Genomic DNA, 56913 nt, shown 5'->3' with positions numbered 1-56913 from the left:
ACCGGCAGGCCGGTCTCGGCCATGGTGCGGTACATGTCTGGGTCGGCGGCACCACCGGAGACATCATTGATCATGTCGACGCCGGCCTCCGCAGCGGCTTTGGCAACCGAGGCCCGCATCGTATCCACGGAGGTCTTAATCCCCTCCTCGTGCAGCGCCTTGATGACGGGCACGACGCGGCTCTCTTCCTCCTCGGCAGCCACGCGCACTGCGCCCGGGCGGGTGGACTCGCCGCCGACATCGATCATGTCCGCGCCGGATTCCACGAGGTGGCGGGCGTGGTTGAGCGCATCGTCGATGTTGATCCAGCGCCCGCCGTCGGAGAAGGAATCCTCCGTGACGTTAACAATGCCCATGACCAGCGTGCGGCCGGGAACAGTGAGATCGCTGACTGCCATTGCTGCTAGCTCCTAATCAGGCTCATGACCTCCGCGCGGGAGGCCGCATTCTTCTTGAAACCACCGCGCACCGCGGAGGTTGTCGTGGTCGCTCCCGGCTTGCGGATGCCGCGCATGGCCATGCACAGGTGCTCGCACTCGATGACGACGATGACGGACTGCGCGTGGAGGACCTCCACCAGTGCATCGGCGATCTGGCTCGTGAGGCGCTCCTGCACCTGCGGGCGCTTGGCGTACATGTCCGCCAGGCGAGCCAGCTTGGACAGTCCAGTGACGTGGCCGTCGGGACCGGGGATGTAGCCGATGTGCGCCGTGCCATAGAAGGGCACGAGGTGATGCTCGCACGTGGAGTAGATGGGAATATCACGCACCAGGACAAGCTCTTGGTGCTCCTCGGCAAAGGTCTTGTGCAGGACCTCAGTCGGATCCTGGTGGAGTCCTGCGAAGACCTCGGCATAGGCGCGGGCCACGCGGGCCGGGGTCTCGCGCAGGCCCTCGCGGTCGGGGTCCTCGCCCACTGCGATGAGAAGCTCGCGGATGGCTGCTTCGGCGCGCTCGTGATCGAAGTCGTGTTGCGCCGGGATGTTATCGCTCATTGGTGTCGCCATCCTTGTATGGGTTGTTGCGGTATTCGTTCTCTCCCCAGCCGGGTGCTCCCCAGGAGTGATCCTCCGGCTTGGCATGGCGGCCGCGGCGTTCCGGTTCGCGCGGTTGCGGCTGGGCTTCCGGCTGCGGTGCAGCGGCATTCGGCACACGCGGAATCTCTTGGGTGTCCTCGTGGCTAGGGCCGGCCTGTTCTGGGGCCACGGTCTCCTCTTGCGCCCCATCGCTGGCGGCCTCGTCTGCGCTGAGCTCGCGGCCGGTGGGCTCGGTGATATCGGACTCGCCGAAGAAGGTATTGCCCTTCTCCGGATCCACAAAGTCGCCTGCGTGCTGGCCAAAGCTGAAGCCGATCTCCTCGACCGGCGCCGCCGATGTCGCGGCGGCGCCATCGGCCTCCCCGCCGTTTTCCTTCGCGCGCTCGAGCTCCGCGTGGCGGCGCGCACGGGCGGCACGGGAGGCGTCGAGAAGCGTCATGCGCTTCGGCAGCTCCTCACCGCGCTCCTGGGCAAGCTCCACCGGGGTCTTTACCGGCTCGCGGCCGGCCTGGCGCGGGAAGCGGGCGTCCTCGTTCGGGAAGACGTCGAAAGCCTCGCGCGGCTCAATGCCTTCGAAAATGCCCTCGAGGTCCGGGCGGCGCAGGGTTTCCTTCTCCAAGAGCATCTCGGCGAGCTTATCCAGGTAGTCGCGGTGCTCGGACAGGATGTCATAGGCCTGCTGGTGCGCGCGGTCCAGCAGGTAGGCCATCTGCTCATCAATCTTGGCGGCCACGGCATCCGAATAGTCGATGGAGCCACCGCCGCCGGCGGCATAGGCGAAGGGATCGCCCTGCTCCTTGCCGTACTTGACGGTTCCCAAATCCGGGCTGAAGCCATACTCCGTGATCATGGAGCGCGCAATCTTGGTGGCGTGCTCAATATCCGAAGAAGCGCCGGTGGTGGGTGCTCCGAACACGAGCTCTTCCGCGGCGCGCCCACCCATGGCAAAGACGAGGCGTGAGAACAACTCATCGCGGGTGTACATGCCCTTATCGTCTTCCTGCGCGGTCATGGCATGGCCGCCGGTGCGGCCGCGGGCCAAGATGGTCACCTTGTAGACGCGCTCGATATCCTTCAGCGCCCACGCGGACAGGGTGTGGCCGCCCTCGTGGTAGGCGGTGACCTTCTTCTCATGTTCGGAGATGATCTTGCCCTGGCGGCGCGGGCCGCCGACGACGCGGTCGGTGGCCTCCTCCAGCGCGTCATAGGTAATGACGTTGCCGCCGATGCGGGCGGTGAGCAGGGCAGCCTCGTTGAGCACGTTGGCCAAGTCCGCGCCGGACATACCGGCGGTGCGCTTGGCCAGCTGCGCCACATCCACTTCCTTAGCCAGCGGCTTGTCCTTGGCGTGCACGCGCAGGATTTGCTCGCGGCCGGCCAGGTCCGGGTTGGTCACCGGGATCTGGCGGTCGAAGCGTCCCGGGCGCAGAAGCGCCGGGTCCAGAATGTCGGGGCGGTTGGTCGCGGCGATGAGGATGACGCCTTCGCGGTCGCCGAAGCCATCCATCTCCACGAGCAGCTGGTTCAGCGTCTGCTCGCGCTCATCATGGCCACCGCCGGTGCCGGAACCACGCTGGCGACCCACAGCGTCAATCTCATCGACGAAGATGATGCACGGGCTGTTCTGCTTAGCCTGCTTGAACAGGTCACGCACGCGGGAGGCACCCACGCCGACGAACATCTCCACGAAGTCGGAGCCGGAAATGGAATAGAAAGGCACGCCAGCCTCGCCCGCGACCGCGCGGGCCAGAAGGGTCTTACCGGTACCCGGCGGGCCATAAAGCAGCACGCCGCGCGGGATCTTTGCGCCCAGCTCATGGTAGCGCTCCGGATCATCCAGGAAGTCCTTGATTTCCTGCAGCTCATCCACAGCTTCATCCGCGCCGGCCACATCCGCGAAGGTGTTGGTAGGCATGTCCTTGGTCAGCTCCTTCGCCTTGGAACCACCAATGCCGAACATGCCGCCCGCGCCCTGCTGCATGCGGGTCATCATCCAGAACAGCAGCGCGAAGAGAATCAGCATCGGCAGCAGGAAGCTGATCATGGAGCCAATGAAGGAATCCTGTGTGACCTTGGTCTGGTACTTATCCGCACCAGAATCCTTCACCGCGTTGAAGACCTGCTCGGAGGCGCGTGCCGGGTACTTGGCAATGACCTCCTCGATGCCCTCCTGCTCTTCGACCGTTACTGGTTCCTTGAGCTTGAGGCGCAGCTGCTGCTCGCGGTCATCGATCTGCGCTTCCTCAACGTTCTGATCCGCCAGCTGCTGCATGGCCACCGAGGTGTCAACCTGCTTGAAGCTGCGGGCATCGTTGCTAAAGAACGTAAAGGCGTACAGCAGAATGAGAACCAGGCCCGCGATCGAGCCATAGCGAATGATGTTCTTATTTTTCATTAATTACCTTGCGAATTCGAGGCCTCATGGTGAGAGGACAAGAAAAGACTAGTCGTTGCTGTAGACCGCGGGGTCCAGCGTGCCCACGAAAGGAAGATCGCGATAGCGCTCCGCGAAATCCAGGCCATAACCCACGACGAACTCGTTAGGGATGTCAAAGCCCACGTCAAAAAGATCCAGCTCCGCCTTGACTACTTCGGGCTTGCGCAGCAGCGTGACCACTTCCAGGGAACGCGGCTGGCGGCCCTGCAGGTTGCGGATGAGCCAGGACAAGGTCAGGCCGGAGTCGATGATGTCCTCCACGATGAGCACATCGCGGCCCTCGATATCGCGGTCCAGATCTTTTAGAATCCGCACCACTCCCGAGGAGGAAGCCGAGTTACCGTAGGACGAGACCGCCATGAACTCCAGCTGGGAGGGGATGCTGAGCTTGCGGGCGAAGTCCGTCAGGAAGAAGACCGCGCCTTTGAGCACGCAGACCAAGATGAGGTCCTCGTCGGTGTTGCGGTATTTCTCGGCAACGCGGTCCGCCATCTCCTGGATGCGCGCCTGAAGATCGTCTTCGGCGATGAGAACGTTTTTGATGTCCTCTCCGTAGGGGTGGGCGGGGACGGCTGATTCATGGGTGTCGTGCACGTGAGCGCTCCTTTGCTGACCGAGGCAATAGTGACAGTTTGCCACCAACGCGTGCTACTTCCAACCTTGTACCTTTCTTTTCGCTGCGGACGGCGACGGGGCCTTGTCCATGCCAGCGCGTGCACAGGGCATCGATGCCGCGCACCGCCTCGCGCGTAACCTCCGCTCCTTCCTCGCGCAGCCACGAGGCGATCGCCCGGCGGCGCTTCGGTTCTGGAAGAACGGCCAGCTCGGTGCAGTCGGTGGTGGGGTGGGTGCTGAGGAGGGCGTCGTCAAGCGCGGCGTCGTAGGCCGCCTGGGCTAAGGCCGGGACGGGGTCTCCACCCACGATCTCCTGCAGGCGCGGGAGGATCTCGTGGCGCAGTGCTACGCGGCGGAAGGCCAGGTCCTGGTTCTGGGGGTCCTGCCAGACCTCCAGGCCCAGCTCCGCGCAGGCGGCCTCGGTCTGGGCGCGGCGCACGCTCAGTAGGGGCCGCAGGACGTGTACGCCTTCCACCTCGGAGCGCTCGCGCATGCCCGCCACCCTCCCACGGAGGGCGCTGAGCAGCAGGGTTTCAGCCTGGTCATCGGCGGTATGCGCCACCGCCACCTCAGCCCAAGGCGCGAAGGCACGGTACCGGGCAGCGCGGGCTTCGGCCTCGACGGAGCCTTGCTTGGCGACGTCCACCCGCAACACATCCGCTCCCGCCCCCAAGGCGCGGGCCTGCTCAGCAGCTCGGCGCGCCTGCGCGGCCGAGCCTTCCTGCAAATCGTGGTCCACGCATAGCGCTGTCACCTCGTGCCCCTCCGCGAGGAGTGCTGCGGTCAGCGCCAAGGAATCGGCGCCGCCGGATAGACCCACCGCTATGGCGCGTGGTTGCTCACCCACCACAGCGCGGACGGCGACGCGGCAGGCCAAGAAGTTGGGGCTTTTACGTGGCCAAAAAGGTTTCTTAGAAGTCATGAAGTGCGGCGGCGAGGGCGTCTTGGGCCTGACGGGCGGAGGTGACTTCGCCGTCGTTGACCAGGAAGGCGAAGGCGTAGACGCGGCCCGACTGGCCCTGGGCGGTACCGGTCAGCGCGGAAGTTCCCGTGAGGGTGCCGGTCTTGGCGCGAACAAATCCGCGCGCAGAAGAATCGTGATAGCGCTCGTAGAGGGTTCCTTCGCCACCGGCAAGAGGGAGGTAGCCCAAGAGCGGGCGAAGCTCGTCGGTGGCTACGGCTTGGTCCGCGATGTGGGCGAGGAGCCCAGCGGGAATGCGGTTATCGCGGGAGAGGCCGGAGCCGTCCTTGAGGGTGACGCCGTTGACGTCGATGCCGGCGCCACGCAGCTCGTCGAGGATGGCCATCGTGGCGCCGTCGAAGCTTGCTTCCGTGCCCTGGCCGACGGCCAGCTCGCGGGCGATGGCCTCCGCCATGACGTTGTCTGAATACTTTATTGCTTCCTGGGCGCGCAGGGCCAGTGGCTCGGACTCGCTGGTGCCGAGGACCTCGGAATTCTCGGGGGCTGAGCTTAAGTCGGCTTTGTCGGCGCCCAGGCGGGCGGCCAGCGCGCGGGCTACATCGAGGGCAGGCTCGTGGGAGCGCGGAACGTCGCCGGTCTTTTCCCCAATGCGCCCGCCATAGAGCATGGCAGGCTGGATGGGAGCGACATAGCCGCCATCGATATTGTCATCGTCCCAGCCTGGTGCCTGGTCGGGACCGGCCCAGATGGAGGTGTCGATGGAGACTCGCGTGACGGTATCCATCTTCTGCTGGATCTGTTCCGCCAGCTCATCGAGACGCTCGTCCGTCAGCCAGACATCGCCGGCGGCCTTGATAACAACTTCGCCCTCGTGCGCACCTGCGACCACCTCGGTGGTGAGGCGCTCTTCCTCATCGAGAGCGAGTGTTGCTGCGGCGAGGGTGAGGACCTTAGTAGCGGAGGCCGGGGTCAGCGGCTTCGCGGGCTCGCGCTCCCACAGCACCTCGTGGGTGGTGGTGTCGATGACCTGCCCGCCGAAAGTAGCTAGAGCCTTGTCTTTGCCCAGCTCATCCAACCTGGCTTTGAGCGCAGCGGCGTCGAAATCGCCGGGCTCGACGGGCTGGACCAGTGTTGTGGGTTCTTCCTGCTTATAGGGCTGGCCGTGGTCCAGGTGATCGTAGGTGCGCTGGACTTCTACGCCCACGGCGGCCGTCGCCGCCACGGCACCAGCCGTGACGAGGGCCGCAGTACTCCACCAGACATGCTTAGCTTTCATCGCCCTTTAGACTAGCGCGGTAGACTAAGCGGAGCACATACCAACCTAATAGTTATGGAGGATTCAGCCGTGAGCGTTGAAGTAACCATCGAGATCCCTAAGGGCTCCCGCAACAAGTACGAGATCGACCACGAGACCGGCAAGGTCCACCTCGACCGCTACCTGTTCACCCCGATGGCCTACCCGGCTGACTACGGCTTCATCGACCACACCCTGGGTGAGGATGGCGACCCGCTGGACGCACTGGTCATCCTCCCGGAGCCGGTCTTCCCCGGCGTTGTCGTGGAGGCTCGTGTCCTCGGCGTGTTCAAGATGACCGATGAGGCCGGCGGCGACGACAAGCTGCTCGCCGTCGTCGATGACCCGCGCTGGGAGCGCTACCAGGACATCAACGATGTGGAACAGCACATCAAGGACGAGATCGAGCACTTCTTCACCCGCTACAAGGACCTGGAGCCGAACAAGGAAGTTACTGGCTCCGGCTGGGGCGACAAGGCTGAGGCAGAGAAGATCCTCGAGGAAGCGAAGGCTCGCTTCAAGTAAGCCGCCGCTTTCGCGTGCCAGCGAGAGCACTGTCAGGTACGTTTTGGTAAATAAGGGCTGAAAACCTACCAGTTTTTCGCCACTATTTGCGAAAACGTACCTTTTTTCGTTCCGGGGGAAACATTGATTGAGATTTATCGGGGACGCGATGTCTCCCGCGGGGCTCGGCGCAAGGGAGCCATCAAGATTGCGAATGGCTTTTACCTCTCAAAGGAGCCAACACCGCTTCAGCTAGCACAAATCATGTCGCGTGAATGGCCTGACTTAGCGCTTGACGGCTATTCCGCCGCTCGCCGGTACTTAGAACAGCCCCTTCAATTCCCGCTCGAGTTTATTCGCGACTCCACTCTCCCATCGAGCACGTACTTTCGCAGTCGGCGGGCGCGCCCCAAGGCACTGGGCAGCATGAACGGAGTCAATGTATGTAGTCCCCTGCAATGCATTGAGACGATGGCGCAGGAGGATGCCGTAGCCTTCATCGAAGCCTTCTTCGCCGGGCCGCACGGACGCTCGCGCATTGAGACCGAACAGCTAGACTTTCGCCGCCTGCCCAAGCACACGCGTGAAATCCTAGAGAAAGCCATCGTTGGGGCGGATAGCAAGCCGGAGCGCGACCTCACCCGAGGCCTCGAGCCGCACGTCAAGGTCCGCAACAACGTGCGGATTGGCCCCTACCGCTGGGACTTGGTGCTAGAGGAGTACAAGGTGGCCATCGAGGTGGATGGCTATGCCTACCACAAAGGCGAGAACCGGCAGCGTTTCGAAATCGACCGCCAGAAGCTTAACGACGCCATTCAACGCGGCTACCGGCCCCTCCACTTCACCGCCGCCACGATTGAGCACCACCTCGACGTCGCTGTGCACCAGGTGCTCGCGGTCATACAAGGGCGGGGTGAGTTCGTGCCTCCGCCGTGGAAGTGGCACCACTACTGGCGGTGGGAAGGCGAGCGTTGGGCAGGCTAGCGTTGCAGCTGTTCAGCCGCAACGTGCCGACAACGAACTGGGCTGACTAACGCTGCGGCTTACTAACACTGCAGCTAACTAACTACAGTGGGACGCGAGCCAGCCGTCGAGCTCGGATTCCGGGGCATCGGGAGCGATGGGGTCCTCGGCGAATTCCTCGCCCGTGCGCGCCTTGTCCTTGGCCGTGGTGAGCATGAGCGAGCGGCCGTCCGGATAATCCAGGACCACGTTGGCAGAGGCGTAGCCGGCAGTCGGCTCACCGAAGGTCCGCACGTTGTCCAGCCCGCGGAAGGCTAAGAGGGTGGCTTCGGCGGAGGAGGCGGTCTCACCGTCGGTCAGCACGGCGACGGGAACGTCGAGCTTGCCGCCCGCTGTGGTGGTTGCAGTACCTCCGCCGGTCACGGAGTTTCCGTCGATGACCACGTCAGTTGTGCCCATACGGCTGACGAAGGAGAGCGCGGTGCCATCCGGTAGCAGGGGGCTTAAGCCCGCATACATCGGCCCCATGTCGCCGCCGTCATTGCTCCGCAGATCCACCACGGCAGCGCAGGCCTCCGGGTGCGCGGCCAGACCTTGAGCGAGCGTATCGGCGTAGGCCTGGCCGTCATCGTGGCGGCCGATGGAGGGCACGGTCGCGCGCAGGACGCCGTCCTCGAAGTCGACCGAAGGCTCGGTGCTTTCGGCGGCCTTTTCCTTTTCGGTGCTAAAGACCTTGGAGTGCTTGCCGCCGGCGGCGTTGATGGCAGCATCGAGGAGCTCGGTGTTCGTGGGGTCCTCCTTGAAGGCCTCGCGTGCGCGCTGGAATTCCTCACTTTCGCCATAGATTCCGGAGAGCGCTGCGGTATCCACCATCGCGGTATTGATGCGCTTCTCGCTGGCATTAAAAAGAAACACGGGTTTTCCGAAGAATGCCCCACCGTAAGAGGGGCCGAAGAAATACACGGCCGCAGCCACGGCGATGAGGGCAACGAGAAAAAGTCCGCCGAAGATTTTCAGTACAGTTTTCATTCTTTTCTCCCTCCGGTTCGCAGCACGTAGCCGCGCAGGGGCTCAACAAGGATAATGGCAAGCAGCGTGACCAGCCAGCCCACGGCTAGGAATCCGAAGGCCATGAGCAGACGGCCAAGAACGTCGACATTGCTTTGTTCGACGCTGGAGAAGAACATCAGCGAGGCGATCCCGCCGCCGAAAAGGAAGCCGAAGAAGCTCAATCCCACCACAGGCCCCATGATGGTCAGGACACCGGAGCGGAACTGGAAGCCGCGCGGCACGCCCATGAGATCCAGGGAGCGGATGAGTTCCTTGTCTTCGAAGATGCCGGAGACCTGCCCCAGAATGATGGACATGGTGGTCAGCGTGAAGCCGAAGATGAGGGTTAATAAGACACCGGTGGAGATGTCTTTGAATACCACGTTCATTCCGGGATCTTCCTTGAGCACGAGAGCCAAGGCGTCGGAGCCCAAGGGGGCGGCAACGAGAAAGCCCGCCAAATAGCCGAAGAACGCGATGGCCGCACTCCGCTTCCATGCCGGGCGCGCATTGCCCGCCACTCGCTGGCAGGCCACGAAGTGCGCGGTGCCAGGAAAGAGAGACATGATGTGTGCGCCGAGCTGCAAGATAAAAGGGGAAATGAGGTTGATGCTCATCACCATGCCAAACATGACCACGATGACCATGGCGGTCGGCGGGCCCGCCTTTCCGGAGAGCAACACACCACCGATACCCGCGATGATGAGGAAGACGATGACGCGCCACCAGCGATAGGCCGCGGGCATCTGGCGCTTGGCCACCCCCAGGGGGCTCACGCGCACGCGCTGCATGCCGACGAGTGCCGCACCGATAGCCAACACAAAGAGCACACCGGCCACGGCTAGATAACCCCACCACGGGAGAAGAATCTCGGATACAGCAATAGAACGCATCTGGAAGTCCACCTGCGTAAAGACCGGCGCGATGAGCAGGCTGATCAGCCCACCGAGCACGATGCCGATGATGGCTTGCAGGCCCGTCTCCACGATGGCCATGCGCTCCACCTGGCGGGAGCTCAACCCCAGAAGACGCAGGGTGGCCAGGCGCTGCTCCCGGCCGGAGGCGCCGAGGACGGCGGCTTGGGCTGTGAGGTTAAACAGCGCCGGAAGAATGAAGGCGCAGGCCAGCAGGGCCAGGGCAAACCAAGGATAAAGAAAGGCCTCCATCTCGTTGCCGAAGGCCTCCTTGAGCGCGGGCGCGGCTTCCTCGACGTGCTGGGCGCGTTGCCAAAACATCCACGTACCGCCCGCGACGAGGAAGGCAATGGCGGAACCAATGGTCAGGCTCACAATGGCCAGCAAGGAAACAATTCCTGTTCCGGAGCGCGCACGAATGGATTCGCGCTGCAGGTCAAAGACTAAAGTCGCGGTGTTCATCGGATCACCTCGAGGCGGCGGTCATCGTGGATGATGCCATCGCGAATCTCCACGCGGCGCTGCATCCAGTCGGCCACCTTCGGGTCGTGCGTGACCATGACCAGGCTCGCCCCGGACTGGCGCACGATGGTGGTCAGCATCTGCATGACCTCGTGACCCGTGGATTGGTCCAGCGCACCGGTGGGCTCGTCGGCGAAGACGACGCCCGGATTGGCCACCAGCGCACGCGCGATAGTCACGCGCTGCGCCTGGCCACCGGACACCTGCGCCGGGCGGCGATCCGCCAGGCCGCCCAGGCCCAGCTGGTCCAGCAGCTCCATCGCGCGCTTGCGGGCAGCACTCCGACCCATACCGTTAAGCATGGCTGGCAGCGCCACGTTATCCACGTTGCTCAGCTCCGGCAGCAATTGACCATCCTGGAAGACGAAGCCGAAGTTGCGCAGGCGGAGGCGGGAGCGGGGGCCGTCGCCAAGCGCGGAGAGCTCCTCATCTCCGTAGCGCACGCTGCCGTGCGTGGGGGTGAGCACGCCGGACATGCAGTGCAGCAGCGTGGACTTGCCGGAGCCGGACGGCCCCATGACGGCCACGAGCTCGCCCGGCGCGATGTCGAGGGAGATTCCGGCGAGCACCGGGCCGCCGCCAAAATCCTTGGTGATGTCTGTCAGGGAAAGTGTCTGTGCCATGTCTCTCATTCCACCGTGAAGGGCCCGCAGAAAGAACAGCCCTAGCGTTGCTCTTTACGGTAGTGCCAGCACTACCCCTGCAGTCGGTGGCGCCCGTTATGCTGAAAGCCGTGTTCCGAAGAAAGCCCCAGCCCACCAACCATGAGCAGCAGCAAGCAGAGAAGATTGCGCAGCTCACGGCCTCGCGCCGCGCCATCGCGGATGCCTATGAGGTGGAGCGCGCACGCATCGAGCGCGACCTGCACGACGGCGCGCAGCAATACCTCGTGGCCGCGAGCATGAAGTTGGGTGAGGCACTTCTCGACGCCCCCGCAGACCTCGCTGAGCTTCTCACCGCCGCCAAACAGGACGTGGACCGCGGCCTGCACTCCCTGCGTGCCACGGTGCACGGCATCCACCCGCAGGTCCTGCAGGATCATGGTTTGGTGGCCGCGCTTGCCGACGTCTCCTCTTCCCACGGCCCCCACGTCAGCGTCTTCGCCCCGCATCCTTTGCCAAAACTCTCCGCTTCCGTGCTGGCCTGCGGCTACTTCTTCGGCACGGAAGCTCTGACGAATGCGGCCAAGCACGCGCCCGGCGCGCCGGTTTCCGTTTTAGTGACCGCAGATGCCTCTTTAAAAATCACCGTGGTGGATGAGGGGCCGGGCGGCGCGCAGGTTGTACAAGGTCACGGCCTAGCGGGGATGGCCGAGCGCCTCGCCGCTTTCGGCGGAGAGATGACTTTATCGTCTCCCCCGGGCGGGCCCACGAGGCTGGCGTGCTCGATTCCTCTTCTTCTCGATCGCGGACAGTCAGGAGTGTAAGAAATGAGTTTGAGAATCGTGGTGGCGGATGATTCCGCCATTCTGCGTGAGGGTCTCGCCGGCCTTCTGGAGCGCCGCGGGCATTCGATTGTGGGCCAGGCGGATTCTGCGCCGGCGCTCGAGGCGGTGGTGGACAAGCTGCGCGATGAGCTGCCGGATATCGTCATCACGGACGTGCGCATGCCACCGGCCATGGGCGATGACGGTTTGAAAGCCGCCGTGAACTTGAGAAATGCCTACCCGGGCTTACCCGTCATGGTGCTCTCCCAGTATGTAGCCCCCGCATACGCGGTGGAGCTCTTCGACTCCCCTGATGCTGGCACCGGCTACCTTTTGAAAGACCGCGTCTCCGAGGTGCGGGACTTCCTCTCCAGCCTGGACGTGGTGGCCCAGGGCGGTACCGTCATCGATCCCACCGTGGCGCAGGCTTTAATGAGCTCAGGGCGCAGCGGACTGGGCGAACTCACCCCGCGCGAGCGCGAGGTGCTCGAATTGATGTCGCGCGGCAAGTCCAACAAGGACATCGCCGCCGAGCTCGTCCTGTCTTCCGCCGCGGTGGCCAAGCACGTCTCCAATATCTTCACCAAGCTGCGTTTAGATCCCAGCGAAGACAACCGCCGCGTCAAGGCAATCTTGGAGTACCTCTCCGCGCACCGCTAAACCGGCCGCTGCCGTTTTGACCCCGTACTCCACACGGGTAGCAGCTGTATGCTTTCGCCCCTCGAGCACGTTATCTTGACTACGTTCACGGTAAATAAGGCCCAAATTTTCGCGATTTTTCGGCCTTATTTACCGTGAACGACATCAAACCCCCTCGCACACTCACACAAAGAACCGGTGCCACATCCACGGCGGGTCCAGATACCGTTTCGTCCCTTGTGCCACCCCGCGCACCTGCTCCACCACCTTGTCCAAATGATGCTCAATCGTGGTCGCGGTGAAGTGGAGGGGCGTATAGCCGCGATGCACCACATCATTCAACTTTTGGCGGTCAAGCTCGAACTGCCGGCGGTTTTCCCCGCGGTGATAAGCGTAGCCGTCGACCTCGATGGCAATCTTGTGCTCTTCCAAAAGGAGATCCCACCGGTAGGGGCCAATTTTCGCGTTGTTGAGCACCTTAAAGAAGGGCTCCAGAGCACGAGTAAGGGCCCGCTCGGGCACACTATCCGCACCGATGACTGCTTTCTCTAACACTCGCCGAGTGTGTTGCGGGAACCGCCGAAAGTCCATGGAGAGCAACTTCAGCCGCTTTTCCGCGTCCCTACCAGACAAGAACGTTTCCAGGAACTTCACCGCGTGCTTTTCTTCTATGGCCTCCACCGCCTGCAGTGGATTGCAGACGTTTATCCCGTCATAGGGAAATACCCCCTTTGGGCGGGCGCGGCGACCGACATAAAAGCGCGTATCCTCTAAGCCTTTTTCGCGAATGAGCTGCAGTGGAAAGCCAGGTTTCCGCTCAAGAAGCACCATCGCTGCGGAATATCCGTCCAACGCACTGTCTGGCCAATGCCGGCTGAGCACCTGCGCTAGCTCGTATGCCGTTGGTTCACGCGGTAGGTACAGCCCCCGCGTAATTTTGATCGCCTCACCTTTGGCCGCTGCCGCTGCGCCTGCGCGGCCGACAATCTCCTCCATTTAGCCCCTCCGATTGATTACCCCACCCCGCGCTTCTCACGATAAAGAACCCCCGCCACCCACGCAAGAAAACCCCGTAAGCTGGTGCGCATGCAGAACGTACAACCCACTGAAGTACCTGAAAGCGCCCAGCTCATCGACGTCCGCGAGGACCACGAGTGGAACACCGAGCATGCCCAAGGCGCCACGCACATCCCGATGGGAGACCTCGTCGAGCGCCTCGACGAGATTGACCCCGACCGCGATATCTACGTCATCTGCCATGCAGGCGGGCGCAGCATGCAGGTCTGCCAGTACCTCGAGCACGCGAAAGGCTGGGACGTCATCAATATCGAAGGCGGCACGGACGCATGGAAGGCCCAAGGCCGCCCCATGGTTTACCCAAACTAGTGGGCCATAACCCATGATTTAAGTTTGCTACGGTAGGCGCGTAGTATCGTCGGCATGCCTACCTTTAACTCCGTATCGATTCCCACCTCGCTCCTAGAGTCCCCCTCCTTCCAGCTGGAGCGCCTCCGCCGCCGCACCCGCGAAGGCGTCGAGGCCGCACTACAAACGCAGAAGACCACCCTGCGCGAGTACTGGGTTCTCACCTGCCTGGTTGCGGAAGCCGCGTCCTCCCAGTCCGCACTATCGGAAACCTTGGCCATTGACGCTTCCGACATGGTGCGCCTGCTGGATTCACTGGAGTCTCGCAATTGGGTTAAGCGTGAGCGTGACTCCAAGGACCGCCGCCGCCAAATCATTGCCTCCACCAAGAAAGGCGTGAAGGCGCACAAAGAGCTCACCGTTTTGGTAGCGAAGGCCGAGGACGAAGCCCTCGACGCGTCCACCAACAAGCAGCTCAAGCACCTGCGCAAACTGGCCACCGCCATCATCGCAGCGGACGCACCGGCTGATGCAGAAAGCAGTGATGCTTAAATGACGGAACCCGATAATCTTCCCAGTACAGGGGGCCGCCACGCCCTGCACACAGACGAGCCCGAGATCCCAGTAATGCCCGAGGTCCCCGAGCACTACCTCCTTGGTGATGAGGCCGCACCGGCGCGCACCCTCTGGGACATCGTTAAGACCACAGCCGAGCACTTCCCCGAGGCCGCGGCCCTCGACGACGGTGAAATCCTCACCTACGCCGAACTGCTTGCCGACGTCTCCGCATGGGCCACCGAACTCCACGCCAGCGGTGTGCGCCGTGGCGACCGCATCGGCATCCGCATGACCTCGGGCAAGCGCGAGCTCTACCTGGCCATCCTGGCCACGCTCGCCGCCGGCGCGGCCTACGTGCCCGTCGATGCCGACGACCCCGACGAGCGCGCCGAGATGGTCTTCGGCGAGGCCGACATCGATGGTGTGTTCACCGACGAAGGTTTCCGCATGTTGCGGGAGGGCGGGGCGCGGATGGCGCGCCCCGCGTTCGACGAAAAGGATGGCGGTGGAGATGGCGTCCCCTTCGAGGAACCGCGACCCGAAGACACCGCGTGGATCATCTTCACCTCCGGCTCAACGGGTAAGCCCAAGGGCGTGGCCGTAAGCCACCGCTCCGCGGCCGCCTTCGTTGATGCCGAGGCTGCCCTCTTTTTGGTGGATAGCCCGCACGGTCCGCTCGGTCCGGAGGACCGCGTCCTGGCTGGCCTTTCTGTAGCCTTCGATGCCTCCTGCGAGGAAATGTGGCTGGCCTGGGGCCACGGTGCCTGCTTGGTTCCGGCCCCGCGCTCGCTGGTGCGCTCCGGCATGGACTTAGGTCCCTGGCTGATTCGCCGTGACATCACGGTGGTCTCCACCGTCCCAACCTTGGCCGGCCTCTGGCCCGCCGAGGCCCTGGACAACATCCGCCTCCTCATCGTCGGCGGCGAAGCCTGCTCCCAAGAGCTCACGGACCGCCTGGCCACCGAGGACCGCGAGATGTGGAATACCTACGGCCCCACCGAGGCCACGGTCGTGGCCTGCGCGCAGCGCATGCTGCCGGGCAAGCCCGTGTCGATTGGGTTGCCGCTGAAGGGCTGGGACCTGGTGGTCGTCGACAAGCACGGCGTCCCCGTGAACATCGGTGAGGTGGGCGAGCTCGTCATCGGTGGTGTGGGCCTGGCTGCTTACCTGGACCCGGTGAAGGATGCGGAGAAGTACGCGCCGCTGGAGTCCCTGGGCTGGGAGCGCGCCTACCGCACCGGTGACCACGTGCGCCTGGAAGAGGACGGCCTGTACTTTGTGGGTCGCGTCGATGACCAGGTCAAGATTGGTGGCCGCCGCATCGAACTCGGTGAGGTCGAAGCTAACGTCGCCGCGTTGCCGAACGTGTACAACTCCGCCGTGGCCGTGCAGAAGACACCGGGCGGCGAGTCCGTGCTCGTCGGCTACGTCTCCCTGGATGACCCGGATGCCGGCTTCGACCACGAGGCCGCGCACGCCCGCCTGGCGGAGTCCATGCCGGCAGCGCTCGTCCCGCGCATCTGCGTCATGGAGGAGCTACCGATTCGCACCTCCGGCAAGGTGGATAAGAAAGCCCTGCCGTGGCCGCTGCCGGGAGTGGGCGTGGAGGCAGACGGCCTCAACCCCACCGAGCAGTGGCTGGCGGAGCTGTGGGTGGACACCCTGGGTGTTTCCGTGGAGGACGTCAACGCTGATTTCTTCTCCCTCGGCGGCACCTCGCTGGCCGCGGCGACCTTGGTCGGCCGCATCCGCGAGCGCTTCCCCACCGTGGCCGTGCGCGATCTCTACGACCACCCGCGCCTGGGTTCCCTGGCGGAGCAGCTTGCCGGTGCCGAGTCCGTCGAGGACGCCGGACCCGCACGCGAGGTGAAGCCCGTCGGCGCCGGCACGCGCCTCGCGCAAACACTCATCCAGATCCCCGTGATGACGCTGGCCGCCACGACGTGGCTGGCCTGGCTGCTGCTGGGCTCCAACCTGGCGAACCTGCTGGGCGTGGAGTGGGCCATGACCACGCCATGGTGGCTGGTCATCCTCCTTATCGTCATCTTTGTCACCCCCATCGGCCGCATCCCCATCGGTGGTTTCGGCGCGCGGCTTATCACCGCCGGGATTAAGCCCGGCGACTATCCGCGCGGTGGCTCAACACACCTGCGTATTTGGGCAGCGGAGCGCTGGGCCGATGCTTCTGGCTCGCGCTCGATCGCGGGCGCGACGTGGGTCAACAACTATGCCCGCGCGCTGGGAGTGAAGATGGGCCGCGGAGTGGACCTACACTCGCTGCCGCCTGTAACGGGCCTGCTGACCCTGGGCAAGCACGCCGCGATTGAGCCCGAGGTCGATCTCTCCGGCTACTGGCTCGACGGCGATATCCTGCACGTTGGCGCCATTGAGGTCAAGGAGGGTGCTCGCGTGGGCGCGCGCTCGACGCTGCTTCCGGGCGCCGTCGTGGGCAAGAATGCCCACGTCGAGGCCGGCTCCACCGTCACTGGGCGCAAGAAGATCAAGGACGGTCAGCGCTGGTCCGGATCTCCTGCCAAGAAGGTGGGCCGCTCCAAGCATCGCTTCCCGTCGCATGCCCCGAAGCGCCGCCCGTGGTGGGTAGCCATCTACGGCGCTACTTCTATCTTGCTGGCCCTCCAGCCCATCGTGGCGCTGGCCGTGGGTGCTGCCGTGGTCGTTGCCCTCATCGCGGTGACCGAGGGCTCTGCCTTCGTCGGCTCTATCTTCTTCGCCCCGCTGGGCGCGCTTGCGGCATTCGCCACCTTCATGCTGCAAACCTGGCTGGGCGTGCGCATCCTCTCGCTGGGCATCAAGCCCGGTGTGGCACCGGTGCGCTCCGCCAAGGGCTGGCGCCTGTGGGCCATCGAACGCCTCATGGACGAGGCCCGCACGCAGCTCTTTCCCATCTATGCCTCGCAGCTCACCCCGGCGTGGTTGCGTTCGCTGGGTGCGACGATTGGCAAGGACGTGGAGATTTCCACGGCCGTCATGGTTCCCAAACTCACCGAGGTCAAGGACGGTGCGTTCCTGGCGGATGACACCATGATCGGCGGCTATGAGCTCGGTGGCGGGTGGATGCTCACGGGTGAGACCAAGGTGGGCAAGCGTTCCTTCGTGGGCAACTCCGGCATCACCGGACCCGGACGCAAACTATCGAAGAACTCGCTGGTTGCCGTGCTCTCCTCGACGCCGAAGAAGACCAAGTCCGGTGCCAACTGGTGGGGTTCCCCGCCGGAGCGCATGCGCCGCGTGGAGGCCCACGTGGACGGTGTGGAGGGCGAATCCCTCACCTATAACCCGGGCTTTGGGGTCAAGGCCGCGCGTGGTGCGATTGAAACCATGCGCCTGCTGGCTCCGATGACCTCGGCCATGTTGCTGGCGGGCACGTTGGCATCGCTCTACGCTCTTGCCGACGCCCTCGGCATCGCCACCGCCTGGGCCCTCGGCGGCCTCATCCTCATGGTGGCGGGCGCCATCGCGATGGCGATCACCGTGGCGGTCAAGTGGATCTGCGTGGACACGCAGACCGCTGGCGATCACCCTCTGTGGTCCGCCTTCGTGTGGCTCAACGAGCTACAGGACACCTTCGTGGAGGCGGTGGCCGCCCCGTGGTTCTTTACTCACACCTATGGCATGGGCGAGATCAACCAGGGCCTGCGCGCGCTGGGCGTGACGATTGGCCGCGGCGCCTGGATCGATTCCTACTGGTTCCCAGAGACGGACCTGTGCTTTGTGGGCGAAGGCGCTTCCGTCGGCCCGGGCACCGTGGTGCAAACACACCTCTTCCAGGACCGCGTGATGAGCCTGGACACCGTGACCATCAAGGCTGGTGCCACCTTGGGCTCGCATTCGGTGGCGCTGCCAGCCTCGGTCATCGGCAGCGTGGCAACGGTTGGCCCCGGCTCCTTGGTGATGCGTGGCGACCAAGTCCCGGGCAACTCCGAGTGGCAGGGAAACCCTATCGAGCCCTGGAAGAAATAGATAAAAAAATAAAGGAGGCGGCAGGTTTACCTGCCGCCTCCTTTTTATGCCTGACTCGCTAATGAGCGGTCGGGGTGCCGTGATTAGTCACCGATCTGGTCGCGACCGCGCTTGACAATCTTGTCATCCACCTGGTCAACGAGCTCGTGGTCCTTGTTGGTGTACTCAAACTTGGAGAGCACGTAGCGCATCGCGTTGATGCGGGCACGCTTCTTGTCGTTGGATTTAATGGTGATCCACGGAGACTCTTCCGTATCGGTGTAGCGGAACTGCTCCTCCTTGGCGCGGGTGTAATCATCCCACTTATCCAAGGACGCTAGGTCCATGGGCGAAAGCTTCCACTGACGGACGGGGTCAATCTGGCGAATAGCGAAGCGAGTGCGCTGTTCCTTGCGAGTCACGGAGAACCATAGCTTAGTCAGGGAGATACCCGAGCCTAGGAGCATGTTCTCCAGCATCGGTACCTCGCGCAGGAACTCTGCGTGCTGGGACTCTGTGCAGAAGCCCATGACGCGCTCCACACCGGAGCGGTTGTACCAGGAGCGGTCGAAGAAAACGATTTCACCACCGGACGGGAAGTGCTGAATATAGCGCTGGAAGTACCACGACGTGGACTCGCGCGGGGAAGGCTTCTCCAGCGCCACGGTGCGCGCACCACGCGGGTTGAGGTGCTCGTTGAAACGCTTAATGGTGCCGCCCTTACCCGCGGCATCGCGGCCCTCGAAGAGGATAATGTGGCGCTGGCCGGTTTCCTTCGTCCAGTTCTGCCATTTCAGCAGCTCAATCTGCAGGGCGCGCTTGATGGATTCGTACTCATCGCGCGTCATGCGCTCCTCGTACGGGTAGTTCTCGCGCCAAGTCTCGACAGGCGAGCCATCCGGCATGATCAGCGAGGGATCATCTTCATCAGAGTCATCGACGACGTAGCCGTCGGTCTGCGCAAGGTCGATCTCGGGGAGTTCGTCGTCTTTAATGTCAGCCATACCTTTAATTCTATCTAGGAAGCAGACATCTGGCGCGATAAAAGAAGTTGTAGCCGCGTGATTTACCCCCGTATGCCCGATGGGCGGCAGCATCCGCCCAGAATGTACGTTTCTAACAATTAGTGCCCCCAAAAGTCGGGCGAGATCTGGGGGCTTAAATGGTCGTTCCGTACCCGCCGCGCGTACACGTTGGTACGTTTTCGCACGCAAGCTCATGAAACCGCCTGGTTTCGGGGGCTTATTTGCGAAAACGTACCACGCCACCGCGCTGGCCGAACTCAGTCCGGCGGCCCAGTCCTAGGCATCCGTCCGACGGCGAATTTCGGAAATGGGAAACCCCGCTGCCCAAATGGGTCAGCGGGGTTAGCGCTTAGTACTGCGTGAGCAGCGTGCTTTTTAGAGCAGGCCGATCAGCTTGGAAGCGCCGGAAGCCATGTCGCCCAGGTTGTAGAAAATGTTGAGCAGGAGGCCGATGATGCCGGAGGAAGAAAGGGTACCCATTTGAAATCTCCTTGGGATTGAAAGTGTGTGTTTAGTGCTGCCCTAAAGGGAAGCTAGTTTACTTCTTGGAGGACAGAGCCTCGAGAGCGGAGGTGTTCGGCTTAACAACGAAGGAGTCACCCTGCTGAGCAGCGCCGGAGATAGCGTCGAAGACGCCAGCGAAGCCGGTGAAGAGCTTCTTGATGCCGTCAGCGAAGGTAGCGAAGTTACCGAGCTGGTCACCGATGAAAGAAAGATCCATTGTGGTCTCCTCTTGTGAAGTCCGGGTAAAGAGATTGCCCGGAGGGGGTTTGCGGTTTTGCAGACACCCTCAGCGGGCGTCACAAGGAACTATTTTGGCACACCACTGACACATTGCAAGTGAATTCGTGGGTGATTTTTCGCGCAAAGCGCTTTGACAATCAGAGTCACTTTTCAGGTTATTAATTCATCTTCTATTAACCCAGCCTGCAACAACGCGCCTATCTGCAGAAATAGGTAGCGCTCGAAATGAAGGCTTAAGAAATCTTCCTCAGAACGTAACGTTAGCTCCCTGAACCACGATTCATAGGCTTGCTTTACAGAGTAAACTCGCGAAATATTTTTCGCAGGAGCACCCCGAATTACCCCTATTCGGGGTGCTATAAGGACACAAAAGTGTCTCAAGAGGAAGAAAGCTCCCCACGGTCAACCGTGGGGAGCTCGTAATTTGTTAGGACCTGAAGTCGCAATGCGCTTCAGGCCGGGAGGCTAAGGACTAGAAGCCCATACCGCCCATTGCGTCAGCGTCCGGCATGCCAGCGCCTGCACCGGCCGGCTCCGGCTTATCAGCCACAACCGCCTCGGTAGTCAGGAACAAGGCTGCGATGGACGCAGCGTTCTGCAACGCGGAGCGGGTGACCTTCACCGGGTCGTTGATGCCCGCAGCCATCAGGTCCACGTACTCGCCAGAAGCGGCGTTGAGACCCTGGCCAGCCGGCAGGGAGGAGACCTTGTCAGCGACAACGCCCGGCTCCAGACCAGCATTCTGGGCAATCTGCTTCAGCGGCGCAGAGAGTGCCTCGCGCACAATCTTGACGCCAGTAGCCTCGTCACCCGTTAGGTCAGAGAGGGAATCCAGAACCTCGGCTGCCTGCAGCAGAGCCACGCCACCACCGGCGACGATGCCCTCCTCTACGGCAGCCTTAGCGTTGCGCACGGCATCCTCGATGCGGTGCTTGCGCTCCTTGAGCTCAACCTCGGTAGCGGCACCAACCTTGAGGACTGCCACGCCGCCGGCCAGCTTGGCCAGGCGCTCCTGCAGCTTCTCGCGGTCGTAGTCAGAGTCGGAGTTCTCGATCTCGGCACGGATCTGCTTGATACGGCCGTCGATCTGCTCCTGGGAGCCGGCACCCTGAACGATGGTGGTCTCATCCTTGGTCACGACAACCTTGCGTGCCTGGCCAAGGTACTCGATCTCAGCGGTCTCCAGGGAGAGGCCAACCTCTTCGGAGATGACCTGACCGCCGGTGAGGATAGCCATGTCCTGCAGGGTGGCCTTGCGGCGGTCGCCGAAGCCCGGAGCCTTCACAGCAACGGACTTGAAGGTGCCGCGGATCTTGTTGACCACGAGGGTGGACAGGGCCTCGCCCTCGACATCCTCAGCGATAATCAGCAGCGGCTTGCCGGTCTGCATGACCTTCTCCAACAGCGGGACGAGGTCCTTGATGTTGGAGATCTTGGAGGAGACCAGCAGGATGTACGGATCCTCAAGGACTGCCTCCTGGCGCTCCATATCGGTAGCGAAGTAGCCAGAGATGTAGCCCTTGTCGAAGCGCATACCTTCAGTGACCTCAAGGTCAACGCCGAAGGTGTTGGACTCCTCAACGGTAATAACGGAATCCTTGTTCACGGAGCCGTTACCCACGGTGTACATAGCCTCGGCGATCTTCTCGCCGATTGCCGGGTCAGCGGCGGAGATGCCTGCGGTGGTGGCAATCTCTTCCTGGGTCTCTACTTCCTTTGCGGAGGAAAGCAGGGAGTCAACAACCTTCTTGGTAGCGGCCTCGATGCCGCGCTTGATGCCCATTGGGTTGGAACCAGCAGCTACGTTGCGCAGGCCCTCACGCACGAGAGCTTGTGCCAGAACGGTAGCGGTGGTGGTGCCGTCACCGGCGACGTCGTCGGTCTTCTTGGCTACTTCCTTGACCAGCTCAGCGCCGATCTTCTCGTACGGGTCCTCGAGCTCGATCTCGCGCGCGATGGAGACACCGTCGTTAGTAATGGTCGGAGCGCCCCAGGACTTCTCCAGGACGACATTGCGACCCTTGGGGCCGAGGGTGACCTTGACGGCGTCAGCAAGCGTGTTGAGACCACGCTCGAGGCCGCGACGTGCCTCTTCATCGAAGGCAATAATCTTTGCCATGTGTTTGTGCTCCTTAAGCTTTGTTGAGGACGACACTCACGTCTGATCTATGACGGACGCCCGCGACGGCACGGCTGGCGAGTGTTCTCCAGCCCCAACCACATAGATGATTCTGTTTATTTCTGGCACTTGCCATGTGGAAGTGCTAGCGACCATTCTGGCACTCAGCCCCCGCGACTGCAAGGTTCAACACGAACGGGCGGTGCATAAGCACCGCCCACTAGATCGCATCGCCCGTTAAACCGAACCACTCATCAACACGAAACCTTTATCGCGTTTAAGACGCAGCCTTCTTCGCTGTCCACTTGTAGGCCGCAGCAATACCGCCAACAAAGAGAATGACGCCAACGAACTTGGCTGCCGTCCCGCCTTCGAAAATCTCCAGCGGGGACTCGCCGGCCGAGGCCGCGATGATACCCGCGTTGACCACGCCGAAGAGGGACTCTCCCACGATGAGGCCAGTAGCCAGCAGCGTACCCATGCGCTTGACAAAATCCGGCTTGGACTGGCGGGCTGCCCAACGATTGTAGAAGTAACCCAGGAAAGCACCGATCGGCACCACAACGGTGATGGCTGCCGGCAGGTACATGCCCATGCCCACGGCCAGCGGCGACAGAGAGTACTTGTCGGTGAAGTAGCGCAGGCACTCGTCCACGATGATGATGACGGCACCAATTGCCGCGCCCAGACCGATGAGATCCCACGGCAGGGAGTTATCGAAAATACCGGAGGCCACCGAGGACATCAGTGCGGCCTGCGGTGCAGCCAGTGCATCCTCGCCAGCGCCCTCCATGCCCTGGAAGCCGAAGCCGGTGAGCATGACCTGGAGAATCGGCGGAATCACCAAGGAACCGAAGAGAACACCAATGATGAGCGCTACCTGCTGCTTCCATGGCGTTGCCCCAACCAGCTGACCAGTTTTGAGGTCCTGCAGGTTGTCATTGGAAATGGTCGCAATGCCGAAGACAATGGCCGCGGTAAACAGCGTGTAGGCCACAAGCGAGAGCGGCTCCGCATCCGTACCGCGGGTCACGGCGGCAATCAGCAGCGCCGCGGCGATGACCGCGATGATGCCAATAGAGGAAATCGGCGAGTTAGAGGCACCAATCAGGCCAGCCATGTAGCCGCACACCGACGCGATAACGAGGCCCACCAGCAAGGTGAAGAGCACGGAGACCGTAATGAGCACGCCCATGTGATCGTGAATATCGGTACCGCGCACGAAGTTCCACAGCAAAAGTCCAATCGGAATCATCAGGACCAAGATGGTGCCAATGACATAGGGCGCTGGAATATCGCGCTCCTCCACTGCCACTTGCTGGCCATCCTTGCGGTTGCGGGAGGAGGCGAAGGACTCAGCCATGCCCTTGACAATCGGGCCCGTAATCTTAACCAGCGTCCACACGGCCGCGATGGCCATGGTGCCCACGCCGATGAAGCGGATCCTATCGGAGAAGACCGTATCGACGGTCTCCATGATGGCGGCCGGATCTCCCAGACCCTCACCACCGGTGAGGATGGGCAGCAGGATGAGGTAGGAAATAACCACGCCGACGAGCATGGCGATACCGACGGCCAGGCCCACGAGGTGGCCCACGCCGACCAGCGCCAGCGAGAGGGAGGTGCCTAGCGTCGTCGCACCTGAGCCGAATTTGAAGTAGGTGGCCACCTCAGAGGCAGCCGCCTTCATTGCTGCCAGTAAAGCCATAAACGCGGAGAGGATACCGCCAAAGACAATGACGCGCAGGCCCTTCGCGTTTTCCTCGTGGACGGCTTCGCCGTCCTCACCGGAGCTATCGCCCACCTTGAGGACCTCGGCCGCGGCCACACCCTCCGGGTAGGGCAGGTCCGAGCCCGTCACCAGCGCGCGGCGGAGCGGGATGGAGTACATCACGCCGAGCACACCACCGATGGCGCACACCGCGGCGGTATCGATGAAGGAAAAGCCCTGCCAGTAGCCCACCATCACCAGGCCTGGGAGCACGAAGATGATGGCGGACAAGGTACCGGCTGCCGACGCGATGGTCTGCACAATGTTGTTCTCTTTGACGTTGTGCCCGGCAAAGCGGCGCAGCACCGCCATGGAAATCACGGCGGCAGGAATGGACGTGGCAAATGTCAGGCCTACTTTAAGGCCGAGATACACGTTGGCGGCAGTAAAGATCAGAGTGATAAGTCCACCGATAATAATGCCGCGCAGCGTGAGCTCGCGGAGCGTGGACTGGGAACCTTCGGCGGTCGTCGTCGCCATGTCAGGTCCTTTCTAAGGAATAGTTACTAGAACCCGGGATATATTACTCCCTACTTGTCGATAGACCGATTCGGGGATACGAGTAGGTTGGAGGGCATGACCAAGATTTCTGAGTTTGTCAGCAACGACCGAGATACCATTTTCCAGCAGCTCAAGGAGCTCGTCTCCTTCAATTCCGTCCACAACGAGCCGGGTCTAGAGGAGCAGACCGCGAAGGCAGCGGAGTGGGTTCACGCCGCGCTTGTCGACGTCGGCTTCACCCCCGAAGCCATCACCACCGCTGATGGTTCCACGGCGATCGTCGCCAAGCGCCCCGGCAAGGAAGGCGCGAAGACGGTGCTGCTCTACTCGCACTATGATGTCGTGCCCGCCGGCAACCCGGAGGCCTGGGGCTCCGATCCCTTCACGCTGACCGAGCGCGATGGCCGCTGGTACGGCCGCGGCGCCGCGGACTGCAAGGGCAACGTCGCTATGCACCTAGCGGCCCTGCGCGCACTCGACGCTCACGGTGGAACCGACCTCAACCTCACCGTGCTTATTGAGGGTTCTGAGGAACGCGGCGGCGAGGGCCTGTCCGCACTCATCGAAGAGCGCCCGGAGCTCTTTGCTGCCGACGCCATCCTCATCGCCGACGCCGGCAACGCCAAGGTGGGTGTGCCGACGCTGACGACCTCCCTGCGCGGTGGCTCGCAGATCAACGTCAAGGTCTCCACCCTCCACTCGGCTGTGCACTCCGGCCAGTTCGGCGGCGCGGCTCCCGACGCTGTCAAGGCGCTCATGCGCGCGCTGGATTCCCTGACGGATGAGTATGGCCGCACGACTATCGACGGCGTCGATTGCGAGGGCACCTGGCCGCTGGCCGAGGGCCAGGACACCGCTTACAGCGAGGAGAACTTCCGCGCCGACGCGCAGATGCTTGAGGGCACCGAGGTCATGGGCGCGAAGGACCCGGCCGGTGCCACCGCCATCGCGGATATGATTTGGGCCCGCCCGGCGATTACCGTCACCGGCTTTACCTCCACCCCGGTGGCCGAGGCCGTCAACGCCGTGCCCGCTACCGCTGAGGCCAATATCAACCTGCGCACCCCCGCCACCATGGATCCCCGCGCCACCGCGGAGGCCGTGGCCGAGCACCTGAAGAAGCACGTCCCGTGGGGCGCACACATCGAGGTCACCATCCTGGAGGCCAACCTGGGATTCGAAACCGATCCGGCAAAGCCCGCCGTGGCTCTGCTCGGCGAGTGCCTCGGCGAGGCTTTCGGGGCCGAGACCATCACCCAGGGCATGGGCGGATCCATCCCGCTGACCGTGGAGCTGCAGGAGAAGCACCCGAATGCCGAGATCGCGCTCTTTGGCGTCGAGGAGCCGCAGTGCACCATCCACTCCGCCAATGAGTCGGTCGACCCGAGCGAAATTGAAAAGATCGCCATCGCTGAAGCACTCTTCCTCCAGCGCTTCGCCTAGGCACCAGCCCAACGCCCAGCCACAAGATCCGCCGGGCGTTGGTCTCCCTTCTCCTGAGCTAGGCGGTTGGCGAGGTGGCGGAACGCCAACAGGAGACGCATATATAACTGTATGAAACGAAAATGTGAAAACTGGGATTTCAGACTGTATCGTGAGCATTAGTGAACGCCCGCCAGCGCGGTGGGTTTAACCCAGTCCCCCGACAAGGAAAGGACGCCACCGCAACCTCGTGCTCACTCTCTTTTGCGCCTTGGTCGTAGCATCCATCGCCGCTCCATTCCTCATTTTCTACCTTGGCCGCCGCGCCTTCGGGCTCTTGGCAATCGCCCCTGCGGTCGGCTTCTTCTGGGTACTCCAGCAGCTCACTACTGGCACGCTACGCAACGGCAACCAGCTGGCTTATGACCTCAACTGGATGCCAGCCGCGCACCTCAATATCAGCTTCCGCATGGACGCGCTTTCCGCGTTATTCAGCCTCATCATCTTGGGAGTAGGCGCGCTGGTCTTGCTTTATTGCTGGGGCTATTTCGACCATCCTCGGCGCCGCCTTGCCCTCTTCGGTGGCCAGATGGTGGGCTTTGCCACGGCCATGTATGGCCTGGTCATTTCCGATAATTTCCTGCTGCTCTACGTCTTCTGGGAAATCACCTCCCTGCTGTCTTTTCTCTTGGTGAGCTATTACGGCGAGCGCGCCTCGTCGCGTCGATCAGCGCAGCAGGCGCTCATGGTGACCGTTCTAGGCGGCCTCGCCATGCTGGTCGGTATCACCCTCCTCGGCCGCCAGACCGGCGCGTGGTCTTTCAGCGGTATCGCCGCCACCGAAGACCTCGCCAACACCCCCTACCTCACCGTGGCGATCGTGCTGATTCTCTGCGGTGCGCTCTCCAAGTCCGCCATCGCCCCGGCCCACTTCTGGCTGCCCGGCGCCATGGCCGCGCCGACCCCAGTCTCGGCTTACCTGCACTCCGCAGCGATGGTGAAGGCCGGTATCTACCTCGTCGCGCGCCTTGCTCCCTCGGTGCATGACATTCCTACCTGGCACCTCGTGGTCATCCCCCTGGGCGCCTTCACCATGCTGCTCGGCGGCTGGATGGCGCTCAAGCAGCGTGACCTGAAGCTGGTTTTGGCTTATGGCACCGTCTCACAGCTGGGTTTTATCACCGCCATCATCGCCATCGGATCCCGCGAGGCCATGCAGGCAGGACTGGCGCTAACGTTCGCGCATTCCCTCTTCAAGGCTGCGCTCTTCATGATCGTCGGTGCTATCGACCATTCGACGGGAACGAGGGACATCGACAAGCTTGCGGGCCTGGGCAGGAAGAGCCCCGCGCTGTATGTCCTAGCTATCCTCCCCGCGATGTCCATGGCGGGCATTCCACCGCTGCTGGGCTTCGTGTCCAAGGAAGCCACGCTGGAAGCCATCATGGGCGAGGAGCTGCTCGTCGGCATGCCGCGCAACATGCTACTCGTTGCCGTCGTCGTCGGCTCCGCGCTGACGATGGCCTATGCCCTGCGCTTCTTGTGGGGCGCGTTCTCCTCCAAGGGGCAGGAAGAGCCTTCGGAGGCAGTGGCACACATGCACCACATCGGCCCCTTCCTGTGGATCCCGCCGACGGTGCTGACCTTGCTCACCATCTTCTTTGGCCTGCGGCCGCTGCCGCTATCCCACGGCATCACGCAGCACCTGGACAACACTTTTGGGACGGAGCAGGCTTCCGAACTAGCCCTATGGCATGGCTTCACCATCGCGCTGCTGCTTTCCGTGGTCATTGTCGCCGCCGGTTTCCTCCTGCACTGGCAGCGCCAGGCGCTCACGAAGGCCCAGTTCACCTACCCGGCCCTGGGCTCGGCAGATGATTCCTACGACGCCGTGATCAACGCCCTACGCCAGCTTTCCCTGCGCATCACCGCCTCCACCCAGCGCGGTTCGCTGCAGTTCAACCTCACGGTCATTTTCGCTACGCTCATGGTGCTGCCCATCGTCATGCTCATCAACGGTGATATCACCAACGTGCACATGATCGTGGCTGAGAACCCTTGGCAGGCCATCGCTGCGGTGATCATCATCATCGCTGCTGTCGCAGCCACCGTGCTGGATAACCGCCTCTCGGGCGTCATCCTCGTCGGCGTGACCGGCTACGCCTTGTCTTTCATCTTCGCGCTACAGGGCGCACCGGACCTGGCGCTAACGCAGCTCCTTGTGGAGACCATCATCATGGTGCTCTTCATGCTGGTACTGCGCCGTATGCCGGCCAATACCGAGTGGAAGCAGGAGCCCAAAACCGGTCGCTTGCGCGCCTGGCTGGCAGTCGGCGTGGGCCTGGCCGTCACCGTGATCGGTATGTTCGCTATCAACGCCCGGCGCGAGGAACCCATCTCGCAGTACATGCCGGAGTTGGCCAAGGAGATTGGCCACGGCGCCAACACGGTCAACGTCCTGCTCGTGGACCTGCGTGCGTGGGATACCTTTGGCGAGATCACGGTGCTCGTCATTGCCGCAACGGGCATTGCCTCGTTGATTTTCCGCACGCAAAGCTTTACCCGTGCCTCCCGCCGCCCGACCTTGCAGGTCACCGGGCGCCGCTGGCTGGCTGCAGGCGTGGAATCGGAGAAGGCGCTCAACCGTTCGCTCATGGTGGACGTGAGCACCCGTATTCTCTTCCCCTCGATGATGGTGCTGTCCCTGTACTTCTTCTTCGGCGGCCACAACGCCCCCGGCGGCGGTTTTGCTGGCGGCCTCGTGGCAGCCTTGGCGCTGATTCTGCGCTACCTGGCGGGCGGCCGCGAGGAGCTCGAGGAGGCGCTGCCACTCGACGGCGGCCGCACCATGGCGGTAGGCCTGCTGTTCTCCCTCAGCGCCGTCATCACCCCGATGCTCCTGGGCTATCCACCACTGACCTCTGGGTACACGAAGATCGGCGTACCGCTCATCGGTGATGTTTCCTTGCCGTCGGCGCTCATTTTCGACGCCGGTGTCTACCTCATCGTCGTCGGTCTCACGCTCTATGTCTTGTCTTCCTTGGGTGCCAAGCTCGATGAGGAAGAAGAGATGCGTAAGCAGCGCGCCCGCGACCGCGCCCGTTCCCTGTCACGCCGGGCGAAAGAGAAAGAAACCACTGCCACCGCAGAGAAAGGACACGCCTAATGGATGCCAACCTCATGCTCCTGCTCGCTGCGGGCGTGCTCTGCGGCGCCGGGGTGTACTTATTGCTAGACCGCGCCATGACCAAGATGCTGCTCGGCATCTTGCTGCTGGGCAATGGCGCGAACCTCTTCATGCTCATGGCTGGCGGCAAGGCGGGCTCACCGCCAATCGACGGCCGGACCTCCTTGCCCTATGGCGAGGACATCGCCGATCCACTGGCCCAGGCGATGATCCTCACGGCCATCGTCATTTCGATGGCGCTGACCGGCTTCATCCTCACCTTGGCCTACCGCCAATATCGCTACCGCACCGCGGACGTGATTGAGGATGACACCGAGGACGCCGCCATCGCCGCGATTGCCTCACGTCCGGGCAACGCCTCGGCTGCCCCCGACCATGACGCCTCCAATGACCCGACCACCGGCCGCAACACCAAGGAAGGCGATAAATTTGGCCCCGAATTCTTCGAGGCTCCCGTGAAGGAGGCCACCGATGAGTGAGACCATCTCACCCCTGGTGGATCTGCTGCTGCCCTATATCAGCTACCTGATCCCCCTGCCGATCATCATCCCGGCCTTGGCTGCCGCGCTAGCGATGCTTTGTGCACGCAATGCCAATGCGCAGCGCCGCATCGCTTTCTTCTCCCTGCTCACGCTCGCCACCGTGAATGCCGCTCTGATTTTCATCGCGGATACCACCGGCATTCAAACCCTGCAGGTGGGCGGCTGGGACGCCCCAGTGGGCATCACGCTGGTGGCGGACCGTTTGTCCACGGTCATGCTCTTTACCTCCTCCGTCGTCCTGTTCTCCGTCATGTGGTACGCCATTTCACAGGGCGTGCGCGACGGCACTAAGGACGAGCCGGTGGCGACCTTCCTGCCCACCTACATGTTGCTAACCATGGGCGTGAACGTGTCCTTCCTGGCCGGTGACTTGTTCAACCTCTACGTGGGCTTCGAAATCTTCCTCGTGGCCTCCTATGTGCTGCTGACCCTCGGCGCCTCGCCCGCACGCGTGCGGGCCGGCGTGGGCTACGTCATGGTCTCCATGGCCTCCTCGCTCATCTTCGTACTGGCCTTGGCTTATATCTACGCCACGGTGGGCACGATGAACATGGCCCAGATTGGCATCCGGATGGAGGATATCCCGGCGGGCACCCGCTCCGCAGTGTTCGCCGTGCTGCTCATTGCCTTTGGCATTAAGGCGGCCGTCTTCCCGTTGGATGCCTGGCTGCCGGACTCCTACCCCACCGCACCGTCCCTCGTCACCGCGGTCTTCGCGGGCCTGCTCACCAAGGTTGGTGTCTACGCCATCATTCGCGCGCGTACCTCAATCTTCACCGATGGAGGGCTGGATGGCCTGCTCATGTGGGTCGCATTGGCCACGATGCTCGTGGGTATTTTGGGTGCTATCGCCCAATCGGATATCAAGCGATTGCTGTCCTTCACGCTGGTCAGCCATATCGGCTATATGATCTTCGGCGTTGCCCTCGGAACCGCGCAAGGTTTGTCGGGCGCCATTTTCTACGCCGTGCACCACATTCTGGTCCAGACCGCGCTCTTCTTGGTGGTAGGCCTCATCGAACGCCAGGCCGGCACTTCTTCGCTGCGGCGCTTGGGCTCGCTGATTTATACCGCGCCGCTCATCGCCATCTTGTACTTCATCCCAGCCATGAACCTGGGTGGCATCCCGCCCTTTTCCGGCTTCCTGGGCAAAATCATGCTGCTCCAAGCTGGCGCGAACGAGGGCTCGTGGATGTCCTGGGTCCTCATCGGCGGTGCGGTGGTCACCTCCCTGCTCACCTTGTATGTCATGGTGCTCGTCTGGGCCAAGGGCTTCCTGCGTGACCGCGGCGACGCCCCCGAGGGCAACCTCGCCATGGTGCGTCCTTCCCCGCTGGGCGAGGTCACCGAATACGTCGAACTGGCAGATCGCGATGATGTCGGCCGCGTGCCCTTCGGCATGCTGGCCTCCACGTCCCTACTCGTCATCGCCTCGGTGTCGATGTCCTTCCTGGCAGGCCCCATCTCCGGTGTCACCACCCGCGCGGCCATCTCGGCGCAGGATGATTCCATCTACCGTTATGCCGTGCTGGGTGATTCCGCCGAGGCCCCGACGCGCCACCTAGACCCCGCCGAGCGCTACGAGGAGGGCGCGGATTCCCGCAAGAACCGGAGCGAGCCCATCCCGGATCCGGAGCCGGTGGCGCCGACAACGAGGACGTCGCCAAGCGCCACGCCCGCTCTGCCCACCACCGTGCGCAAGGATGAAAAGGAGGTATCGCGATGAGATTTGCCGGGATTAAGCACCGCTTCCGGCCCTGGTTCATGGTGTGGATCATCGTCATGTGGTGCATGCTCATGGGCGAAGTCACCGTGGCGAACCTGGCAGGCGGGCTGCTTGCCAGCCTGTTCATCGTCTTCGCGCTACCGCTGCCGGCCATGCCCGTGGCAGGAATTTCGGTGAGCTGGGGCAAGCTTTTCATCTTCATGGCGCAGTGGTTTGTGGAGCTAATGGAAGCTTCCCTCAAGGTTGGCTGGCTGGCGGTGCGCCCGCAGGAAGTGCCGAAGACCGCAATTGTGAAGTTGCCGATGCGCGTGGAGAACGAGTTCGTTCTCGCGCTGGCGGTGAGCTTGTATAACCTGCAGCCGGGCGGCACGGTGTCCGATATCGATATTGCCAACCGCATGCTCACCATCCATCTCCTCAACGCTGACTCTGAGGAACACTTGGAGCGGGAGATCGCGGCGGTGCGCAAGCTGGAAGCCGATATGATTGCCATCTTCGAAAGGAGCCACCCCTGATGGATACTGACGTGTATAACATCCTGCTCACCGTGGCCGCGGGCTTCCTCGTGGTGGCCTTCCTCATCACCACGTGGCGCATCGTTATCGGCCCCAACTCGCTCGACCGGCTCATCGCCATGGACGGGCTCGTGGCCATGTTCCAATGCGCCCTGGCCACCTATATCTGTTGGACCTTGGACACCACAGTCTCCAACGCGATGCTGGTCGTGGCGCTCCTCGGATTCATTTCGACGGTCTCCGTTACTCGCTTCAGGAAGAGGGATTCATGAGTTACGCACTGATTGCCGATGTCCTCTCCATCATCCTCATCCTCGTCGGCTCGATACTCATTCTGGCGGCCGCGATTGGAGTGGCACGGTTTGGGGACACGATGGCGCGCGTGCATGCCATCGCTAAACCACAGACCACGGGGCTCATCTTCACCATTCTGGGCGCCATCATCAAGGTGACGGGTTCGGAAAGCTTCAGCGTGGCTGAGCGCGGCGACTTGGGCATCCTGGTGCTGCTTGTCCTTTTCGCCATGATCACCAGCCCGGTGACCGCACAAAGAACCACGCGTATCGCTCGCCGCGAGGGCCTGTACGGCACGCCGGATTCGATGCTGCGCAACGAGGCCCCCGCCGCGCGTTCCCTGCGCCGAAAGTAAGGACACGGGCCCCTTCTCCCAGGAAAAGAGGGAGCATTAATATAGGCTGCTAAAGGCAATAATAGGTGCTCATTCGAGGAGAGTCGACGTGAAAAAGCTGCAAGGCGTACCAACGATATGCGCTGTCCTCGCACTGGGCATCGCTGTGATGGTGTACAAGTTCAGCCAATACGATGGACCCCACTCCTTCACCTACATCCTCCCCTTCGACCTCTCCATCTACCGCATGGCGGGCGAGGACCTCAACACGGGCGGCCTGCTTTACGACGCCCCCTATATCTTCCAATTCCCCTTCACCTACCCGCCGTTCGCGGGCCTGCTGTTCAAGGTTTTGCCCTTCTTCAGCAAGGGTGCGCTGACCATTATCTGGCCCTCGCTCATGTTCCTAGCGGTGCTGGCGATCGTCGTCATGATCTTCCGCGAGCGGGGCGTGAAGATGACCCCGGCCGCGGTACTCGTCGCCGTGCTGCTTACCGCGCTCACCCCGGCGAATGAGGCGATGCACGGGTCGCTGTACTACGGGCAGGTCAACGTCTTCTTGATGCTGCTCGTGGCCTTGGATTTCCTGCCGCTTAAGCACCGCCTGCCGGGCGTGGGAATTGGACTGGCCGCGGGCATCAAGCTGACCCCGGCCTATATGGGGCTGGCCTTGCTTTTTGAGAAGCGCTGGTGGGCCGCCGCGGGGGCGGTCATCACCTTCTTGGTGACCGTGGTGCTCGGCTTCCTCTTCGTACCCGATGCGATGGATTTCTGGACCGATGCCATGTTCAATTCTTCCCGCGTGGGCGAGCATGCCAACCCCGGAGCAAAGTCGCTGCGCTCGCTTATGTTCCGCGAGCTCGGCATCGATGGCGGCATCTGGTGGCTGTTGGCGGTCATCGTGGTCTTCGCGCTTACCTGCCTGGCGCTGCGCACCGCATACCTGCGCGGCAACCGTACCGCGGCCTTCGCGCTAACTGGCCTGAGCACCTGCTTGGTCTCCCCCTTCTCGTGGTACCACCACTTCGTGTGGACCATCCCCTTCGTGGTCATGGTCTTCGTATCAGTCAACCAGGCGCTAACTGCTCGGCTATCCGGGAAGTTCGGCGAGCAGCTCGCCGGTCTTGCCTCCGTGGCGGCCCTGTTCGTGGTGTCACTGCCCTTCATGTCGGTCCCGGTGTGGTTCACCATGTCCACGGCCAACCTCGACGCGATCGAATCCTTCCAGCCGTGGGCGACCTCGCTGTGGACGCTGTCTTGCATCGTCTTTATCGCCGTCTACGCCGTGTGGGGCTTCGTCGCGCCGCGCAAGCGCGTGGCGGAGAAGAGCTAGGGGCGGTTCGCCAGGTCTTGACAAGGTACGTTTTCGTAAATAGTGGCTCGAAAACTCGTGTTCTACAAGGCTTATTTACCAATCTGTACCTTCGCCCCCTAGGGCTTAGCCCTCAGCGAGCGGCAGGAGCTGCTCCATCTCATCCGCGGTGGCCTTGACCACCTTCTGCCAGCTGCCGGTCTCCTCATACAAGCGGCGCTGGCGCTCATAGCCCGCCCCAGAATCGATGATCTCCTGCACCAGCTGCAGCTCCCGGGCACAGCCTAGTTCTTCTGAGAGCGGGGTCAGCTCCACCAACAGATCCGCCAGCTCATCTTTGATCCAGCGCTCATCGGTCTCGCGCGAGGTGATGACCAGCGCGTCCATGCCATAGCGCGCACCGCGCCACTTGTTCTCCGCCACGTGCCACGGCTGGAGGGTTGGCAGCTTTTCGCCCGCATCGATCATGCGGTCATAGTGCACCACCAGGCAGTGCGTGAGCGCCACGATGGCGGAGAGCTCGCGGAGGTTGGAGGCGGCATCGGAAATGCGCACCTCCACCGTTCCCCACTTCGAGGCCGGGCGGACGTCGAAGTGCATCGAGCCGGTGTGGTTGATGACCCCCGAAATGGCCTGGTCCCGCATGTAGGACTTCCACTGCTCCCAGTTCTCAAACTGGTAGGGCATGCCCGCGGTAGGCAGCTGCTGGTAAAGCATCGTGCGGTTGGAGGCGTAACCGGTATCGAGCCCCTCCCACCCCGGCGAGCAGGCGGAAATGGCCAGCAGGTGGGGGTACTTCGTCATCAGCGCATTGATGATGGGCCACACGCGTTCCTCATGGCTGATGCCGACGTGCACGTGCGTGCCCCACAGCAGCATCTGCTGGCCCCAGTACTGGGTGCGGTTAATGATTTCGGAGTAGCTCTCCTTGGAGGAAACCGGGTTCTTGCGGAAGTCCGTAAAAGGGTGTCCGCCCGAGCCCCAGAGGCGCACGTCCATAGAATTAGCCGCTTCACGCACTGCGCTTAGCGACGTCTGCAGGTCCCCCATCGCCTCCGGCACCGTCCGGCATACCCCGGTCACCAGCTCCACCGTGTTCTGGAGGAATTCCTTTTCCAAGTGGATGTCGGGGTGAGCGGCGTGTACGTGGTCAATGAGCTCCGCACCACGCGGCACGAGGTCCCAAGTCACTGGGTCAACGAGGGCGACTTCCCACTCCACGCCCAGGGTGGGCTCAGGCGAGCGGGCGAAGTTCTCTTCCGGAATATTCACCCATTCATCCTATCCACCAACAGGGTGAATTTAATAAGTTTTTATTCCTTAGGCTTGGGGAACGGCGAGGACCACGACGACGGCATCGCCCTTGGTGTAATCCCCGGTCAGCTCAGCCGGGTAAGGCGCAATGGCTTCCGCCGGAACATTGCCGCCGTAGTACTGGGCGGCGACTTCCTTGGCCAGGTTCTCGGCCGCCGCATCACCCTGCGGGAAGAAGATGGTGGTCTGCGGTGCGACGAGGACGTCGCCGCTGATGTTGCCCACCTCGGCCACCTTAAACTTTTCGGTCTTGAGGCGCTCTGCCTCATCAGCGGCGTAGTTGGCGCGGCCGGAGTTGTTGAAAACGTTGACGGGGATCTCCGCCTGCGGGCGGTCAGAGTTGCCTACGGCGGCGCCCGCCTCAGCGTTCTCTTCGCGGTTCTCCTTGTGCTCCGCGCCAGCCTGGTCGGCGTTCTCCGAGTCGGCGTCGGCATCAGCCGGGCGCTCGTGCTCGGCTGCGTCCTTGTTCTTGTCGGCTTCGCCCTCCGCACCGCCGGTAGCAGCATCGCCTTCAACGCCACCGGTGGCGGGACCGGAGACGGCGGCGTCGTTGGCGGGCGCATCCTGCGCGGTGTCCTCGGAACCATCCGAGGTCATGGCGTAGAGAGCCCACATGCCGAGCATGACGGCCACGGCGATGAGCACCATGGCAACACCACGCAGCGGGAGCTTGCTAGCGGAGGCCGGGGCGGCGGCAGCCGAATCGGAATCGGCGGCGTGGCGCGCGCGGTCAGCGGACGAGGCAGAGTTTTCCGGATTCACATTAGTCACACTGGCAACTCTAGTATCTATGGGCCTCAGTCCGGTGCATTGTCGTGCGCGGCGCGCCGGACGTCCTCGCGGGCGTCGCGAAGCCGGCGCAAACGTGTCACCAACAGCGGGTAGGAAGCATGCGCGGCGGGGTTATCAAGGAGCACGTTAAGGCGTTGGTGGTAGCGCACCGGAGTAATATCCAGCTGCGCACGGATGGCTTCCTCCTTGGCGCCGATATCGCGCGGGGCGTGGGACTCGAACTCCAAAATCGCGGCGTCTAGGTCTGACAGGGAGTGCATGCTTAGACTGTATGCCATGACTATTCGTCCCATCGTTATCCACGGCGACCCGGTCCTCCACAATCCCACCGATCCGGTCACTGAAGCCATCGACTCCCCCGAGCTACAGGAGCTCATCGCGGACATGCACGAAACCATGGATGCCGCGCACGGAGTAGGCCTGGCTGCAAACCAGGTCGGCGTGAACAAGCGCCTCTTTGTCTACCACTGCCCCGACACCGACGGGCCAGATGGCACCGAGCTTCCCGAAGGCGGCATGCGGCGCGGCTGCGTGATCAACCCGGTGCTGGAAACCTCCGAGATTCCGGAGACCATGCCGGCTGACGACGGCTCCGAGGACGAAGGCTGCCTCTCCGTTCCGGGCGAGGGCTACCCCACCGGCCGCGCTGACTGGGCGCGTGTGACCGGCAAGAATGAAAAGGGCGAGGACATCTCCATCGAGGGCTATGGTTTCTTCGCGCGCATGCTGCAGCACGAAACCGGCCACCTCGACGGCTTCGTCTACACCGACGTGCTCACCGGCCGCTACAAGCGCCAGGCCAAGAAGGCTATTAAGCGCAACGGCTGGACCGAGGCCGGGCTTACCTGGCTGCCAGGCGAGGACGAAGATCCCTTCGGGCACGACGACTAATGTCCCGCATCTTCCGCTCCGATTCCGTCCAGGTGGGCGAGCGCGTGGTGGCCCGGCGCGATTTCGGCGGCGTGCACAGTGATGTCATCGGCCACGTGCTCAGCCTGGAGCCGCTGGTCATCCGCCCCCAGGAAGTCGGCGGCTACCCCTCTTCGCTCGACGCAGTGGAGATTCCGCCGGAGCAGCTCAAGATCATTAAGCGCCTCTCCCCGCGTACCGTCCGCAACTCCGATATCCGCGCCGCCGAGGTGGCCACCGCGGCTGCCTTCCCAGGCAAGGAACACACGTGGACCTCGGATGGCCAGTGGCTCCTGCGCGCGGGTGATGGCGTGACAGGCCGCTCAAACTCCGCGATTCCGCTGGGCCCTTCCGCGGGATTTCTGCCGGTACCGATGGAGGAGATCGACGCGTTTTATGCGCGCCACGATCTTCCTGTGCGCTTGGCCATCCCGGAGCGCATCGGCGCCTCCGCAGAAAAGCTCGTGGCGGCCGAACCCGAAGCCTGGGAGCTCGAACCGGAAATCTTGGTGATGGTCCGAGACCTGGAGGAGCTGCCGGCGCTTTCCGACGTCCACTTCGTCGTCGACAAGCAGCCCGATGCCGAGTGGCTCGACCTTTACCACTTCCGCGGCCAGGCGCTCCCGCCGCTGGCGCTGGAGTACCTGCGCAGCCACATTGAGGGCACGATGGGCTTCGGACGCCTCCTTTCCCCTGCTGGTGAGACCATCGCGATCACGCGCGGCACGCTCACCGAATCCAGGGACGGCACCGTGTGGCTGGGTTACTCCGCCGTGGAGGTGGCCGAAGGCTGGCGCCGCAAGGGCCTGGGCACCGCCTTAGGCGCGCACATGCTGGCCTGGGGCAAGGCCCAGGGTGCGGAGAAGGCCTACCTGCAGGTCGTGGCAGGAAACACGGCTGGGATCCGGCTCTATGAGAAGCTCGGCTTCCTCGAGCAGCACCGTCACCGTTACGCCCGCCGTCTACCTCAAGTACCCTAAACCACATGCGCATCGCTACCTGGAACATCAACTCCGTTCGCACCCGCGCTCAGCGCGCGGTGGATCTGCTGGCCAAGCACGACATCGACGTGCTCTGTCTGCAAGAAACCAAGGTGGCGGATGCGAAGTTCCCCCGCGAGCCTTTTGAGGAGGCCGGCTACCACGTCACCTGCCACGGGCTTAACCAGTGGAATGGCGTGGCCATCCTGTCGAAGGAGGAGCCGGAAGAGGTCCAGACCTTCTTCCCCGGTCAGCCTGGGTTCCACAAGGACCCCACTAAGGAGCAGGCGCGCGAGGCCCGGGCGCTATCGGCCCGCATCCGCGGGGTTGAGATTTGGTCCCTCTACGTTCCCAACGGGCGCGAAATCACGGACCGGCACTTCGACTATAAGCTGGACTTCCTCTATTCGTTGGCGCGCTATGCGGAGCCCCGCGCGCAGTCGAAGCTCTTGCTCACGGGCGACTTCAACATTGCCCCGCGCGATGAGGACGTCTGGGATATGTCCCTTTTCCGCGGCAAGACGCACGTCACCGAGCCGGAGCGCGCGGCCTTCCAGATGTTGGAGGAAGCCGGGCTTGAGGAGGTCACGCGCCGCTTCACCGAGGCGGAGCGCTGGACCTATTTTGATTACAAGTCCCTGCGTTTCCAGAAGAACGAGGGCATGCGCATCGATTTCCAGCTGGCCAGCGAACCCCTCGCACGCCTCGTCCAAGGAGCACAGGTGGACATGGTTGAACGCGCCGGCGACAAGACCTCCGACCACGTGCCACTAATCGCGGATTTCGATGTCCCCGATTTCGCATCGGTGTGCTAGCCTGCCATGAACCTCAACATCGATCTCTCCGTCTGGCAGTTTGTACTGCTGCTTATTGATTACGGCATCAAAATCATCGCCATCGGCGTCGTTCCCGAAGGCCGCCGCCCCTCCAGCTCCACTGCCTGGCTGTTGGCCATTCTTGTGCTGCCCATCGTGGGGCTGCCGTTGTTCTTGCTCATGGGCTCGCCCTATATCAACCGCCGGCGCCACCGCATCCAGCAGGAAGCCAACGCCCTGCTTAACGACGTCACCGCCTCCACCCCCAACCACCCCTCGGGCCGCCTCTCCCCGGAGGTGGAATCCCTCATCCAGCTCAATCGCAACCTCACCGGCCACCCAGCTCTCATTGGCCACAACAAAGGCCTGCACGCCTCCTATGAGGAAGCCATCCTGGCCATGGCTCAGGCCGTCGACCGCGCTGAGAAATACGTGCTCATTGAGATCTACATCCAGTCCTGGGATGAGGTGACCGATGTCTTCTTCCAGTCCCTCGCGCGCGCCCGAAAGCGCGGCGTGGAGGTCAAGCTGCTGCTAGACCAGATCGGCAGTTTGAAGTACAAGGGCTATTTCACCCTGGGCAAGCGCCTCACCGAGATTGACGTCGACTGGCGGCTCATGCTTCCGCTGCAGCTGCACAAAGGCCGCTTCCGCCGCCCGGATTTGCGCAACCACCGCAAGATCGTGGTCATTGACGGCCACACGGGCTTCTTGGGCTCGATGAACATGATCAAGCGTGAATACAAGACCAAGGACCGCGCATGGATCGACTACATGGTCGAGATGACCGGCCCTGTGGTGACGTCCTTGGCCTCGGTGTTCGCGGTGGATTGGTACCTGGAATCCGAAGAGCAGCTGTCCTTGGATATGCAGCCCTATGACGACGCCATGACGGCCGACTCCAACCACCTCCAGTTGGTCCCCTCCGGCCCCGGTTACACCACGGAACCCAACCTGCGCATGTTCAATTCGGTGGTACACCACGCCAAGGAAAAGCTCATCCTTTGCTCGCCCTACTTCATCCCGGACGAGTCCCTCTTGGAGGCGGTCACCACCGCGTGCTACCGCGACGTTGAGGTGGAGTTGTTGGTGTCCGCGAAGGCGGACCAGTTCATGGTCAACCACGCGCAGTCCTCCTACTACCAAGCACTGTTGGAGGCTGGCGTGCGGATCTTCCAATTCCCCGAGCCCTTCGTGCTGCACTCCAAGTTCATTCTTGCGGACCCGAACCTGCCGGAGCGCGACTCCTTGTGCATGTTTGGTTCCTCCAACATGGATATGCGCTCCTTCGGTCTCAACTATGAATCGACCATGTTGGTGGCCAAGGGCGACCTCATCGATGACTTCACCCAGTTGGCCAGCAACTACAAGAAGGTCTGCCACGAGCTCACCCTCGAGGAGTGGAACGAGCGCGGCCTGCTGCGCCGCTACGTGGACAACGTCATGCGCCTGACCTCCGCCCTGCAGTAGGGGATGCATGGGGACCCGCACGTGGTTCCAGTCAAAAGGCTCCAGTCAGGTGGTTCCAGTCAAACGGTTCCTCTGGGGGCAAACAAACCTTCTACGAGGCGGTAGATGGTTCGTTTGGGGGCAAACGAACCATCTGACTAGAACCATCTCTGAGGATGGCAAGAGCCCCGCCCTGGTGTACTCGCCGCGCACGTGGCGCGCGCCGCAAGACATCCGACGAAGGCATCTAGTAAATGGCATCTCCCAGAAGGCATCTCTCAAAAGGTGTTTTTGGTGCTAAAAACGCCATCTAGGACCCGCAAAAGGCGTTTTTAGAGGAAAAGACGCCTTTCGACTGATGCCATTTGTGGGATGCCTTTTGCAAGGCGCCGTTTGGGTGCTCGATGGCTTGAGTTCGGCGGCCTGTGCACGAGACGGCGCGGTGCACTACGCGGCGCCGCGGGCCAGCCGCGTGGATACCACAAGGCCGCACAGCGAGATGAAGCTGCAGCACACCATTCCGATGGCCATGGTCAGCGCTGCGTTCGAGCCCCAGCCCATGAGCGGGCTGATGGCGCTGGCCAACATAGACTGGCCGAAGCCCATGATCGCGGAGACGCTACCCGCTCGCGGGCGCATGAGGCCCGTGGCCAACGCCGTGGCGTTGCCCATGATGAAGCCGGTCGGCGCCACGCAGGCAAAAAGCACAGTGAGGCAGACCCAGACCGGAGCGCCAAACAGCACCGACAGCAACAAGAGCACCCCGCACACGAAAACGCCGGTCACGCCGATGCGCAACATGACCGCCGGGGAGACCGAATCCATCGCCCGCGAATTCACCAGCGTGGCCATAAAGAGGCCCACGGAGTTGATGCCGAAGATCAGCGAATAGCCCAAGGGCGAGAATCCCCACTGGTCCTGCACCACGAAGGCCGAGGCGGAGATGTAGCAAAACATCGAGCAGAAGCCGAAGGCCATGGTTACCAAGTAGCCCCACACCCGGGCATTGGTCAGTACCGCCCAGTAGTTGCCCGCGACCGTGCGAAACAGCCCGGCGCGGGAGCGCCCGCCCGCGGTTTCCGGGACGATGGCGACCGCCAGCACCAATTGCACCGCATGCAGCCCGGCCAGCACCCAAAAGATGCCACGCCAGCCCAACGGCTCCGCCAGGACGCCACCGAGCACCGGGGCCACCGCCGGTGCGATGCCTTGCAACGCCATGAGCAGCGAATAAGCCTTCGCAGCCGCCGATCCGTGCACAAGGTCAGGAACTACCGCGCGGGCCAGCACCGTGCACGCACCGCCACCGAGGCCCTGCAGCACACGGGCAGCCACGAGAACGGTGGCGGTAGGAGCCATCGCTGCCAGGACAGAGGCCGCCAGCGCGAGGGCGGCACCGGCAATAAGGAGGCGTTTGCGCCCGATGGCGTCGGACAGCGGGCCCATCACGAGCTGACCCACCCCCATGCCAATGAAAAAGCCTGAGATGGTCAGCTGCACCATGGACCGGGTGGTGCCCAGATCAGAGACGATCTCCGGCATCACCGGCAAATACATATCTGTGGCAAAAGGCGCTGTTGCGGACAACAGCGCCAACGTAGCCAAGAGTGGATAGGGAATCACGCGTCGCGCTTCTCCAGCACGATGACGCCCACGATCCACAGAACTGCGGCCCAGCCGAAGAAGACGAGAGCCTCAAAGCCTACCGATGACCACGGCGCGTTCTCATCCACATAGTTCACCGCCCAGTTCTGGAAGGCGGTAAAGGGCATGAAGTGAATGACTTTATCGCCCACCAGCGGCAGCACGCGCACGATATTTTCCAAGCCCAAGTACAAGATGAGGCAGATAGCCACCGTGCCGGCGGTTTGCCGCAGCAGCATGCCTAAGCCTTGAACAAAGGCAACCAGGCCAAAAGCGGCGAGCGGGAAGGCCCACAACATGTACTTGCCATCCTCGCTGGCAAAGGGCTGGAAGGCCTCCGCCGCAGATTCGTTGGCCGTCACATCCGCCAACACGAAGATGTACACCAAGCCCAAGAAAGCAATAATCGCGGCAATGACTCCGTAGAGCAGCAGCTTGGCGCAGGCCACGGTCCAGCGCTGCGGGTTTGCCATGAAGGTCTGGGACTGCGTTTTATAGCGGTACTCCGTGGTCACTACCATCGAGGCCTGGATCATGATGATCGGCATGCCCATGAGCAAGATGATGGAGCCCAAGCTGCGCTCCTGCAGCGGGCTAATGCCCAGCACGGCTTCGCCCGCGTTGAGCGAATTCAGCAGCGTCCAGCCGGTAGTGATAAGAAAAATGAGGGCCGTGGTCCACCAGAAGGACTTCGTCGTGCGCAGCTTCGTCCACTCCGCGTGAACAGTATTGAGAAACATTAGCGGTGTACCCCTTCCTGCGGTGCCTCCGCCTGGTACTGCACCGCGCGATCCGTCATAGCCACATAAGCCTCTTCCAGCGAGGCGCGGTGGAGCGTCAATTCCGTCAGCGGCACACCCGTGGAATAAGCCAGCTGGCCCACGTAGTCCGTGGTCTGGTGAGGAATCACTAGCGTTGGTCGCTGTTCCTCATCAGCCGACTCGTGGTAAAAAATCCCGGCTTCCTTGAGCGCCGAGCCGAACTCGCGCAGGTGCTCCGAGCGCACGATGACCGAAGAGCTGGAATTCTCCTTCACAAAGTCATAGGTACGCTGATTAGCCAAGAGCCTGCCGCGGCCAATGACCACCAAGTGGTCGGCCGTCTGCGCCATCTCCGCCAGCAGGTGGGAGGAGATGAGCACCGTGCGGCCTTCTGCTGCCAGCGCGCGCACGAGCGAGCGCACCCAGCGAATGCCCTCCGGGTCCAGGCCGTTGACCGGCTCATCCAAAATCAGCACGCCCGGGTCCCCCAGCAATGCAGCCGCCAAGCCCAGGCGCTGCCCCATACCAAGGGAGAAGCCGCCGGCCTTCTTACCCGCAACATCAGCCAAGCCCACAAGCCCGAGCACCTCATCAACGCGGGAGGTGGGGATCCCGTTGGCTTGCGCCATCCACGTCAGGTGGTTGGCGGCGGTGCGGTTGGCGTGGACCGCTTTGGCGTCGAGAAGCGCGCCCACCTCACGCAGCGGGTTCTTCAGCTCGCGGTAGGGCTTGCCGTGCACCAAGGCGGTACCAGCGGTGGGCTTGTCCAAGCCCAGGATCATGCGCATCGTCGTTGATTTTCCAGCGCCGTTTGGTCCCAGAAAGCCGGTCACTTGTCCCGGCTCCACCTGGAAGGTGAGGTCATCGACGGCGCGGACAGACTTGTACTGTTTGGTCAGTCCGGCTACTTCAATCATGTCCTACAGCGTGCCACAGGTTCCCGCCGCGCGCCTGTATCAGCTGCCGTTTTCTTCCCAATACTTCAGCAGCCGCGGTAGTGCTTCCCGGAAGGGAGCCAAAAGCTCCAGCTCTTCTATCTGGTTAAAGGGAACCCAGCGCAGCTCAGCAGATTCTTCGTTGGCAGTCGTGGCCAAGCGCTGCCCCGAAAGAGTCCGCGCTAACACCGTGGTATAAGTCCAGCCTTCCTCGAAGGGCCCGGCGGTAACGAGCGAGCCTAGAACCTCGACGTCCGCCGGCGAGATTCCGGTTTCTTCCTCCGTTTCCCGCAGCGCGGCCTGCTCCGGTGACTCCGGCTTATCCCGCGCCCCGCCCGGGATTCCCCAGGTCCCACCGTTATTCGTCCACGTAGCGCGATGCTGCAGCAGCACTTGGTCCCCCGCCACGAGGAAGAGGCCAGCTGCTCCAAACTTGCCCCATACCGGCACCCCGCCCGGACCTTTAGACCAGCCATCACCGGAAAGCTCTGGGTTAACGCGTGTACACATGTCTTATACGATACGCGAGAATAAGCCCACGCCACCCTGCCCCAAATCATCGCGCGATGGGGTGCGGGGCGCTATCCTAAGGGAATGACCGGCCCGGCCACCGAACTGCGCGAGCACTCCCCCGAATCATGGGGCGATCATTGGCTCGATGAGGTCACCGAGCCTGCTGCCCCGGCTTTTAGCCGCCCCACGCAGCTGGCCATGAGTTCCTTCTCCGGCCCAGCGCGCGTCCTCCGGCGCTTTTATAGCTTTGCTTCCACCACGCCCGGCAAGCTGTTTACGGTCACCGTCATCCTGACCGCCGCGCTCGCGGCAGCCGGGTTTTCTATGTCTTCTTCCTCGGCCGCGCGCCACGATGACCTGGATACTCTGCTGACCTCCACGGAGCCGATGTCGAATGCGGCGCATCACCTCTACACCAACCTGTCTCTGGCCGATACCGTGGCCACCACCGGCTTCGTGCAGGCGGGCGTCGAACCGGAGCATAACCGCAACCGCTATAACGAGGCCATCGATGCCGCGTCGGTCGCCGCCACGCAGGCCATCGTGGGCACCTCCGCCGAGGATGAGCGCGTGCGCGAGCTCGTCACCTTTATCCAGCGCGAGCTGCCGGTGTACACCGCCCTCGTGGAAAAGGCGCGTGTCAATCACCGCGCGGGCCACGCCGTGGCGAATTCCTATATGTCCAACGCCTCGGCGCTCATGCGGACCCAGATTCTCCCCGCCGCCGCGGAGCTGTTCACCCTGACCTCGGAGAAGGTGAGCCAACAGCAGCAGCGTCTGACCCGCCCGCAGTGGGTTCCGCTGTCCGGGCTGGTTGCCGCACTCATTTTCCTCGGCTTGGCGCAGTGGTGGCTGTGGCGGCTGACCCGCCGCCGCTTCAACCGTGGCTTTGTGGCGGCCACGGGGTTGCTGTTCCTCGCGCTGGTGTGGGCCTCCGCCTCCAACTTCGCCACGTGGGCCTCGGGCCACCAGGGTTTCGAGACGGTGTCGCGCCCCTGGGATTCACTGACTGCCTCGCGCATTGAGGCCCAGCAGATGCGCACCTCGGAGACTCTCGCGCTAGTCTTGCGCTCCTCCGAGCAGGACATGTCCGTGCACTTTAGCTCCACGGTGTACTCCGTTAACCAGGCCCTGCGGGATTATGAGCAGGCGCTTAACGACGACGACTTCCCCTCCTCCGATCCTTCCCTGATTCCCCGCGCCAAGCAGGCAGTAGAAGACTGGACATCCACGCACGAGAAGTTCACCGAGGACCTTGCCATGGGCGACTACGATGGCGCGCTGTACCAGGCCACCGCCATCGATCCGGATGGTGACCCGACCGCCGCCAGTGCTTTCAACGCCGTGGATAGCTCCTTGGCAGCACTCATCGATCAAGCCCGCGATGCCATGCGCACCTATCTGGTCCAGGGGCTCAATGCCATGACGATGGTCTCGACCGGCGTGCTCCTGGCCACCTTTGGTGCGATTATTGCCGTGTGGCTAGGTATTCGTCCCCGTCTGCAGGAGTACCTGTGATGCGCCGCCCTACCAAGAACCGCCCGGCCTGGACCGCGGCCCTGCTCCTGCTCAGCAGCGCCGTGGCGCTCAGCGGCTGTGAGCCGGAGCCGCCCAGCACGCAGGACCCCATCCTGCCCTCCACCGCGAACCTCGATTCCACGCCGGGACCACCACTGCCGGAGGATGCCATCATCGAGCCCGCTGGCGCCGGCGAGGCGTCCAAGCAAAGCACCGAAGAGGCCTATGGCTCCTACCGCCCGGACGATAAGAAGCCGGAGGAGCGCGTGCCCGATATCCTGGCGCGCGGCCGGCTTATCGTGGGTGTGGATCGCTCCAATAACCTGCTCAGCTACCGCGATACCGCCAGCGGCGAGGTCCGCGGCTTCGAGGTCGATATTGCTCGCGAAATCGCCCGCGATATCTTCGAGGATCCCAACAAGGTGGACTTCCGCTTCGTGGAGGCTTCCGAACGCGCGCGTGCGCTCAATGATCGCACGGTGGATATCGTCATCCGCACCATGACGATTAGCCCCAGCCGCCAGCGCGAAGTCTCCTTCTCCATTCCCTATATGCAAACCGACGCGCGTTTGCTGGTGCTGAAGAACTCCGGCGTTGAGTCCATCGCGGATACCGCTGGGATGACCTTGTGTGCGACAAAGGGTTCCACCATGGTGGACGCGATACGCACGCACGCGCCTGCTTCCGACATCCTAGAAACCCGCGCCTGGGGCGATTGCCTCATGGCCCTGCAACTGGGGCAAGCGGATGGCATCGTGGTAGATGATGCGCTGCTCTCCGGCATGCTGGCCCAGGATCGCTACACCGAGATTGTCGGTGGTCCCCTCGAAAGCCAAAGCTATGGCGTGGCCGTGCGCAAGCCCGATGGCTCGTATGATTCGCGCCCGCTTATCCGTCAGGTGAACTCCACGCTGGAGCGCATTCGCAAGGACGGGACCTGGCAGAGGCTCTTCACAACGTGGCTGGGGGATTATATGGAACAGCCGGTGCTCCCGGCACCTAAGTACCTCGATGAGACCCCATCCGCGACGGAATCCCAGCCGAGTTCCCCAACCAGCAACCCGACCGGCGAGAAGAAGGAGGGACACTAATGTCGCACCGCTTCAGCGAGGATGAGCTCGATCACCTCACGCCCGAAGAGCACGAGACCGCGGAGCCCGAAGGTCCTGCCGACGCCACGCAAGCCGTCCGCTTCGATCCTTTCGCGGATGACGATGACGATTATTCGGAGGATCACCTTCTCGGCACCTCGCCTGCGGAACCAGGCGATCCGGGAACAGCGGCCGACAGCGCCGACAATACGGAAGCCTCCGACCACACCGCGGCGGTACCTTTTGATCCTTTCGCCGATGACTTCGATGAGGATGACCCCGCCGCCACTGGCGCCGTCCTCTCCCCCGCCGGTCAGCCCGGCACGCACGGCACCGCAACGAACAAGCCTGGCGATGGCGAATACGTCGATTCGGATAACATCGCGGCACTGATCGAGGAGCTGGGGCAGCTGCGAGATCGTCGCAAAGCAGAGGACCCTTCGCAGGCCTCCCGCCGCCGCGCGCTCGATACCTTCCGCCAGCGCCGCAGCACCAAGCGCACCGACCGCGAAGTGGCCGATGGCATGGCCACCTTGCCCTTCGTCGTCCCGGATGATCCCACTCAAGCACTCATCGATCCGCAGGATGCGCCCCGCGCCGCCCCGCCGCAGCTTAAGCCGGGTGACATGGTGGCGGGCCAATACGAAATCCTCGGCGTGCTGGCGCATGGCGGGCTGGGCTGGATCTACCTGGCCAATGACCATTTCGTCTCCGGGCGCATCGTGGTGCTCAAGGGCATGCAATCCACCAACTCCGCCGAGGAAACGGCGACTGCGGAGGCGGAGCGCGAGTTCCTCGCGGATATCACGCACCCGAATATCGTGAAGATTTTCAACTTCATCGATGATCCCCGCGTGCCCGGCGGCTTCATCGTCATGGAATACGTCGGCGGCCCCTCGCTGAAGCAGCGCCGCAACGACCAGGCCAATGACCGCTTCCCGGTCGATACGGCCATTGCCTATATCTTGGAAATCCTGCCCGCCCTGGATTACCTGCACGCCCGCGGCGTGGTCTACAACGACTTAAAGCCCTCCAACATCATCGTCACCGAGGACCAGGTCAAACTCATCGATCTGGGCGCGGTCTCCGGCATCGGTGCCTTCGGGCATATCTACGGAACACAGGGTTTTCAGGCGCCGGAGATCTCCACCCAGGGCCCCTCGGTGGCCAGCGATATTTATACCATCGGCCGCACCCTGGCCTGCCTGACGTTGAAACTGCCGGTGGAGGATGGCGTCTACAAGCCCGGCCTGCCCTCCCCCACGGAGGAGCCGCTGCTGCGCCGCTACCTCTCCTTCTACCGCCTGCTCTTGCGCGCGACTGACCCTGACCCGGAGCAGCGCTTCGCATCGGTCTCCGAGCTGCGCGACCAGCTCTTCGGCGTCCTGCGCGAGGTCATCGCGCTCCGTGATGGCATCCAGCACCCGGCCCAGCACTCCGTCTTCTCCCCGCAGCGTACGACCTTCGGCACGAAGCACCTGGTCTTCCGCACCGACCAGCTCATCGATGGCATCGACCGCACCGTCCGCATCACCGCCCCCGAGGTGGTCTCCGCGCTGCCCATCCCGCTGGTTGTCCGCTCTGACATCGGAGCCCCGCTGCTGCAGGGCTCCTCCTATACCGAGCCGCAGGAAGCGCTAGAAACCCTGCGCCAGGCCATGCAGGCCCCGGAGTACGAAGAATCCGCCGAGATTCCCCTCGGCGTGGTGCGCGCCATGATTGACCTGGGCTATATCGGCCAGGCCCGCGAGTGGTTGACCTCCATCGAGGAGCGCTTGGGCAAGGACTGGCGCTTCCACTGGTACTCGGGCGTGACCGAACTGCTCTTGGACAAATACCGTGAGGCCCAGGCCCACTTCGCGCACGTCCTCGACGTCCTGCCCGGTGAGGCCGCACCGAAGCTGGCCATCGGCGCGGTCAACGAGCTCATCCTGCAGCAGCTGGGTTTTTCGGAAGCCGCGCTTATCGACGCCTCCGTTGCCCGCGCCTGCGCCAACCTCACCACCTCGCTGGCGGATTTGCCCAATGATGCTTTTGAGGACCAGCCGGGCATCTGGGACCACATCACCGATGATCCGGCCCACCTGCGTTTCAATTCGCTGCGTCTCTACGGCATCGTGTGGGCGACGAACCCGACGACGGTCTCCTCCGCCTTCGGCTTGGCCCGCCAGCTGCGCGCCGAGCACCAGGTGGAGCTCGCCGTGGCCACCTTGGATAAGGTCCCCAATGCCTCGCGTCACCACCGCATGGCCCGCTTGACCACGGTTTTGCAGCTCATCGTGCACGACCTTTCCGAGTCCCGCATCCGGCGCGCCGCCCGCCGCCTGGAGGAGATTCCGCAGAACGAGCCGCGCTTTTTGCAGATCAAGATTGCGGTCATCTCCGCCGGGCTGACCTTCCTGCGTGAATCAGACCTCAAGGCCGCGGCCTCCCCCAACGATCTCTTCGAGTTCCCCTTTACCCAGCGCGGCCTGCGCTATGGCCTGGCGGATACCCTGCGGGCACTGGCCCGCCAGGCGCCGTTCGCTCGCCACCGCTACGCGCTGGTGGACCTGGCCAACAAGGTCCGCCCAGTCACGATGTTCTAGTACAGGCCCGCCTCCCGGGCCATGGCCGCGATACCCGCGGACTTCTGCGCAATAGCCAGCTCCTCGTTCGTCGGCACCACGAAGACCTTGACTTGCGATTCCGCGGTCGAAATCATGCGCGGCTCCTTGGAGCGCACCAGGTTGGCTTCCTTATCGAAGTCAATGCCGTACATATCCAGGTTGTACAGCGAATCCTGGCGGACCTCGGTATCGTTCTCACCCACGCCGGCGGTAAACGTAATCGCGTCCACGCGGCCCAACGCAATCATGTATGCACCAATGAAGCGGCGCAGCTGGTGGATGTAGATGTTATAGGCCAGCCAGGCATCCTGGTCCTCGTTGTTGATGCGCTCGCGCAGCACCCGGAAATCGTTGACACCCGCAATACCCTTCACACCGGAGCGCTTGTTCAGAAGGTTGTCGATCTCATCGATCGACATACCCGCCTCACGCGAGAGGTGGAAGATAATACCCGGGTCAATATCGCCCGAGCGCGTGCCCATGGCCAAACCTGCCAGCGGGGTCAGGCCCATCGAGGTATCGATCGGGCGACCGTTGCGAATCGCCGCGGCGGAGGCACCGTTGCCCAAGTGCAGCGTGATCTGGTGAACATGCCCAGGGTCGCGGTCAAGAAGCTTCGGCACCTGCTGCGAAACGAACTCGTGGGAGGTTCCGTGGAAGCCGTAGCGGCGGATGTCATACTGCGAGGCCACATCATTGTTGATGGCGTAGAGCGCTGCCGCCGGCGGCATGTGGTTAAAGAAGGCCGTATCGAAGACCGCCACGTGCGGGATCTCCGGCAGCAGCTTGCGCGCCACGCGGATGCCATCCAGGTTCGCCGGGTTGTGCAGCGGTGCAAGCGGGATGAGGTCCTCGATCATGGACTCGATCTGGTCCACGATGAGCTGCGGCTCGCTGAACAGGCGCCCGCCGTGCACCACGCGGTGCCCCACGGCAATGACCTCGACATCCGTCGGACCCACGCCGTGCTCGTGCATGATGCTAAACGCGCGGTCCAAGCCGAAGGAGTGGGTGGGGATCTCCAGTTCTTCCTTGAATTCCTCACCGCCCGTCTTGACGGTCACCGCACCCTGCGGCTCGCCGACCTGCTCCACCAAACCCGAGACCAGCGGGGTATCCGTGGCCGAGCTCTCCGGGTCCACGAGCTGGAATTTAACCGAGGAGGAACCCGAGTTGAGAACGAGTACGTACGCCATCTACTTCACCCCTGCCTGAATAGCGGTGATAGCCACCGTGTTGATGATGTCCGGAACGGTCGCGCCACGCGAAAGGTCATTGACCGGCTTGTTCAGACCCTGCAGAATCGGGCCCACCGCCAATGCACCACCGGTGCGCTGCGCCGTCTTATAACCAATGTTGCCGGCCTCCAGGTCCGGGAAGACGAAGACCGTGGCCTTACCTGCAACGTCGGATTCCGGCGCCTTCTTGGCTGCCACGCCTGGGTCGCAGGCAGCGTCGAACTGCAGCGGACCATCCACCGCCACGGAGGAGTCAATGCCGCGAGCCACCTCGACGGCCTTGACCACCTTCTCCACGTCCGGGCCCGCGCCCGAGGTTCCCGTGGAGTAGGACAGCAGCGCCACGCGCGGGTCCAGGCCGAACTGTGCTGCGGTCTGGGCGGACACGATGGCGATCTCGCCGAGCTGCTCCGGAGTCGGGTTCGGGTTCACCGCGCAGTCACCGAAGGCCCACAAGCGCCCCGGCATCACCATGAGGAAGATGGAGGAGACCACGGAGGCTTCCGGCTTGGTCTTAATGATCTGGAAGGAAGGCTTGATGGTGTGCGCCGTGGTGTGCGCCGCGCCGGAGACCATGCCATCGGCCAAGCCCTTGTGCACCATCATCGTGGCGAAGTAGGACACGTCTTTCATGGTCTCGCGCGCTTGCTCCAGCGTCACGCCCTTCTTCTTGCGCAGCTCCGCGAAGTCCGCCGCGAACTCCTCTGCCAGCGGGGATTCGAGGTGGTTGATGATGTCCACGCCTGGCAAGTCAATCCCGAGTTCCTGGGCACGCTTCTCAACGTTCCCATCACCCAGAATCGTCAGCTTCGCCACCTTGCCCTTGATGAGCTCACCCGCGGCCTGAAGGATGCGGTCATCCTCGCCTTCCGGCAGCACGATGTGCGCCCCGATTTCGCGGGCTTGATCCAGAAGCTGCTTCTGGAAGAGCTCAGCGCTCATATAGGGTTCGATTTCTTCCAGGGAGGAAATCGCACTGGGGATGGAGGAGACGTCATCCACCGCGCCCACCACGGTGGCTCCCACCGAGCGCGCGTGGTTCAGCGCCAGCTCCGCAGCACGTGCAGGTGCGCTGGAAATCAGCACGAAGGGCAGGCCCAGGGCGGCCGCGGCCTTGGCATCGAAGTCCATAACGCCGGTGCCTTGGAGGACCAGGTTGCCCGCGGGGGCATTCTCCAGGACTTCGCTGAGTGTGGTTCCCAAGTCATCTACCTGGGCGAAGGTGGCCCCCAGTTCCTGAGCCACAGCAGCAACGTTCAAACCGTCAAAGCCGCGCCCGATGACGCTGATAAAGGCGGAATTCCGTGAGGACTTGGCGGTCATAAGAAACCTTTCTCTGCTTAGAAAGCGTGTACCCGGGCTCACATAGTGGGGCACACAGTGACACTACGACACTTTCACAGTACGGCAACGCACCTCTTCTCGCCGCCAATCCATCGCCTTCCCTCAGCAACTCCCCAGGCCACTGGCGCCCCACCCGAAGACAAAGTGCGTTATCCCACAGAAACTTGTCTCCATTAAACCCCCGGAGTAGGCTCCTAACCAGGATTGTTACTTCGGGCAAGACCTAGGCTCCCCACTCTTAGCCGTGTGGGGATGGTTCGCTATGAACCATTGTGGCCTAGGTCTTTCGTGGTTTTTAGCCACAGTGCCTGCCTACTCTCGAAAGGATTCTCATGTCGACAGAGACTCGCTCGGCAGCCGAGGCCATCTTGGATGGCATCGGCGGAGCGGAGAACATCACCTCTTTCACGCACTGCGCTACGCGCCTGCGCTTTGAGCTGGCTGATGCCTCCAAAGCCGATAAGGAAGCGCTCGAATCTATCCCCAAGGTAATGGGCGCTGTGCCCCAGGGTGGCCGCAACTACCAGGTGGTCATCGGCGGTGACGTGGCCACGGTCTATGACGAGATCAACGCTCTCCCACAGATGAAGAACGCCGGCGCCTCCGCCGGCCAATCCAACGACGATGTCAAGGCCGCGGCCCGCGCCAAGTCCAAGGGCAAGCTGCCGTGGATGGATACCTTCTTCGAGTATCTCTCGGATTCCTTCCGCCCCATCCTGGGCGTGCTGCTGGGTGCTTCCCTGGTCATCGCCTTCGCCTCGGTGCTGGATGCTTTCGGCGTCGTGGACTTCCGCTCCCCGGACAAGCCGGCCTCCTGGTTCTTCGTGGATGCCATGTGGCGTTCCGTCTTCTTCTTCCTGCCGGTGATGGTGGCCTATAACGCTGGTAAGAAGCTGCGCATCGACCCCTGGGTTCCCGCGGCGGTCATGCTCGCGCTATTCACCCCGGAGTTCCTCGATCTCTCGGAGAACCCCGCGGTCCAGTGTGTTACCAACGACACCCTCGGTGCGGAGCAGTGCTCCATTGAGATCTTCGGCATGACCATGCAGCTGCAGGACTACGGTGGAAACGTCTTCGTCCCGCTCATCATGGCTGCTGTTGCCGCACTCTTCTACAAGGGTTTCCAAAAGATCATCCCGTCTGCGGTGCACATGGTCTTCGTTCCCTTCCTCACCATGATCGTCCTCATCCCGCTGACGGCCTTCCTCATTGGCCCCTTCGGCGTGTGGGCCGGTAACGGCATTGGCGCCGGCCTGTCCTGGATGAATGACAACGCTCCGTTCGTCTTCGCTCTGGCCATCCCGATGCTCTACCCCTTCCTGGTTCCGCTGGGCCTGCACTGGCCGCTTAACGCCCTCATGCTGGTCAACATCCAGACTTTGGGCTATGACTTCATCCAGGGCCCGATGGGCGCATGGAACTTCGCCTGCTTCGGTGCTACCGCTGGTGTGCTGGCCCTGTCCATCCGTGACCACGACAACGTGATGCGTCAGACCTCTGGCTCTGCCCTCCTGGCCGGCCTGCTCGGTGGCGTGTCTGAGCCTTCCCTCTACGGTATCCACCTGCGCTACAAGAGGATTTACCCGCGCATGCTGGTGGGCTGCTTCGCTGGTGGCCTGACCGTGGCTCTGCTGACCCTGGGCACGAACGGCATTACTACCGACGCCTTCGTCTTCACCTCCCTGCTGACCATCCCGGTCTTCACCCCGATGGCCAAGTACGCCATCTCCATTGCTGTGGCCTTCTTCGTGGCCTTCCTGCTCATCCTCTTCACCGACTACCGCACCCCGGAAGAGCGCGCTGAGGCCAAGGCCGCCCGCGAGGCAGCCGAGAAGGCCGAGCTCGACAACGCCGACAACGCTGACAACGCCGCGCTTGCCGACGCCCCCGCAACCGCAGGCACCTCTGCTGCCGGCGCCGGTGCTGGCGCTGCCACCGCAACCGCTACCAAGGCAGACGCCCCGGCCAAGGCTGCTGAGCCCGCCGCTGGCACCACCACCGACATTGCTTCCCCGGCTGCCGGCAAGGTTGTCCCGATGGCTGAGATCGATGACCCGGTCTTCTCTGCTGGAACGCTCGGCGATGGCGTGGGCATCGTCCCTGAGGGCAACGAAGTTTACTCCCCGGTGAGCGGAACGATCGTCAGCGCCATGAAGTCCGGCCACGCCTACGGCATCAAGACCGAGGACGGCGTGGAGGTCCTGGTCCACATCGGCATCAACACCGTCAAGATGAAGGGCGAAGGTTTCGCCCCGGCCGTCAAGAAGGGGGACACCGTCAAGCAGGGCGAGCTGCTTGCCACCGTTGACTTCGCCAAGGTCACCGAAGCCGGCTACGACACCACCATCGTCTTGGCCGTGACCAACACCAAGGCACTGTCTGCCGTCACCCCGGCTGGCCTCAACCATGCCTCCGCTGGCGATACGGTCATCACCACGACCCGCTAAAGGATCCAGTAGGGAACCTTTAGTACGCCTTTAACGAACCCTGACTAAGCTGGCTCGATGTAATCACCATCGTGGCCGGCTTTGGTCGTTTTAGCCTCAACCGGCTAGCCTCATCCGGCTAGCCTTAACAAGTTAACCTCAACGAGAAAGGTGCCTTGTGCAACTGCTGCGAGTATTCAATAACAACGTCGTTCTCGCACGGCGCGGCGCGGAGGACGTCATTGTCACCGGCCGCGGCATTGGCTTCCAGGCAAAGCCTGGCACTGAGGTTGACCCGGCCAAGGTGGTGAAGGTCTTCGTCCCGGATACCGGCCGCGACCCTGACCACCTCGCCGCCATGATTGCTGGTATTCCCGGCGAATACGTGCAGTTGGTCATCGACGCCATGCACTCCGTCGACATGTCTGAGGCACTGCGCAGCAAACTCACGCTCGTCGTGGCGATTGCGGACCACATCCACGGCGCGGTCAGCCGCGGCAAGCCTGTGGCTTATCCCTTGGAAGCTGAGGTACGCCACCTCTACGCCGATGACTTCGCCCTCGCTCAGAAACTACTCACCGCCATCAATAGTGGCCTGCACAAGCCACTAGCCCCCGACGAGGCCGTGGCCCTCACCCTGCATCTGGTCAACGCCGGCTTCGCGGTCGGGGATCTCTCCGGCACTTACCGCATGACAGGTCTGATTCAGCAAATCCTGGCCGTTATCGGCTCACACAACAATACTGAGCTCAACAGCGAGGACATCTCCGTCGCCCGCTTCATCACACACCTGCGCTACCTCTTCGTACGCATGGCGGAGCACCAACAGCTCGACTCCGACGACCGCCAAGTCGCCACCGCCATCTCCGCCCGCTACCCCGATGCCGTCGAGACCGCCCAGATGGTAGCTAACCTGATTGAGCTGCGCCTCGACAGCGCTTTAACCCCCGATGAAGTCTCCTACCTAACGCTGCACATCGCGCGCCTGGAGGAGTCCTCCGCCTAAGCCGCCGGCGCCTCAGCGCCACCTTCAACAGGTGCTACCGGCTCTGCCACGGTGATGATGTTGTCCTCGTAGCCGAGCTGGCCACCAACAAACTTGCCACCGCAGGTAATGAGGACCAGACGGTTCTCCCCCTCCGTGTCATTGACTACGTCCGGGAAGCCCGCGCCCTTCTGCAGACGGTACGGTGCCTCAGTCACGCGGAAACGGCGCTCCTCACCATCGATGAAGACGGTGAATTCTTGGCCCTGCTCCAGGGTGGTGAACTTCTCTGCAAAGCCCGTTCCCTGACCTTGGTAGTTGATGTGGCCAGTAATAACGCTGGAACCAACCGGACCGGCCTCACCCGGGACAGCGGAAGCGGAGTACCAGCCCAGGCGCTGCACATCGCGCGGCGGGATCAGCATGCCGGTATCGGTGACCTGAATCGGATCGATAGCCGCGAACTCCTCGTTGATGCCCAGGGACATGGCGCCAAAGCCACGGAATTCACCCGGTGCCGGTTCCACCTCATGGTTCTGCTCACCGGAGTGATCCACGAAAGGATCATTGTTGGTCGTCGGTGCGGCCTCCTCAGTGCTTTGCGATGTCTCCGCCTCGCCACCACTGGCATTATCATCCGCGGAATCATCGCCATTGCGGCCTGCATAGATGACCAGCTGCACGACGACCAAGATGATCGCGATGAGCGCGGCAATTCCGATGAGCAGCTTCTTGTTGCTCTTCTTTTCTCCGCCTACCGGTTGTGCATCGCCGGCTCGGTGTTTCGCCCCAGCAGTCTCCCCTGTGGAATCGGTGGGGTACTCCGGGATATCGTTCTGCTGGCCTTCCTCAGCCATAATCTCTGCTCCTAGCTTCTAAAGTTCTAGCGGTTGGGTTCTAATGCTTTAGTTCTAAAAGTGTCTTAGCTCTAAAAATGTCAGTTATAGTTCTTCTTTTTAAACCATAGATTAAAAATCAGACGACTAATCCCCTCCAGCGTTTTACACCCTGGAGGGGATAGTCTTAATCATTCTCTGCCCCTACCACTCCCGGCCGGTGAGGGCCGGGATGGTGTTGCAGTGTGGACTACTGAATGAAGTCCTTCATGCCTGGGTCAAGCTCGGTCGCACCGGAAGGTACGTGCTTGATCTCCACGCGCTTGGAGTTGGACGGCAGCGGCTGGCCAGCGTCCTCCGGCGGAGTTGCATCCAGCACAGTGACCTCGCGGTCGTCGCGGCCGGTGTTGCCACCGTTCTCCTCGGTCGACTCACCGTGGTTGTTGCCACGGCCGCCGTCCTCGGTGACGTCGTTGTGGTTGCCACCGTCGTGGCCACCGTTACCGCCGTCGTGGCCGCCATTGCCACCGTTGACACCATCAACGATGATCTTGATCAGGCCCAGACCCGGGATGAGCAGCAGCCACCATGGCAGGTCCTTCTTCGAGGAGCCCTTGCCACCGCCGTTCTCTTCGTCCTCATCCGGGGTATCGGACGGGTTCTCCGAAGTGACAGTCTGATCCTTATCGTTGATGTCCTTGTGCTCACCAATCTCGTTCGGCGTCTCATTGCCCGGAGTCTCCTCACCCTTGGAATTAACTTCCTTAGAAGTCAGAGTCTCAAAAGCAACCGCAGCCTTAACCGGCTCAGTCACATCATCATTAACGGTGATGGTCACAGCCTCAACACCCTTCGGCGCAGTCGGCACAAACTTATGACCAATGGTCTCACCAAGAACAGTCTTGCCATCAGCCTTCGAAATCAGCTGCGCATCCAGGAAGTACTCCTTACCCGGAACCAGACCCTCATACGAAACCTGGTCAACAATCTTGGCACCAGCAACAACCTCACGCAGGCCACCCTCAAAGTCAGCATTCGTCGAAATCTTCGGCTCACC

49 protein-coding genes (1 of these 49 only partly in view) are annotated in these 56913 nt (G+C 62.6%); 24 read left to right on the top strand and 25 right to left on the bottom strand.

Features of this window, described 5'->3' with window-relative positions; genetic code table 11:
- The 6 genes in view from folP to dacB are tightly spaced (at most 48 nt apart) and all read right to left on the bottom strand, a layout consistent with a single transcriptional unit that may run on beyond the window.
- A protein-coding gene (folP, locus tag HMPREF2781_RS09200) for a dihydropteroate synthase (protein WP_070445890.1) crosses the window boundary here: on the bottom strand, window positions 1–398 show its start. It extends 532 nt beyond the left edge of the window; only the first 398 of its 930 coding nucleotides appear in the window; its start codon is at window positions 396–398; its stop codon lies off the left edge, out of view.
- 5 nt (window positions 399–403) lie between these two features.
- Window positions 404–994 carry a GTP cyclohydrolase I FolE gene (gene folE, locus HMPREF2781_RS09195; RefSeq protein ID WP_070445888.1) on the bottom strand — a complete coding sequence of 197 codons (591 nt, stop codon included), beginning with the start codon at window positions 992–994 and terminating at the stop codon, window positions 404–406.
- Entirely contained in the window at window positions 984–3431 is a 2448-nt protein-coding gene (gene ftsH, locus HMPREF2781_RS09190) for an ATP-dependent zinc metalloprotease FtsH (RefSeq protein WP_070645542.1), read from the bottom strand. The genes folE and ftsH overlap by 11 nt, the downstream gene beginning before the upstream one ends.
- Before the next feature lie 48 nt (window positions 3432–3479).
- Entirely contained in the window at window positions 3480–4067 is a 588-nt protein-coding gene (hpt, locus tag HMPREF2781_RS09185) for a hypoxanthine phosphoribosyltransferase (protein ID WP_070645541.1), read from the bottom strand.
- On the bottom strand, window positions 4051–5010 hold the full coding sequence (gene tilS / locus HMPREF2781_RS09180; RefSeq protein WP_083308555.1) for a tRNA lysidine(34) synthetase TilS: 960 nt from the start codon (window positions 5008–5010) through the stop codon (window positions 4051–4053). Before tilS ends, hpt begins: the two co-directional genes overlap by 17 nt.
- Window positions 5000–6286 (bottom strand): D-alanyl-D-alanine carboxypeptidase/D-alanyl-D-alanine endopeptidase, encoded by a 1287-nt coding sequence (gene dacB / locus HMPREF2781_RS09175; protein WP_070645537.1) that lies wholly within the window; start codon window positions 6284–6286, stop codon window positions 5000–5002. Before dacB ends, tilS begins: the two co-directional genes overlap by 11 nt.
- A gap of 69 nt (window positions 6287–6355) precedes the next feature.
- On the opposite strand from dacB, the gene HMPREF2781_RS09170 reads away from it, so the two are divergent.
- Together HMPREF2781_RS09170 and HMPREF2781_RS09165 are read left to right on the top strand one after the other, a co-directional pair.
- Window positions 6356–6829: an inorganic diphosphatase gene (locus tag HMPREF2781_RS09170; RefSeq protein ID WP_010188812.1), complete on the top strand. Its 474-nt coding sequence runs from the start codon at window positions 6356–6358 to the stop codon at window positions 6827–6829.
- A gap of 405 nt (window positions 6830–7234) precedes the next feature.
- Window positions 7235–7792, top strand: a complete 558-nt coding sequence (locus tag HMPREF2781_RS09165; RefSeq protein ID WP_246821831.1) for an endonuclease domain-containing protein — start codon at window positions 7235–7237, stop codon at window positions 7790–7792.
- Window positions 7793–7870: 78 nt separating this feature from the next.
- On the opposite strand, the gene HMPREF2781_RS09160 is transcribed toward HMPREF2781_RS09165, so the two are convergent.
- Genes HMPREF2781_RS09160 through HMPREF2781_RS09150 form a run of 3 tightly spaced genes read right to left on the bottom strand, consistent with a single transcriptional unit; the run spans window position 7871 to window position 10880 of the window.
- Entirely contained in the window at window positions 7871–8800 is a 930-nt protein-coding gene (locus HMPREF2781_RS09160; RefSeq protein ID WP_070445869.1) for a S41 family peptidase, read from the bottom strand.
- Window positions 8797–10197 (bottom strand): FtsX-like permease family protein, encoded by a 1401-nt coding sequence (locus HMPREF2781_RS09155; RefSeq protein WP_070445866.1) that lies wholly within the window; start codon window positions 10195–10197, stop codon window positions 8797–8799. The genes HMPREF2781_RS09160 and HMPREF2781_RS09155 overlap by 4 nt, the downstream gene beginning before the upstream one ends.
- Window positions 10194–10880 (bottom strand): ABC transporter ATP-binding protein, encoded by a 687-nt coding sequence (locus tag HMPREF2781_RS09150; protein ID WP_070645535.1) that lies wholly within the window; start codon window positions 10878–10880, stop codon window positions 10194–10196. The genes HMPREF2781_RS09155 and HMPREF2781_RS09150 overlap by 4 nt, the downstream gene beginning before the upstream one ends.
- Window positions 10881–10978: 98 nt before the next feature.
- Here HMPREF2781_RS09150 and HMPREF2781_RS09145 point away from each other — a divergent pair, with 98 nt between their 5' ends.
- Window positions 10979–11683: a sensor histidine kinase gene (locus HMPREF2781_RS09145; protein ID WP_070645533.1), complete on the top strand. Its 705-nt coding sequence runs from the start codon at window positions 10979–10981 to the stop codon at window positions 11681–11683.
- 3 nt (window positions 11684–11686) lie between these two features.
- Window positions 11687–12343 carry a LuxR C-terminal-related transcriptional regulator gene (locus HMPREF2781_RS09140; RefSeq protein ID WP_070645531.1) on the top strand — a complete coding sequence of 219 codons (657 nt, stop codon included), beginning with the start codon at window positions 11687–11689 and terminating at the stop codon, window positions 12341–12343.
- 162 nt (window positions 12344–12505) lie between these two features.
- On the opposite strand, the gene HMPREF2781_RS09135 is transcribed toward HMPREF2781_RS09140, so the two are convergent.
- Window positions 12506–13318, bottom strand: coding sequence for an endonuclease domain-containing protein (locus HMPREF2781_RS09135; protein WP_070445854.1), 813 nt, complete (start codon window positions 13316–13318; stop codon window positions 12506–12508).
- A 90-nt stretch (window positions 13319–13408) separates the two neighbouring features.
- Here HMPREF2781_RS09135 and HMPREF2781_RS09130 point away from each other — a divergent pair, with 90 nt between their 5' ends.
- The 3 genes from HMPREF2781_RS09130 to HMPREF2781_RS09120 are packed head-to-tail and all read left to right on the top strand — an operon-like array spanning window position 13409 to window position 18226.
- Window positions 13409–13708, top strand: a complete 300-nt coding sequence (locus HMPREF2781_RS09130) for a rhodanese-like domain-containing protein (protein ID WP_070645612.1) — start codon at window positions 13409–13411, stop codon at window positions 13706–13708.
- Window positions 13709–13762: 54 nt separating this feature from the next.
- Window positions 13763–14239 (top strand): MarR family winged helix-turn-helix transcriptional regulator, encoded by a 477-nt coding sequence (locus tag HMPREF2781_RS09125; protein WP_070445848.1) that lies wholly within the window; start codon window positions 13763–13765, stop codon window positions 14237–14239.
- Window positions 14240–18226: a Pls/PosA family non-ribosomal peptide synthetase gene (locus HMPREF2781_RS09120; protein ID WP_070645529.1), complete on the top strand. Its 3987-nt coding sequence runs from the start codon at window positions 14240–14242 to the stop codon at window positions 18224–18226.
- Between the two features lie 83 nt (window positions 18227–18309).
- On the opposite strand, the gene ppk2 is transcribed toward HMPREF2781_RS09120, so the two are convergent.
- The 4 genes from ppk2 to HMPREF2781_RS09100 all read right to left on the bottom strand — a co-directional run bounded on the left by ppk2 (window position 18310) and on the right by HMPREF2781_RS09100 (window position 24344).
- A complete protein-coding gene (gene ppk2, locus HMPREF2781_RS09115; RefSeq protein WP_010188788.1) occupies window positions 18310–19209 on the bottom strand; it encodes a polyphosphate kinase 2 in 900 nt (299 codons plus the stop codon).
- Between the two features lie 559 nt (window positions 19210–19768).
- Complete coding sequence (locus HMPREF2781_RS09110; protein WP_070564148.1) at window positions 19769–19951, bottom strand: PorH family porin; 183 nt, start codon at window positions 19949–19951, stop codon at window positions 19769–19771.
- Window positions 19952–20446: 495 nt separating this feature from the next.
- Window positions 20447–22093: a chaperonin GroEL gene (gene groL, locus HMPREF2781_RS09105; protein ID WP_070645527.1), complete on the bottom strand. Its 1647-nt coding sequence runs from the start codon at window positions 22091–22093 to the stop codon at window positions 20447–20449.
- A gap of 277 nt (window positions 22094–22370) precedes the next feature.
- A complete protein-coding gene (locus HMPREF2781_RS09100; RefSeq protein WP_070645525.1) occupies window positions 22371–24344 on the bottom strand; it encodes an OPT family oligopeptide transporter in 1974 nt (657 codons plus the stop codon).
- Between the two features lie 96 nt (window positions 24345–24440).
- On the opposite strand from HMPREF2781_RS09100, the gene HMPREF2781_RS09095 reads away from it, so the two are divergent.
- The 8 genes from HMPREF2781_RS09095 (at window position 24441) to HMPREF2781_RS09060 (ending at window position 33718) form a co-directional block, all read left to right on the top strand.
- Window positions 24441–25808, top strand: coding sequence for a dipeptidase (locus HMPREF2781_RS09095; protein WP_070645523.1), 1368 nt, complete (start codon window positions 24441–24443; stop codon window positions 25806–25808).
- Between the two features lie 229 nt (window positions 25809–26037).
- Window positions 26038–28953, top strand: coding sequence for a Na+/H+ antiporter subunit A (locus HMPREF2781_RS09090; protein ID WP_070445826.1), 2916 nt, complete (start codon window positions 26038–26040; stop codon window positions 28951–28953).
- The gene (locus HMPREF2781_RS09085; protein WP_070445823.1) at window positions 28953–29453 is read left to right on the top strand and encodes a Na(+)/H(+) antiporter subunit C; all 501 of its coding nucleotides are present in this window, start codon (window positions 28953–28955) and stop codon (window positions 29451–29453) included. Before HMPREF2781_RS09090 ends, HMPREF2781_RS09085 begins: the two co-directional genes overlap by 1 nt.
- Window positions 29446–31242, top strand: a complete 1797-nt coding sequence (locus HMPREF2781_RS09080) for a Na+/H+ antiporter subunit D (RefSeq protein WP_070645521.1) — start codon at window positions 29446–29448, stop codon at window positions 31240–31242. Before HMPREF2781_RS09085 ends, HMPREF2781_RS09080 begins: the two co-directional genes overlap by 8 nt.
- The gene (locus tag HMPREF2781_RS09075) at window positions 31239–31757 is read left to right on the top strand and encodes a Na+/H+ antiporter subunit E (RefSeq protein ID WP_070445817.1); all 519 of its coding nucleotides are present in this window, start codon (window positions 31239–31241) and stop codon (window positions 31755–31757) included. The genes HMPREF2781_RS09080 and HMPREF2781_RS09075 overlap by 4 nt, the downstream gene beginning before the upstream one ends.
- Entirely contained in the window at window positions 31757–32029 is a 273-nt protein-coding gene (locus tag HMPREF2781_RS09070; protein WP_010188770.1) for a monovalent cation/H+ antiporter complex subunit F, read from the top strand. Before HMPREF2781_RS09075 ends, HMPREF2781_RS09070 begins: the two co-directional genes overlap by 1 nt.
- Entirely contained in the window at window positions 32026–32406 is a 381-nt protein-coding gene (locus HMPREF2781_RS09065; protein WP_070445814.1) for a monovalent cation/H(+) antiporter subunit G, read from the top strand. The genes HMPREF2781_RS09070 and HMPREF2781_RS09065 overlap by 4 nt, the downstream gene beginning before the upstream one ends.
- Window positions 32407–32494: 88 nt before the next feature.
- A complete protein-coding gene (locus HMPREF2781_RS09060; protein WP_070645519.1) occupies window positions 32495–33718 on the top strand; it encodes a glycosyltransferase 87 family protein in 1224 nt (407 codons plus the stop codon).
- 105 nt (window positions 33719–33823) lie between these two features.
- Here the strand turns inward: HMPREF2781_RS09060 and HMPREF2781_RS09055 are convergent, their stop codons facing one another.
- From HMPREF2781_RS09055 to HMPREF2781_RS09045, 3 genes are read right to left on the bottom strand one after another with little or no spacing between them, the layout of a single operon-like run.
- Window positions 33824–34969, bottom strand: a complete 1146-nt coding sequence (locus tag HMPREF2781_RS09055) for a glutamate--cysteine ligase (protein ID WP_070645517.1) — start codon at window positions 34967–34969, stop codon at window positions 33824–33826.
- Between the two features lie 48 nt (window positions 34970–35017).
- The gene (locus HMPREF2781_RS09050; protein ID WP_083308554.1) at window positions 35018–35782 is read right to left on the bottom strand and encodes a LytR C-terminal domain-containing protein; all 765 of its coding nucleotides are present in this window, start codon (window positions 35780–35782) and stop codon (window positions 35018–35020) included.
- Between the two features lie 26 nt (window positions 35783–35808).
- Window positions 35809–36063, bottom strand: coding sequence for a DUF3263 domain-containing protein (locus HMPREF2781_RS09045; RefSeq protein ID WP_070445801.1), 255 nt, complete (start codon window positions 36061–36063; stop codon window positions 35809–35811).
- Between the two features lie 16 nt (window positions 36064–36079).
- Between HMPREF2781_RS09045 and HMPREF2781_RS09040 the strand changes: the two genes are divergently transcribed.
- The 4 genes from HMPREF2781_RS09040 to cls are packed head-to-tail and all read left to right on the top strand — an operon-like array spanning window position 36080 to window position 39977.
- A complete protein-coding gene (locus HMPREF2781_RS09040; protein WP_070645514.1) occupies window positions 36080–36694 on the top strand; it encodes a peptide deformylase in 615 nt (204 codons plus the stop codon).
- Window positions 36694–37692: an N-acetylglutamate synthase, CG3035 family gene (locus HMPREF2781_RS09035; RefSeq protein ID WP_070645512.1), complete on the top strand. Its 999-nt coding sequence runs from the start codon at window positions 36694–36696 to the stop codon at window positions 37690–37692. The genes HMPREF2781_RS09040 and HMPREF2781_RS09035 overlap by 1 nt, the downstream gene beginning before the upstream one ends.
- Window positions 37693–37697: 5 nt before the next feature.
- A complete protein-coding gene (locus HMPREF2781_RS09030) occupies window positions 37698–38507 on the top strand; it encodes an exodeoxyribonuclease III (RefSeq protein WP_070645510.1) in 810 nt (269 codons plus the stop codon).
- 6 nt (window positions 38508–38513) lie between these two features.
- Window positions 38514–39977: a cardiolipin synthase gene (gene cls / locus HMPREF2781_RS09025; protein ID WP_070645508.1), complete on the top strand. Its 1464-nt coding sequence runs from the start codon at window positions 38514–38516 to the stop codon at window positions 39975–39977.
- Between the two features lie 426 nt (window positions 39978–40403).
- Here the strand turns inward: cls and HMPREF2781_RS09020 are convergent, their stop codons facing one another.
- The 4 genes from HMPREF2781_RS09020 to HMPREF2781_RS09005 are packed head-to-tail and all read right to left on the bottom strand — an operon-like array spanning window position 40404 to window position 43806.
- Window positions 40404–41579, bottom strand: coding sequence for a multidrug effflux MFS transporter (locus tag HMPREF2781_RS09020; protein WP_070645506.1), 1176 nt, complete (start codon window positions 41577–41579; stop codon window positions 40404–40406).
- Window positions 41576–42340: an ABC transporter permease gene (locus HMPREF2781_RS09015; protein WP_070645505.1), complete on the bottom strand. Its 765-nt coding sequence runs from the start codon at window positions 42338–42340 to the stop codon at window positions 41576–41578. The genes HMPREF2781_RS09020 and HMPREF2781_RS09015 overlap by 4 nt, the downstream gene beginning before the upstream one ends.
- The gene (locus tag HMPREF2781_RS09010) at window positions 42340–43278 is read right to left on the bottom strand and encodes an ABC transporter ATP-binding protein (RefSeq protein WP_070445782.1); all 939 of its coding nucleotides are present in this window, start codon (window positions 43276–43278) and stop codon (window positions 42340–42342) included. The genes HMPREF2781_RS09015 and HMPREF2781_RS09010 overlap by 1 nt, the downstream gene beginning before the upstream one ends.
- A 39-nt stretch (window positions 43279–43317) precedes the next feature.
- Window positions 43318–43806 (bottom strand): NUDIX domain-containing protein, encoded by a 489-nt coding sequence (locus tag HMPREF2781_RS09005; protein WP_070645503.1) that lies wholly within the window; start codon window positions 43804–43806, stop codon window positions 43318–43320.
- Window positions 43807–43890: 84 nt separating this feature from the next.
- On the opposite strand from HMPREF2781_RS09005, the gene HMPREF2781_RS09000 reads away from it, so the two are divergent.
- The 3 genes from HMPREF2781_RS09000 to HMPREF2781_RS08990 are packed head-to-tail and all read left to right on the top strand — an operon-like array spanning window position 43891 to window position 49006.
- On the top strand, window positions 43891–45327 hold the full coding sequence (locus tag HMPREF2781_RS09000) for a hypothetical protein (RefSeq protein WP_070645501.1): 1437 nt from the start codon (window positions 43891–43893) through the stop codon (window positions 45325–45327).
- Window positions 45327–46418: a glutamate ABC transporter substrate-binding protein gene (locus HMPREF2781_RS08995; protein WP_070645499.1), complete on the top strand. Its 1092-nt coding sequence runs from the start codon at window positions 45327–45329 to the stop codon at window positions 46416–46418. Before HMPREF2781_RS09000 ends, HMPREF2781_RS08995 begins: the two co-directional genes overlap by 1 nt.
- The gene (locus tag HMPREF2781_RS08990; protein WP_070645497.1) at window positions 46418–49006 is read left to right on the top strand and encodes a tetratricopeptide repeat protein; all 2589 of its coding nucleotides are present in this window, start codon (window positions 46418–46420) and stop codon (window positions 49004–49006) included. Before HMPREF2781_RS08995 ends, HMPREF2781_RS08990 begins: the two co-directional genes overlap by 1 nt.
- Here HMPREF2781_RS08990 and HMPREF2781_RS08985 read toward each other — a convergent pair.
- Together HMPREF2781_RS08985 and pta are read right to left on the bottom strand one after the other, a co-directional pair.
- Window positions 49003–50223 (bottom strand): acetate kinase, encoded by a 1221-nt coding sequence (locus HMPREF2781_RS08985; protein WP_070645495.1) that lies wholly within the window; start codon window positions 50221–50223, stop codon window positions 49003–49005. The genes HMPREF2781_RS08990 and HMPREF2781_RS08985 overlap by 4 nt on opposite strands.
- A complete protein-coding gene (gene pta / locus HMPREF2781_RS08980; protein ID WP_070645493.1) occupies window positions 50224–51588 on the bottom strand; it encodes a phosphate acetyltransferase in 1365 nt (454 codons plus the stop codon).
- Window positions 51589–51941: 353 nt separating this feature from the next.
- On the opposite strand from pta, the gene HMPREF2781_RS08975 reads away from it, so the two are divergent.
- Both HMPREF2781_RS08975 and HMPREF2781_RS08970 read left to right on the top strand, forming a co-directional pair.
- Window positions 51942–54056 carry a glucose PTS transporter subunit IIA gene (locus HMPREF2781_RS08975; RefSeq protein WP_070645492.1) on the top strand — a complete coding sequence of 705 codons (2115 nt, stop codon included), beginning with the start codon at window positions 51942–51944 and terminating at the stop codon, window positions 54054–54056.
- Window positions 54057–54213: 157 nt separating this feature from the next.
- Window positions 54214–55041 carry a PRD domain-containing protein gene (locus HMPREF2781_RS08970; RefSeq protein WP_070645490.1) on the top strand — a complete coding sequence of 276 codons (828 nt, stop codon included), beginning with the start codon at window positions 54214–54216 and terminating at the stop codon, window positions 55039–55041.
- Here HMPREF2781_RS08970 and HMPREF2781_RS08965 read toward each other — a convergent pair.
- Window positions 55038–55877 carry a class F sortase gene (locus HMPREF2781_RS08965; RefSeq protein ID WP_070645488.1) on the bottom strand — a complete coding sequence of 280 codons (840 nt, stop codon included), beginning with the start codon at window positions 55875–55877 and terminating at the stop codon, window positions 55038–55040. The genes HMPREF2781_RS08970 and HMPREF2781_RS08965 overlap by 4 nt on opposite strands.
- Before the next feature lie 229 nt (window positions 55878–56106).
- Window positions 56107–56913, bottom strand: an 807-nt coding sequence (locus HMPREF2781_RS12565; RefSeq protein WP_168163686.1) for a VaFE repeat-containing surface-anchored protein, incomplete at its 5' end; no start/stop codon positions are given.

Origin of the sequence: Corynebacterium sp. HMSC062A03 (genome assembly GCF_001811145.1) — a bacterium.
Classification (GTDB): Bacteria; Actinomycetota; Actinomycetes; order Mycobacteriales; family Mycobacteriaceae; genus Corynebacterium; species Corynebacterium aurimucosum.
Note: the sequence above shows the minus strand (reverse complement) of the source record. Positions and strands in the feature narration are given on the sequence as shown.

Excerpts from the sequence above, each read along its gene's own strand:
- ppk2 (WP_010188788.1), bottom strand. The coding sequence starts at position 19,209 with ATGGCTGACATTAAAGACGACGAACTCCCCGAGATCGACCTTGCGCAG.
- HMPREF2781_RS08995 (WP_070645499.1), top strand. The coding sequence starts at position 45,327 with ATGCGCCGCCCTACCAAGAACCGCCCGGCCTGGACCGCGGCCCTGCTC.
- HMPREF2781_RS09125 (WP_070445848.1), top strand. The coding sequence starts at position 13,763 with ATGCCTACCTTTAACTCCGTATCGATTCCCACCTCGCTCCTAGAGTCC.
- HMPREF2781_RS09005 (WP_070645503.1), bottom strand. The coding sequence starts at position 43,806 with ATGTGTACACGCGTTAACCCAGAGCTTTCCGGTGATGGCTGGTCTAAA.
- HMPREF2781_RS09080 (WP_070645521.1), top strand. The coding sequence starts at position 29,446 with ATGAGTGAGACCATCTCACCCCTGGTGGATCTGCTGCTGCCCTATATC.
- HMPREF2781_RS09145 (WP_070645533.1), top strand. The coding sequence starts at position 10,979 with ATGCTGAAAGCCGTGTTCCGAAGAAAGCCCCAGCCCACCAACCATGAG.
- HMPREF2781_RS09035 (WP_070645512.1), top strand. The coding sequence starts at position 36,694 with ATGTCCCGCATCTTCCGCTCCGATTCCGTCCAGGTGGGCGAGCGCGTG.
- HMPREF2781_RS09120 (WP_070645529.1), top strand. The coding sequence starts at position 14,240 with ATGACGGAACCCGATAATCTTCCCAGTACAGGGGGCCGCCACGCCCTG.
- HMPREF2781_RS09110 (WP_070564148.1), bottom strand. The coding sequence starts at position 19,951 with ATGGATCTTTCTTTCATCGGTGACCAGCTCGGTAACTTCGCTACCTTC.
- HMPREF2781_RS08990 (WP_070645497.1), top strand. The coding sequence starts at position 46,418 with ATGTCGCACCGCTTCAGCGAGGATGAGCTCGATCACCTCACGCCCGAA.
- HMPREF2781_RS09075 (WP_070445817.1), top strand. The coding sequence starts at position 31,239 with ATGAGATTTGCCGGGATTAAGCACCGCTTCCGGCCCTGGTTCATGGTG.
- HMPREF2781_RS09130 (WP_070645612.1), top strand. The coding sequence starts at position 13,409 with ATGCAGAACGTACAACCCACTGAAGTACCTGAAAGCGCCCAGCTCATC.
- HMPREF2781_RS09085 (WP_070445823.1), top strand. The coding sequence starts at position 28,953 with ATGGATGCCAACCTCATGCTCCTGCTCGCTGCGGGCGTGCTCTGCGGC.
- HMPREF2781_RS09155 (WP_070445866.1), bottom strand. The coding sequence starts at position 10,197 with ATGAACACCGCGACTTTAGTCTTTGACCTGCAGCGCGAATCCATTCGT.
- cls (WP_070645508.1), top strand. The coding sequence starts at position 38,514 with ATGAACCTCAACATCGATCTCTCCGTCTGGCAGTTTGTACTGCTGCTT.
- folE (WP_070445888.1), bottom strand. The coding sequence starts at position 994 with ATGAGCGATAACATCCCGGCGCAACACGACTTCGATCACGAGCGCGCC.
- pta (WP_070645493.1), bottom strand. The coding sequence starts at position 51,588 with ATGACCGCCAAGTCCTCACGGAATTCCGCCTTTATCAGCGTCATCGGG.
- HMPREF2781_RS09160 (WP_070445869.1), bottom strand. The coding sequence starts at position 8,800 with ATGAAAACTGTACTGAAAATCTTCGGCGGACTTTTTCTCGTTGCCCTC.
- HMPREF2781_RS09095 (WP_070645523.1), top strand. The coding sequence starts at position 24,441 with ATGACCAAGATTTCTGAGTTTGTCAGCAACGACCGAGATACCATTTTC.
- HMPREF2781_RS08965 (WP_070645488.1), bottom strand. The coding sequence starts at position 55,877 with ATGGCTGAGGAAGGCCAGCAGAACGATATCCCGGAGTACCCCACCGAT.
- HMPREF2781_RS09100 (WP_070645525.1), bottom strand. The coding sequence starts at position 24,344 with ATGGCGACGACGACCGCCGAAGGTTCCCAGTCCACGCTCCGCGAGCTC.
- HMPREF2781_RS08975 (WP_070645492.1), top strand. The coding sequence starts at position 51,942 with ATGTCGACAGAGACTCGCTCGGCAGCCGAGGCCATCTTGGATGGCATC.
- HMPREF2781_RS09165 (WP_246821831.1), top strand. The coding sequence starts at position 7,235 with ATGAACGGAGTCAATGTATGTAGTCCCCTGCAATGCATTGAGACGATG.
- ftsH (WP_070645542.1), bottom strand. The coding sequence starts at position 3,431 with ATGAAAAATAAGAACATCATTCGCTATGGCTCGATCGCGGGCCTGGTT.
- dacB (WP_070645537.1), bottom strand. The coding sequence starts at position 6,286 with ATGAAAGCTAAGCATGTCTGGTGGAGTACTGCGGCCCTCGTCACGGCT.
- tilS (WP_083308555.1), bottom strand. The coding sequence starts at position 5,010 with ATGACTTCTAAGAAACCTTTTTGGCCACGTAAAAGCCCCAACTTCTTG.
- HMPREF2781_RS09015 (WP_070645505.1), bottom strand. The coding sequence starts at position 42,340 with ATGTTTCTCAATACTGTTCACGCGGAGTGGACGAAGCTGCGCACGACG.
- HMPREF2781_RS09000 (WP_070645501.1), top strand. The coding sequence starts at position 43,891 with ATGACCGGCCCGGCCACCGAACTGCGCGAGCACTCCCCCGAATCATGG.
- HMPREF2781_RS09030 (WP_070645510.1), top strand. The coding sequence starts at position 37,698 with ATGCGCATCGCTACCTGGAACATCAACTCCGTTCGCACCCGCGCTCAG.
- groL (WP_070645527.1), bottom strand. The coding sequence starts at position 22,093 with ATGGCAAAGATTATTGCCTTCGATGAAGAGGCACGTCGCGGCCTCGAG.
- HMPREF2781_RS09135 (WP_070445854.1), bottom strand. The coding sequence starts at position 13,318 with ATGGAGGAGATTGTCGGCCGCGCAGGCGCAGCGGCAGCGGCCAAAGGT.
- HMPREF2781_RS09150 (WP_070645535.1), bottom strand. The coding sequence starts at position 10,880 with ATGGCACAGACACTTTCCCTGACAGACATCACCAAGGATTTTGGCGGC.
- HMPREF2781_RS08985 (WP_070645495.1), bottom strand. The coding sequence starts at position 50,223 with ATGGCGTACGTACTCGTTCTCAACTCGGGTTCCTCCTCGGTTAAATTC.
- HMPREF2781_RS09040 (WP_070645514.1), top strand. The coding sequence starts at position 36,080 with ATGACTATTCGTCCCATCGTTATCCACGGCGACCCGGTCCTCCACAAT.
- HMPREF2781_RS09045 (WP_070445801.1), bottom strand. The coding sequence starts at position 36,063 with ATGCACTCCCTGTCAGACCTAGACGCCGCGATTTTGGAGTTCGAGTCC.
- HMPREF2781_RS09010 (WP_070445782.1), bottom strand. The coding sequence starts at position 43,278 with ATGATTGAAGTAGCCGGACTGACCAAACAGTACAAGTCTGTCCGCGCC.
- HMPREF2781_RS09140 (WP_070645531.1), top strand. The coding sequence starts at position 11,687 with ATGAGTTTGAGAATCGTGGTGGCGGATGATTCCGCCATTCTGCGTGAG.
- HMPREF2781_RS09070 (WP_010188770.1), top strand. The coding sequence starts at position 31,757 with ATGGATACTGACGTGTATAACATCCTGCTCACCGTGGCCGCGGGCTTC.
- HMPREF2781_RS09065 (WP_070445814.1), top strand. The coding sequence starts at position 32,026 with ATGAGTTACGCACTGATTGCCGATGTCCTCTCCATCATCCTCATCCTC.